Genomic DNA, 57,671 nt, shown 5'->3' with positions numbered 1-57,671 from the left:
GGAATTTTCAGGATACAGGACGGTGGCGACTCAAAGGCGGTGCTGATTGCTGCAGGAGAGGCTGTAGCATGTATTGACCTTTTAAAAGTGACGACTTCTGACATTATCGACGGCGACACACTGGTGATTCAACTACCAAAACCTGAGCTTTGCTACCACAAAATTGACCACAGCAAAAGCAGGTTTTACGACTTAAAAAGGGGCATTGGCCTGGAAGACAAAGAGTTCAACCAGTTTATTGACACTGCCTACGCTCAGGCCGAGGCTCAGATGATGAAATCCGCCCTCGATGGTGGCATCCTTGAGGAGGCAGAGGAAATGGCTTACAAAATCCTCTTGCCGCTACTCAATAAAGTTGCGTCCCGGCCTGTAATCATTTATTTCAAAGAGGAGGACGTTATCCGCTTAAACTAAGCCGTAAAAAACTCTCTACATCAAATGAATCTAGACTTTCAGGAAAAAGAATTCCGGCAATACACCGAGCAAGCAGTAGCCATCTACTTCGGCTGGTTAAAGCACCTCAGAGACTCCAAAATCTATCGCAACTACACACCAGCTCAAATTCAGGAGCGATTTAATGAAGCTCTTCCCGAGGACGAAACATCTATGGAATCGTTGCTGGCGAGTGTTGGTTCCGACGTTTTCGAGATGTCGAACTTCAACCCGAGCCCCAATTATTACGGGTATATCACCGGCGGAGGCAATCAGGTTGGCATGCTTGCTGAGTTTCTAAAAGCTGGGTTGAACCAAAACAACCTGAAGTGGCACAACGCCCCGGCCAACTCCGAAATGGAGAAAATAGTCATAAAATGGCTCTGCCAGTTCATGGGTTATCCTGATGACAGTGCAGGTGTGTTGGTAAGTGGTGGCTCGGAAGGTAACTTCCTGCACCTCGCCGTCATGCGAAAAGTGATGGGGCCTGCCTCTCTTTCTCAGAGGGGCCTTTATGGCCAAAAACCTATGACGGTCTATGTTTCTAGTCAGGGTCACTCAAGCTTCGACAAAGCCATGGATCTGCTGGGCATGGGCAAAGAATATCTTCGGAAAATTCCAGTGGATGAACAGTTTCAGGTGAGAGTAGATTTGATGGAAGAGGCCATTCAGAAAGACCTGAACGAAGGATTGCTTCCCATTGGCGTTATCGGTATTGCAGGTTCTACCAACAACGGCGCCATCGACAAGCTCGATGAACTGTCAGCCCTCTCCAAGAAATATCAGTTGTGGTACATGGTCGACGCCGCCTACGGTGGCCCTGCGGCAGGCACCACTTTGGCTGGTCATCTTTTTAGGGGAATGAATGAGGCCGATGCCGTTCTTGTTAACCCTCATAAATGGCTCTACGTGCCCTTTCAGGTGGCGGCTGTTATTGTGAGAAAAAAAGAGCACCTCAAAAACACTTTCAGCCTGGTGCCGGACTACCTGCGGGGAGGTTTGGAAAAGACGGACAGAGAAGACCTGATGGATCTGACGTTACAGCTCACCAAAGACTTTAAAGCACTGAAAGTATGGATGACGTTCAAGGCCTATGGAGCGAAAAAACTGCGACTGGCTATAGAGAACGACATTTCAGTGGTGAGGTATTTTCAGGATTTGGTAAATGCCTCCGAAGACTTCGAAATGCTGGGGCCAGCCAATTTGTCGATCGCCACCTTTCGATATGTTTCAGATGACATTGGAATAAAAAGTAACCAGACAAAAATTGACGCAGTAAACGAACGGATACTCGAACTGATAGAAGAAGACGGACGCATCTTTTTTGCCGGCACCCGTATTAGTAACAGGCCTGCTTTGCGTATCAACTGTAACAATTACCGCAGGACGAAAGCTGATATCGACTTTTTGCTGAAAGTGTTGAGGGAATTGGGTGAGAAGGCACTGTCTACTCTTATCTAGTTGATTTTATATTATATTTGTTTTACATGAAAACAATTACGCTCAATCTTCCGGAAGAGACTGACGAGAAAGAGGTCAAGATGATCGTTGCATCATCACTCTTTGAAAAAGGGATATTGTCGTCTGGCCAGGCTGCTACTTTTGTTGGCATCTCCAAAAGAGAGTTTATTGAAACTGTCGGCAACTATGGAGTGTCTATTTTCGGAGAAACCGCAGACGACCTGAAGAAGCCATTTCCTCATGGCTGAGGTGATTATCTCGGACACAAGCTGCCTAATTGCTTATCAACGAATTGACAGGCTCGACATCCTTCAAAAGTTATTTCATGAGTTGATCATTACTGAGCAGGTTCTCCCTGAGTTTGGCAAAGCTGTTCCTAAATGGATAAAGGTCAAGTCAGCACCGACCCTGTTTAGTCATAGCATTCTTGAAACGCTCGATTTAGGAGAAGCAAGTTCAATTTCGCTCGCTCTAAAAACGCCTGATTCAATTCTAATTCTTGGCGAGCGGAAAGGAAGGAAAGTTGCCGCCGACCTGGGCCTGGAAATTATAGGCTCACTAAAAATCCAGTTCTAGCAAAACATAAAAAGATCATTCCCAGTGTGCGTGAGGTAGTGGGTCAGCTTTCTGAACAAAAATTTCGATTTTCCACACACATAGTCCGACAGCTTTTAATAGAAGCAGGCGAAGAATAGTTACACCTCTACCATCACCCTCCTGTAAAACTTCTCTATGGAAGCGCCAATGGCCTCCCATTCTATCAGAAACCCGTCGTGTCCGTAAAGCGAATCGATAATATCCAGTGAGGCATCGTCAACGTGGGAGGCCAAAAACACCTGTTCATCAATAGGAAACAAAATATCGGACCTGATACCAACAAAGTGAGAGTTGGCTTTTATCTGCGAAAGTGCTTTCTCTATGCTGCCTCTTCCTCTGCCCACATTGTGCGAATCCATTGCTTTTGACAGCCTCCAGTAGCTATAAGCATTGAATCGCTTCTTCAGCTTTTCTCCCTGGTACTGCTGATAACTCGATGCCAAATAGTCATCGGTTTTTTCAGTCGTGTCCTCCTCCTGCGTTCTCTGGTAAGTAAGGTAGTGCCTGTAGGAAAGCAGGGCAATTGTTCTGGCAGTCTTCATTCCCTCAAGCCCAGCATCTGGTTTGCTTTCCTTAAATGTAGCGTCGTTCACAATCGCCATCCTTTGTGACTCGTTGAAAGCAATGCCCCAGGGTGAATGATGGGCGTTGGTGGAAACTCCAATGAGGTTCTCAAAAACTTCAGGCTCAATAATGGCCCACTCCAGTGCTTGCTGCCCTCCCATAGAGCCCCCAATCAGGGTATGGACTTTCTCGAAGCCAAGGGATTTTCTCAATTGAATAAAAGCGCCAACTATGTCCCGGTTGGTGGGCGTGGGAAAATCGTGAAAGTAGGGTTTGGCTGTGGAGGGATTTTTGTCGAGTGCGTTAGTGGAGCCATAACAGCTCCCCAGCATGTTAGCACAAATCACAAAGAACTTCTCGGGATCATACACTTTTCCGGGCCCAAACAACCCTGGCCACCACTCTGAAGGGTTGGAGTTGCCAGTCAGCGCATGACAAACCCAAACCACATTATTTTTTTCTGGGCTTAGCTTACCAAACGTCGTATAAAGCAAATGGTATTCGGACAATTGCTTACCAGATTCAAGCTTTAGTGGTTCGGTTGATTTGTATATATCCTCAGCTATTTTCACTCCTTCTTCAATTTTCTTGGGTTAAAATTCCTCCCGGGAGCATCTGTTACCACCGGGAGGTAAGTCATCAATTAACCTGTATATATAATTAACTAAAATCTACTTTTTTAGTTGGTCAAAAGCCTGTGTCAAGTCTGCTTTAATGTCGTCCACATGTTCAGTACCAGCCGACAGTCGCAATAAATTAGGGTCAACCCCAGCTTTTAACTGCTCCTGCTCGCTTAACTGTTGGTGAGTTGTCGACGCTGGGTGAATAATCAGCGTTTTCGAATCCCCCACGTTGGCCAGGTGGCTGACAAGTTTCAGCGAATCAACAAACTTCTCTGCATTGGCCTTACCGCCTTTGACTTTGAATGACAGCACACCACCAAAGCCCCTCTTCAGGTATTTCTTGGCCAATGCGTGGTATTTGCTGCTGGCCAAACCTGGGTAGTTTACACTTTCAACCAAAGGGTGTTTTTCCAACCATTGCGCCAACTCAAGGGCGTTCTGCACTGTTCTGTCCAGTCTGAGAGAAAGTGTCTCAATGCCCTGGAGCAAAAGGAAAGAATTGAAAGGGCTTATCGCTGGGCCAAGGTCACGCAAGCCCTCCACCCTTGTTCTGATAGCAAAAGCTATATTAGGCAGTCCAAGTGGGTTTCCTTCACCAAACACTTCCCAGAAGTTCAGTCCATGGTAGCCTTCAGATGGCTCCGAAAACTGCTTGAACTTTCCATTGCCCCAGTTGAAGTTTCCACCGTCAACAATAATCCCTCCAATACTTGTGCCATGACCACCAATCCACTTGGTGGCAGATTCAACTACCACGTTGGCTCCACGCTCCAGCGGGCGAAAAAGGTAGCCACCGGCACCAAAGGTATTGTCAACCACCAAAGGAATATTGTGCTTCTTCGCTACTGCTGCTATCGCTTCAAAATCGGGAATGTTGAATTCCGGATTGCCTATCGTTTCAAGGTAGAGTGCTCTGGTATTTTTGTCGATCAGCTTTTCAAACTCGGCCGGTGAGTCATTTTCTACAAACCTCACGTCAATACCCAACCTCTTGAAGGCAACTTTGAACTGGTTATAAGTGCCTCCATACAAGTGGTTGGTAGATACCAGGTTTTGGCCTGCTTCCAAAATGTTGTGCAAGGCCAAAAGCTGTGCGGCCTGGCCCGATGCTGTTGCCACTGCAGCAACCCCTCCTTCCAGAGCAGCAATTCTCTTCTCAAAAACATCCGTCGTCGGATTCATGATCCGTGTATAGATGTTCCCAAATTCTTTCAGGGCAAACAGGTTGGCACCATGCTCAGAGTTTTTGAATGTATAGGAGGTGGTTTGATAAATAGGTACCGCCCTCGACTGTGTGGCTGAGTCTACTTCCTGACCTGCATGTAATTGCAGTGTTTCAAATCTTAATTGTGACATATTATAAGGTGTTTTTAAATTGAAGTTGAATTAAAAAATTGCCTGTAACGGGTCGGCACACTGGCCAATAGTCCGTCGTTTGCTGCTAAGCGACAAAGGCAAAAGCGCCTAGCAGCAGATACAGCAGCAGCAACGAGCAACAGCTGCCTCGATTGAAAAATTTAATGCGTGAATTGATTGAGCCGATGAAAGGCCGTACGATGGGGTAGCGCTTAACGCTAAAAGAGATTCCTGATTTTTCATTTTGCTCTCAATTTATATTCTCCGCCAACCGGCGGATCAGGATTTAGCACCTTACCACCTTGAGTGGCCGGTTGCTAGCGCTTCATAGAGCCTGTCTCTCCACGCTTCTTTATAAATCAATTGCTAAGAATTGACTTGAAGGCACAAACGTAGATATGCCGAATTATGTTTCCAAACATTTTGCAAAAAATTTCCTGAGTGCTGATTTTGAAGGTATTGCCTCGAAAATGACGCATTTTATTTTGTGTTCCTCCGACAATTAACTCAAATGCGGTCTTCTAAATATTCATATTCAGCTATATTTGGGCCCGATTAAAATGAAAATCATGAGAAAGAAGATTGTAGCAGGAAACTGGAAAATGAATAAGAACCTTGAAGAAGGACATCAGCTGACTTCCGAGGTAGTTAACATGGTGAAGGACGAAGTGACCAGCGCCGTGCAGGTGGTTTTATGTACACCTTTTATTCATTTAAACTCTATCAGCAAACTTTTGGCAGGAAGTAAAAACGTTATGCTTGGTGCGCAAAACTGTAGTGAACATGCATCAGGTGCTTACACGGGCGAAACGTCAGTTTCGATGCTCAAGTCTGTCGGCACTCAGTTTGTCATCATTGGCCACAGCGAGCGAAGAGAATACTTTGGAGAAACCGATGCTCTTTTTGCAAAAAAGGTTGATGCGGTGCTGGCAGCTGGCATGACGCCTATTTATTGCTGCGGCGAAAAACTGGAAGTGCGTGAAGCCAACAATCATATAAAGCTGGTAACTGCGCAGGTCTCTGAAGCACTTTTTCACCTTTCGGCCGAAGCGCTTCAAAAAGTAGTGATTGCTTACGAGCCAGTTTGGGCCATTGGAACTGGTAAAACAGCCTCCTCCGCACAAGCCCAGGAAATGCATGCTGAAATCAGAGCTCACCTGGCCGGAAAACATGGCAAGAATGTTGCCGAAGAGATTACCATACAATACGGCGGCAGTGTGAAGCCGGACAACGCAGTCGAAATTTTTGCCCAGCCCGACGTGGATGGCGGACTGATCGGTGGCGCCTCCCTGAAGTCACGTGACTTCGTTGACATTGTAAAAGCAATGAAGTAAATGAATATTTTCGTTTTCCTCGGTTTAAGTAGTTTAAGCCTTTCTTCTGTCGAAAAGCCCGTAGTTGCTGTAGATCAGGATTTCTGTGGCGTTTATGGAGCCATTTTCGTGGAAACGGACAGAAGAAGGGCTGATTACATCGTTTTTGAAGATGAAAACGAAGCTTTTGCCGACATGCTGATTTTCAAGGAGAGCAGCAGGGTTTTTGCTGACAGGCAGGGCATCTGGTACTTCACAGAAAACCGTGGCTTGGCCGACTTCACCATATACTATGTCAAAGAAAAAGGCCAGCAACACTTTTCTGTTAATTTCACCGACACCGAATCATTTGCCGGCTGCAGATAGGCAGTTAACCACCCTAATCCAGGTCAACAATGGACTTTATCGAATTGCAAATTAAGACCTCCAGGGATCTTGCAGATATTCTCATAGCCGAGCTGGGAGAAATTGGCTTTGATACCTTTCAGGAAACTGACGAGGGGTTTAATGCCTATATTTTGGAAGGGAGCTTCAAAGAGACTGATGTCAAAGAAATTATCCAGAAGTATTCTTTCCTTGGCATTGCCAGCTACGAGACTGCAAAGATTCCGAAGGAAAATTGGAACCAAAGCTGGGAAACCAACTACCACCCTATCGAAATCCCCGGCCGCTGTAGGGTCAGAGCGTCTTTTCATAAACCCGACCCATCTTTTCCGTTGGAAATCGTTATTAACCCAAAAATGTCGTTCGGCACGGGGCATCATTCCACCACCTATCTCATGATGGAATTATTACTCGATAGTGACTTGCAGGGAAAGTCGGTGTTTGATTTTGGCACTGGCACTGGCATATTGGCCATTTTGGCCGCCAAACTCGGTGCAGTGCACATAGATGCCAGCGACATCGATGAATGGTGCATTGAAAACGGCATTGAAAACATTGCCATTAATGATTGCAGTAATATTAAAATCCAGCTAGGCGCAGTGAAGGAGGTAAAAAAGAACCCTTCTTACGACCTGGTCATCGCCAATATCAATCGAAATGTGTTGCTGGAAGAAATGCCAGACTATGCCGCTGTGCTTCCGGAAGGCAGCAAGCTTTACCTAAGCGGCTTCTACGAAACTGACCTACCAGTAATTGAGGAAAAAGCCATGTCACTTGGCTTTCGCAAGACCACCCATAAGGTACGAGAGGCGTGGGTGGCAGCTGCTTTCGAAAAAAAGGCGGTTGAATAGATAGTAACAGGCCCCCATTTTTCGTTACCTTTGAAGTTATGCAGGTGTTTTTAAGGGAACGGTTATCTCTCAAAATGAGATTCTTAGCAATATTCCTATTGCTGTCCTCACATCTATGGGCCCAACAGTTTACCTTTTCAACTGACCCAAATACATTCGGGCAAGATTTATCAAACGGCATCAGGCAAATTGACAACGAGGGAGCTGCCAAGATTGCAGCTGATTTCGTTACCGTTTGGAACTCAGGGCAAATCAGTGCCGACCAGAAGAAAATCATTATCGACATCGCCGTCAAAATGCGGGATCGCAGGATGCGAACCTACCCATACTTCGAGTTCTTCGGTGCCTACATAGCCTACGCCATTCAAAAGGAAAATATTAGCTCTACCGAGCTCACAAATCTTCTCAAGATCAACAATCAGGTGGTCGACACCTATCGCAACAAGGAGTACAGTGAGTTTTTGCTCATGCTCAATCAGTTTTTTGCCCGAAGGGCTTTGTACTACACCAAATACTTCAAACTATATGCCGAGGGAGGCACTTATGGTTTTGAACTGGACGAGGCGGAGCCAGCCTATGTGTTGCCAGCTGAAGAGCCTCCCATTGAAGATGAAATTGTTGAAGAAATTCCGGCCGATAGTGGCTGGGGAACTGCCGACACCGGCAACGACGGTTGGGGCACGCCCTCCAATAGTGGGTGGGGCAATGACTCAGGATGGGGCAACGACCCGGTAGCCGAGCCCGAGCCCGCTACTGACGCTTTTGTGGCAGAGGTGGTTAACCAGGCAATGCTCCCCCCTGTGAGCGGCCCTGTAATAAAGCTCAACAATGTGAATTTCAGGTTAGTAACACCCTATGACTCCGTCGGCATCCAAAACACGTCAGGCTCGGTTGTCATCCACGACAAAGTATTCGTGGGCAGCGGGGGTAAATTTAACTGGCCTGGCGAAGCAAATGGTGCCGAAGCGGCCTCAGTTACCTTTACTGATTACAGCTTTGAAATCACTAAACCAAGAATAAGTGCGGAGAAGGTCAGTCTCAGCTTCCCTGCCTGGTTTGACGGAGAAGCAGAGGGAATTTTCGACTTCAAGAGCTATCAGAGAACAGACAAAGAGGAGCTGTATTTTCCCCAGTTTACTTCCTACTATGCCGACATCACTTTAAAACTTAAAGCGCCAAATGCTACGTATACGGGGGGCTTTTCTATTATAGGAAACAAATTTTACGGCACGTCCGCCCTTAAGCGACCATCTGTACTAAATATTAGAGATGACTTCGGTCGTTCTTTTACAGCAAGGGGCGTCAAGTACGCCTTCGAGGACTCCTTGATAACGTCGGACAAGGCAATGGTCGCTATTTACCACAATGGCGATTCAATCTTCCATCCGCAGAATAAACTGGTTTTTGATGAGGGCAAAAACCTACTCACTCTATACAGAGACCAGAATAAATTCAAAGGCACGCCTTACTCTTCGTCGTTTTTCGTGATGGACTTTAGCGCCGACAAAATTAGCTGGGATTTGAAGACCGACAGCCTCGATATCTCTATTATGAATGCTCGAAATCGTGTCCCAGCGGTTTTCGAATCTCAAGACTACTTTAGCGAAAAGAGGTTTTCAATGTACCCGGGCTTGTTCGGATATCATCCTATCATGGCCGTGGTTCGGTATGCCAGGAATTCAGGAGCAAGTGAATTTTACCTTCGCGACATGACAACGGCCTATAAGCTTGACTACAATCAGGCGCTTGCGGCAATGAATTTCCTTTACCAAAATGGCTTCATCAATTTCCAGGCTGAAACGGGGTTCATAAAAGTGAAGGACAAATCTTTTCACTACATTCTATCTAATCAGAACAAGAAAGACTACGATAACCTTATCGTACCTTCTCTTACTGAGCGGTATCCTAACGGCACTCTCAATTTTGGCACCAAAGAACTCACTCTCAGGGGCGTTGACAGGGTATACATTACTACCGACCTGAAGGTTTACATGGAACCAGACAGCGGTGTAGTCAAAATTCTGGAGGGTAGGGACTTGCTATTTAATGGAATGGTGAATGCCGGAGATTTCGTCTATAAAGGAAAGGATTTTCAGTTTCAATATGCGGACAACCTTTTTGCCATGCCGACAATTGACTCCATCAGGATTCAGATTCCAGTGCCTGACTCACTTAAGGTTGAAGGCGGTGAAGAAAAGACTGCCTTGCATAACCACCTTGAGCTTACCTCCGGAACCCTATTTGTAGAAAGCCCCGACAACAAGTCAGGGAAAAAGCAAAACCTCCAGTACCCTTACTTTACTTCCGATTCCGAGGCTGTTGTTTTCTTCGACTCTAAAGAGATTCTTAAAGGAGCCTATAACAAAACAGTGAGGTTTGTCATACCTCCTTTCGAAATCGACAGTTCCAATAGGAGCGATGGGGCAAGTATAAGCTTTGAGGGCACATTCCACGCTGGAGACATACTGGAGCCATTTGAGGAGAAGCTTGTTATTCAACCTGATAAGTCACTGGGCTTTGAGCATAAAATACCTGAAAGCGGTTACAAGCTGTATGGGGGCACTGGAACACTCTACAACAACCTAAGCCTGAGTTACCAGGGCTTGAGGTCAAATGGAAAGATTGACTATTTAACGACTACCGTATACTCTAACGACTTTATTTTCTATTTGGATTCTACTTCAGCCATTGCTCAAAGTGGCGAAATCAGGCCGGGCAACTTAGGACCGGCGTCCTTCCCACAAGGAATAATGGGAGCCCTGAGAATGAAATGGCTGCCCAAAAAAGACAGCATGTTTCTTAAAAATATAGGTGACCCCATTGAGTTGTACAATGGCACAGCCAAGCTTCAGGGGGCTGCAAACATTACTGCCAAAGGCGCCTTTGGGCTTGGCACGCTGGAGACACGTGGGTCGAGGGTGAAATCGAAGCAGTTCAGTTTTTCAGAAACAAAATTCAGCGCCAGGCATGGAGCGTTTGAAATTTTCACTGACAACCCACAGAAGCCAGCCATGGCGGGAGAGGATATTGCGCTGAACTTTGACCTCGCCAGCAACATTGCAGACGTGCACCCTGAAAAGGCCGGTGTAGCGGCCATAGGCTTCCCTTATGCGCAAATGAAGACGTCAATCACCAACGCCATCTGGAACCTAAACGACCAAAAGATTACGATGAGCAAGCCGGCCAATGTTGCTATTGAAGACTCCTACTTCTACTCAACCCGGCCCGACCTCGATTCGCTGGCGTTTAACGCAACAGCGGGTATTTACGATATCAACCGTTACGAGTTGAACCTGCAGGGCATTCCGTACATCACGGTGGCGGATGCGGAAATAACGCCGGAAAACGAGGAGATTACTATCCTTGAGAATTCAACACTACAGGAGCTTAAAAATGCCATTGTCAGGATCGACACTGCCAATCGTTACCACACCCTGACCAACGGACTCATCACCATTGTTGACAGAAATAAATTCACCGGCAGCGCCCTGTATCAGCTCGTCAATGCGGCGCAGGACACTTTTACGATCAAGTTCAATCAGTTTGAGCTTCAGAATGTGCCCATTGCAAAGAACAGGTTCAAGACGATGACGGTGTCCGAAGGCGATGTGCTGGAAGATCAGGATTTTGTGATGTCGCCGGGATTTCTGTACAAAGGTCGGGCGAAAATGTATGCAGACCGGAGGGCGCTTGAGCTGATTGGCGGAGTGAAGCTCGACTGGAAGAAAGAAAGGGACTCTCAGTGGATCAGCTACACCAACAAAACTGAAAACCCTGAAGTGCTTGTCAACTTTGATGCCTCAACAGCGGAAACAGGTCAGAAACTAGTCGCAGGCCTACACTATGACTCATTTGACGACATTATATACCTGACCTACATTAACGACAAAAACGACCCGATTGACTTTGATCTTTTTACACCTCATGGCACCCTTTCTTATAATCTTGAGGGGGATTTCTACAAAATAGAAGACCAAGCCAAGTCAGACGGGAATTCCTATGCTGGTAGCACGTTCATTTACTCCGAAAACACCAATAGTGTGATCTTTGAAGGCCCGGTAACCTTTATAAAAAACAGCGCCGATTTCACTTTGAAGGCATCTGCAAAAGGGATTGGCCGACTCGACTCCTCCTACTTCAAAATGACGGCTTTTTTAACGGCCGACTTCAAAATTAGCCCAGCCGCAACCGAGGTTATGACGAAAGACCTCGTTGACATTATTGAGCGCCTGGGGGCTCCACAGGCAAATAACATACAGGGTGACTTGGTTTATCTCCTCGCCAACCTTACTAGCGATCAGATAGCCAAAAGCTATGAAAACAACACTTTGAAAAATTACGTGCCGTTGGTATCTGTGTCGCCAGAGCTTCAAAAAGCACTGTCTCTCTCGGAGGTCAACCTGCAATGGAATGCTACTCACAAGGCCTGGTACAACGATGGCAAGATTGGCATTTCAAACATTTTCAGAAACGACATAAATGCAGAAGCTGACGGCTTTGTTGAAATTAAAAGAGACCCCCTTGGAGACATCGTAAATATTTTCATCATGTTTTCAGAAGCCACCTGGTACCACTTCAGGTTCGACCAGAACAGGCTCCTTATTCTCTCTTCCAACCAGAAATTTAACGAGGAGATAAGAAACTCCTCTACACTTGAAAAAGCCGCACTAGGTGCTTTTGCTCTTGGGCTTGGCGAGGAGTCCGAAACGATGACTTTTATCAATAATTTCCGCAAAAATTACTATAATATCGACAAACCTTTCAAACTACAATTCACTACCGACCCTGCCTTTGGAAAGGACAGCTTTGATACGATTGAAAAAGACAAAGACGGTTTCTAATCCTGCGACTGCCAGGGTAAACAAGCCCTTCCCGAAAGTTCGACCTGGTTGTAACTTTTTTCAATACGACCACGGACAAATACCATTGATACATAGCAGATTTGCCTTTGCAGCGTCTTGGTAATATTCCTTACTTTTACCTGATGAACACACTGATGTTTCATTCCGAAGAAATGCAGCACAGCAACCTTTAACACATTAGCCCGATAAATTAAAATTTCATGAGTGTTAAAACCAAGATTCCCTACATCGAGGAAAACCAGCAAAGGTTTTTAGATGAGCTTTTTGAGTTGTTGAGAATTCCATCGGTGAGTGCCGACAAAAAGTTCAAGGACGATGTAAAAAGAGCAGCGGAGTTTATAAAGAAGAAGCTAATTGAAGCTGGCGTCGATAAGGCTGAAATTTGCCGTACTGATGGTCATCCCATTGTTTATGGAGAAAAAATAATTGACCCCACACTTCCAACTGTTCTTGTATATGGACACTACGACGTGCAACCTGCCGATCCGTACGAGCTTTGGGAAACCCCTCCGTTTGAACCCACCATTAGAAACGAGAAAATCTATGCCCGGGGTTCTGCCGACGACAAAGGCCAGATGTACATGCATATCAAGGCATTTGAAACGATGATGCGCACTAATTCGCTCACCTGCAATGTAAAGTTCATGATCGAAGGTGAGGAAGAAGTGGGCTCCAACAATCTGGGCATTTTCACTGAAGCCAACAAACAGAAGCTGAAGGCTGACATGATTATGATTTCTGACACGGGCATCATCAGCAATGAACATCCTTCTATCACAGTTGGGCTTCGTGGTCTCACTTATGTGGAAGTGGAAGTAACAGGGCCAAACAGAGATCTTCATTCGGGTATGTATGGCGGCGCTGTGGAAAATCCCATCAATGTTCTTTGTGAAATGATCCACAAAATGAAGGACGAAAATGGTCATATCACTATTCCCGGGTTCTACGATAAAGTCGTGGAGTTGTCAAAAGCAGATAGGGAAGCTATGGCGAAGCAGCCCTTTTCGCTCGAAAAATATAAGAAAGACCTCGACATAGCCGAAGTTTTCGGAGAAGACGGCTTTTCGACTATTGAGAGAACCGGCATCAGGCCGACTTTCGATGTCAACGGCATTTGGGGAGGTTATATTGGCGAGGGTGCCAAAACGGTGCTTCCCTCCAAAGCCTACGCCAAAATCAGCATGCGACTAGTGCCAAATCAGAACTCTGACGAAATCACAAAGTTGTTTACGGACTATTTTCTGAACGTAGCCCCTAATACAGTAAAGGTAAAAGTAACACCCCATCACGGAGGCGAACCCGCTATGGTGTCCACCAAGTCCACAGCCTACCAGGCAGCGGCATTGGCAGTGGAAGAAGCCTGGGGAAAAGCCCCGATCCCCACCAGGGAAGGGGGGAGCATACCCATCGTAGCACTGTTTCAGAAGGTATTGGGCCTCGACTCTTTGCTGATGGGCTTTGGATTGGATGAAGATGCCATCCATTCTCCCAATGAGAGCTATGGCATATTTAACTACATCAAAGGAATTGAAACCATCACGCTATTTTATAAGCACTTTGCCACTTTGAGCAAAGCAAAATAAAAACTGGCAAATAAACTCTCTGCGAAGGGAATGCGTTAAGGAGTCAAATTTGGCCCTTTCTCTTTCTGGAAAAAGAAGAAACTTATGAAAAGAATACTACTAGGTCTGTTTGGAGTTTTTACCATTTTTGCCTCCTACGGGCAGGTACAAAAGCCCATATCGTGGAGTTATGAGTTGAGCAATAAAGACCCCAAAGTGGGAGATACGCTTAGCCTCATTTTCAAAGCTAAAATAGATAATACCTGGTATTTATATTCTTCAGACTTCGACCCTGATCTCGGTCCAATTGTAGCAGAGTTTGATTTCATCGACGATCCCTCCTATGAAGCAATTGATAGCATAAGACCTATTGGCGCCAAAAGAAAGTACGACGACCTGTGGGAAGGGGAGTACACGTATTTTAGAGAGCATGCTGAATTTCGTCAAACCATTCTCGTCAATAGCCTGCCAATTAACCTTTCGGGCAGTTTTTTCTATCAGGTTTGCACTGATGTAGATGGCAAGTGCATCAACTTAGACGAAGACTTCACATACGCCACCTTCTCTGGAGATTCCAGAAAAAGCTCCGTAGAAGTAAAAAAAGGTTCTAATGACACCGAAACGGCAGTCCTGAACAAAAGAGACTCCACGGATGCCTATTCACTCTGGGGCTTTATGGTCGTTGCCTTTTTAGCAGGGCTTGCGGCGCTGCTCACACCCTGTGTGTTTCCTATGATTCCCATGACGGTTACTTTTTTTACCGGAAAGGGAGACAAGAAAAGTGGTAAGGGCATGGCCTTGTTTTATGGCTTCAGCATCGTGCTTATTTATACCCTTATTGGATCGCTGGTTGCTCCATTTATGGGGCCTGAAATTGCCAATGACCTGGCCACTGGCTGGGTACCTAATGTCATTTTCTTTTTGGTCTTCATTGTTTTTGCCCTGTCATTTCTTGGGCTTTTCGAAATCACGTTGCCCCACAAATGGGTCAATGCTATGGATCGAAACGCTGACAAGGGCGGAATGATTGGCGTTTTCTTTATGGCCTTTACGCTGGTGTTGGTTTCTTTCTCTTGCACAGGCCCGATCGTCGGAAGTATCCTTGTCGAGTCGGCCGGGGGAATGATCTTGAAACCGATTTTGGGTATGGCGGCATTCTCTATGGCTTTTGCAGTGCCATTTACATTGTTTGCCTTTTTCCCGAACTGGCTGAGCACATTGCCAAAGTCCGGCGGGTGGCTCAATTCCGTTAAAGTGGTGCTGGGTTTTCTGGAGCTCGCTTTGGCGTTCAAATTTTTGAGCATTGCCGACCAGGCCTATCACTGGAATATCCTCGACAGAGAAATCTATCTGGCTATCTGGATTGTGGTGTTTACCTTATTGGGGTTTTATCTGTTAGGCAAAATACAGCTCCCCGGCGACAGCAAAATGGAGAAGCTGCCAGTACCAAGATTAATTCTCGCAGTAATCACATTCACATTCGTGGTTTATATGATCCCGGGGATGTTCGGTGCCCCCTTGAAAGCCCTGGCCGGATATTTACCTCCACAGTCCACGATGGATTTTGACTTGCCCGGCATTGTTCGTCAGCAGGGAGCTTCTTCCAATTCAGGCACAGCATCCAACAGCATCTGCGAACCGCCAAAATACGCCGACATGCTTCACTTCCCTCATGGTCTCACTGGCTATTTCGACTACGACCAGGCCATTGCCTGCGCACGGGAACAACAGAAACCGCTTTTTATCGATTTTACCGGACATGGCTGCGTGAACTGCAGGGAAATGGAGGCAAGGGTGTGGTCTGACCCTCAGGTGCTCGAAAGACTAAAAAATGACTTTGTACTAGTGGCGCTTTACGTGGACGAAAAGACCGAGCTCCCCGAATCACAGTGGTATGAGTCGGAATATGATGGTAAAATCAAAAAATCCATTGGGAAACAAAATGCAGACTTGCAGATCACGAGGTTTAACAACAATGCCCAGCCTTTTTACGTGATTTTGGATCCAAACGAGAACCTTTTGGCTGCTCCCAAGGCCTATGACCTCAATATTGCTAACTTTGTAACGTTTCTGGATAAGGCGAGTTCTTCTATGACGAAGAACAAACCCGTTTTTTCGACCATAAACCCCTGATTCGACCTGATGAAGAAATACGTTCTGGCAGGAACCATCTTAGTAATAATCTCTTGTTTATTTTTCCTCGCATATAAACACCAGCAAGCTACCTACCAACCTGAATACACCGGCGAAACGGAATTGGTTACGGTAGACACAGTCACAACGGTCTACGAACCCGAAAGACTCTACGGTTTTAATTTGGATTCTTTTAACGTTTACGAAGACATCGTTAAAAGAAATCAGACACTGTCTGATATTCTGAAGACCTACAATATTGACCCCACCAAAATTTATGAGGTGGCCACTAGCTCAAGAAAAGTCTTCGATGTAAGGAAAATTGGCTACAGAAAAAGCTACACCGTTTTCACCACAAAAGACTCTGCGGCGAAGGTCGTAGCCATGGCTTACGAACCGGACAGAACCGAATATGTGGTCTTCCACATGTCCGACTCTGTTTATACAGAGCGAGTACAAAAGGAAAAAGCGCTTCAAGTTCGGGCTATTGCTGCCAAAATTGAGTCTTCGCTCTATGAAACGCTCATCAACGCCAATGTTTCCCCCATGCTTGTTTCGAAGCTGGTTGACATGTACGCCTGGCAAATCGACTTTTTTCATATTGATGCCAACGATTACTTCAAAGTCATATTTGAAGAAGAGCTAATTGAAGGCGAGGTGGTAAACATTCCAAGGGTGGTGGGGGCCTATTTTTATCATGCTGGCCGTGATTTTTATTCGGTGTACTACAACCAGGGAGACGGGCTGGATTACTTCGATGAGGAGGGAAACAGCCTCCGAAAAGCTTTTCTCAAGGCACCTGTTAATTTTAGCCGGATAAGCTCTCGGTATTCGGGTAGACGGTTTCACCCCGTGTTAAAGAGGTACAGGTCTCACCTGGGGACGGACTACGTAGCAGCTAAGGGAACGCCAATTTATACTGTGGGTGATGGTGTTGTCACGGAAGCCACCTACCATTCAGGAAACGGTAACTATGTGAAAATACGGCACAACGCCACCTACACTACTCAGTATCTGCACATGAGTAAAATAGCCAGCGGCATGCGGCCCGGCAAAGCGGTGAAGCAAGGTGAGGTTATTGGCTACGTGGGAAGCACAGGGTTGGCTACGGGGCCGCATGTTTGCTTCCGGTTTTGGCGCAATGGCGTTCAGGTCGATCCTTTCTCTGTCGAAATCCCACCGTCGCAGCCTATTGCTGAGGCGTATAAAGAAGCATATTTCAAAGAAAGGGATAAGATTCTTTCGGCTATTGATACCATCTCCTTTTTAACCGAAAAGCCAGTTCTCAATGCTTCTGTAGATTAACCTTCTCTTCCTGCACACTTTAATTTGTTGCCAGCAGTTTAGACAGTATATTCTCGCAAAATTTTCTAAAACAGTCAAGTATGGGGAAAAGGCTGACTTTGCTCCTTTCAATGTCACTCATTTACTGTTGCAGCTTTTCCCAAAAAGTGGCGCTTGTACTTAGCGGCGGCGGCGCCAAGGGGCTGGCACATGCTGGGGTAATCAAAGCCCTCGAGGAAAACAACATCCCTATCGACTACATAGTGGGCACTTCAATGGGCGGCATCGTAGGTGGGTTCTATGCCGCCGGATACAGTGCAGACCAAATCATGGAAATAGCTCTATCACAAGACATCCAAAACTGGGTCAAGGGAGTGATCAGAGATGACTATAACTACTACTATACCCAGAAGGATCCTGACGCCCGATGGATGTCGGTTGAATTGTCACTTGACTCTGCCTTTACGGCCTCTTTCAGTGCCAATATAGCTGAGGATCATGCGCTGAACTTCGCCCTGGCCGAACACCTGGCGCAGGCATCCCGAAAGGCTGCCTACAATTTCGACAGCCTTTTTGTGCCCTTCAGGGCAATGGCCGCAGAAGTTTTCACGCAGCAGGCAGTGCTGCTGAGTGATGGAAACTTGTCGGATGCACTCAGGGCTTCAATGACGGTTCCCTTCTTCTTCCGCCCTATAAAGTTTGATGGAAAGTATCTTTTCGATGGTGGCATTTACAACAACTTTCCCGTGGACATTGCCATCGAGGAATTTAAGCCCGACATCATCATTGGTGTTAATGTAGCCTCAAAGGTTTACAAGGAATACCCCTCCAAAGAAGCCGACCACCTTGTGAACGAGCAATTGCTCTTTCTTATGCTTGATAAGTCTGACCCGACAAGACTGGAGGGTAACATCTACATCGAGCCCAATCTGGAAGGGCTCAGTTCAACTGATTTTGCAAGAGCCAAAAGCATAACCGACAGTGGCTATTTGGAAACTATGAGGCAAATGGAGTTCATCAAGTCGAAAATAAGTCGTCGTGTTGAGAAGGAGGAAATCGCCTCTAGCAGAAACTCATTTAAATCAGATTTTGTACCGCTCGACTTCAGTGAAGTGGAGGTCGAGGGGTTTAATTCCAGACAAACAAAATACCTCGACAATCTGCTGGAGAAAAAGAACAAAATTGTTGAGCTCGAAAAGATAAAATCAGGCTACTACAAAATCGTTTCTGAAGACTACTTCAGAAGTATGTATCCTCAAATCACCAAGAGCGAAACAAGTGACAACTACAAGCTAAAGTTGACAGGCTCACCTCACAGGAAGGTGAAAATGATTTTAGGGGGAACAATGACCAGCCGAAGCACCTCTAACCTGCTGGTTGGCGCACAATACAAGCGGCTTGGCCAGGTATTCACCCACTTCGACGGTGCCATCAATGCCGGCAGGTTTTACCAATCTGCCAAAGCCAGCGCCAGGCTTTACTTTCCAACATATATCCCCTTCTATCTGGAGCCAAAATACGTTTACAACAAGTGGGATTTTATTAATTCTACTGAAATACTTTTGAAGGACAAGGCTCCCACAATAGTCAATCAGGTGGACAGAAATTTCACCTTCAACATCAGTACTCCCCTGGGCACTCACCACAAACTGACGTTCAGCCCGGGCCTTTTTTACACCCGAGATAATTTCGCCGCTATCCCGGAAGTTAATACCAGCGATGTACTTGACGAACTGCGACTCAAGGGTTTTATGGGCAAAATAAAAGTGAGGCAGAGTAACCTCAACTTCTATCAATACCCAACAAAGGGAGAGGCCTTTGAAGGTTCTGTTGGCGGATACCACGCTTCAGAAAAATACTTTCCGGGAAGCACCTCCGGACTTGCTTACAGAGAGGCCAGCCACTCCTGGCTAACGGCGAAAATCTCCTACGAAAAATACAACAGGTTGCTTAGCTGGTATGGAATCGGTTATCAGGTGGTCGGCCATTTTTCAACATTCCCTGCCCTAAGCAGCTACCGGGGAACTCAAGTTGCCGGTGGCGGCTACTACCCATTTCAAGACAGTCATACTCTCATTCTGGAAAACTTCAGATCCAATAAGTTTGCCGCTGGCGGTCTGAAGCAGATGTTTTTTGTTCGTGACAACCTTCATTTCAGGATGGAGGGACATTTTTTTGCGCCACTCCAGTTGCTTGAGAAGTTGCCAAATGAAATGCCTGTATATAGACAAAACACCAGGAAGATATTTTTCGCTGCATCAGCAGGTGTAGTCTTTCAAAGCCCAATAGGCCCCATTGCCTTTGCTGCTAACTACTATGATGATGAAGAGCAAAAATGGGGAGTACTGTTTCATTTGGGCTACTTGCTGTTCAATGAACGAGCCTTTGATTAATTCAATAATTTTTTTTATTAGCTTCGAAAAAGCTTACTTTTATTGGAAAAATTACTATCGACCTTACCATGAAAATAACACCGGCAGCATATCTTGCCCTGTTTTTTATAGCAAGTGCGTGGCAGCTTAAAGCTAATGCTAGTTTTTTATCAACAGCAGGGTTTTATCAGCAGAAGGATTCCTTAGTTAAAGTGTCTGGAAAAGTTGTGGATGATAAAACCGGAGAACCTATTGTCGCCTCTGTTTTCTATGAAAAGCTTCCCTATTATGATGATATGGGATCGAATAAGAGCAAGCAGCAAGATGGCTCTTTTGAGCTATTCCTATTCAACAACACTTCCTACACCATGAAAATTAAGGCAAATGGGTATGATGCTGTTGACAGAGAATTTAAGGTTGGGCTACAGGCAGGCGATTCTGCCTTTAATTTGGAGTTCCGCCTTACCCCTGACAGGGCTAATCAAATGATCACTCTCGAAAATCTTATTTTCGAAAGAGGTAGGTCAAAGATAAGCTCAAGCTCGTTCGAAGAGCTGGATCGTTTGGTGGACTGGCTTAACGAGAGGCCCAACATGGTTATTCAGCTTGAAGGCCACACCGACTTTGAAGGCAGCGATGCCGCTAATATGGAGTTGTCGTTGGAAAGGGTAAATGCCGTAAAAGATTATCTAATTTCTAAAAACATAAAAAAGAACAGAGTGCAAACAAAAGCTTTCGGGGGCACTCAACCACTTACGCTTGAAAGAACTGATGAAGATAAACGAAGGAATCGCCGTGTTGAGGTACGAGTCATTCGAGAATAATTTATCCCTAATCCTAAACCTTATTGAATCGGCTTGATATGAAAAGAATTCTACTAGTATTATGTTCTTTTGCAATTGGCATAAGCCTGAAAGCACAGGAATCTGTTAGCTGGGCCAGTAGAGTCATTGAAGTTTCGTCAGAGATGTCCCCACTGGAATACTCAGCAATGCAGGTGCTTCACAAGCCCAACGTGTTGCCCAATGGAGGCGACAATCCCAATGCCTGGACCCCCAACAAGGCCGACAGAACCGAATTTATCACTGTTGCTTTCGAAAAGCCTATTAGAGCACAGCAAATTGCAATCGCTGAGTCGCAAAACCCGGGTGCCATTTCGCAGGTATATGCCTACGATGCTTCCTTCAATGAGTTTTTGTTGTTTGAGCTGACTCCCAGAGCCATCCCTATAGAAAGCAGGCTGCTCAACCTTTTCTTCGAAAGAACCAGTTATGAGATTGCCGGCATCAGGCTCGTTATTGATGGGCGTTCTATCAAAGGGCTTAACAGTATCGATGCCATCGGTATAAGTGACTCAAACATTCCTATTACAGTATTGGTCAACATCGCCCAGAATGTAAACCAAAACCTGGAAACAGTTGAAAAATTGGGAGAAAACGTAAACAGTACCTACGTAGAGCACAGTCCAATTATATCTCCTGACGGAAAATACCTCTTTTTTAGCCGTCAGTACCATCCACAAAACGTTGGAGGCGTGGATGACGCCGAGGACATCTGGTATTCAGAATGGAATGAAGAAAAGCAAGAGTGGAACATTGCTAAGAATGCGGGCCCACCATTGAATACAAAAGGGCCAAACTTTGTTTCTTCCATAACTCAGGAAAATGGAGAGATGATACTTTTATTGGGTAACCAATATGGTAAAAAGGGCAAAATGTTTGCTGGTGCTTCAATGAGCAAGCTTGTCAATGGTGAATGGGCCGAACCTGAGAACATCGAGATTGAGAATGACTACAATTACAATTCCAGAGTAGACTATTCGCTTTCGGCAGACGGCAAAGCAATGATTATCTCATCGGAGAGGGACGACACCTACGGCGGGCGAGACCTCTATGTATCATTCAAAAAAGGTAACGGCACCTGGTCGGAGCCTAAAAACCTTGGTGGGGATCTCAACAATGCTTCTGATGAGCAGGCACCTTTCCTGACCAACGACAATAAAACCCTCTACTTCTCTACAAAAGGCATCAGTGGATACGGTGGTGCGGACATCTTTGTAACCACGAGGCTGGATGACACATGGCAAAACTGGTCGGAGCCCGAAAACCTCGGTGCAGGGATTAACACTGCAAGTGACGACATCTATTTCAATATGCCCACTTCAGGCAAGCATGCCTATTTCTCAAGAGGAGATGAAAATGAGGACACTGATATTTACAGGTTCGAAATTCAGGAGTTTTTCATCGAGTCCGACAAACTTTTGGCTACTACCGAGCTGGATGGTGCGAAGAATAAAAATCTGAAGCTAAACCCAAGAGACGTTGTGATTGCGCTAAATGGAAGAGTGCTTGATGAGAAAACTCAAAAGCCTGTTATAGCCACAATTATGATAGAAAGACTTCCTGATGGTGTTGATATTGGCGCAGTGAAGACCAATCCTGAAACGGGCGAGTTTCACTTTAGCCTCAGAGGAGGTGCACACTATGGCGTTATCACAGAAGCCGCCGGCTATATTTCTCTTGATAGAAATCTAGATCTTAATCAGCCTAACCCTGAAGAAAAAACGAGGCAACTTGATCTTTATATGGTTAAGCTGGAAAAGGGTGCGGAGATTTCGTTCAACAACATATTCTTCGATCTTGAAAAATATGAGCTGAAGACCGCTTCATACCCGGAACTTGAAAGAGTAAAAGAGATGCTTGAAGCACAGAGAATTGGAAAGATTGAGGTTTCTGGCCACACTGACACCTCGGGCCCGGAAGATTACAATCAACGACTATCTGAGCTTCGTGCCAGAGCGGTATACAATTACTTTGTCAACAATGGCATCGATAAAGCAAGACTGACTGTGGTGGGGTATGGTGAAACCAAGCCCAAGGTACCGAATGACACAAGAGAAAACCGTGAGAAGAACAGAAGGGTAGAGTTCAAAATCATGGAGTAAATCAGGTGCTTTTGCTCGACTTTAGATAAAATCAAAAATGCCCGGCTTCGTCCGGGCATTTTTATTTGGCACCTCTGGTGAAAGCTGCTATGAGAAAAAGCAACTGCGCTGAGATTCTTACCAAAATCTAACTCACCGCAGCCCCCTCAAAACACTTCCTGGGAACTTTTCAAATGCTAGGTGTATCATCGTTTTAAAAAATGTCAGTCATAGATACATATTGTCTCGATAGAGGGAGGCAAAATTTCCTGATGGGAGGGGCTTGAGAGGCAGTCCAGGGGTTGACTAAAGCAAGGAGCTTAACCTTACGGCAGCACTTTATTTACTAGCAAGCAATTCGCTTTGTCCCCGGAAGTAATCTCTTACATTCGAAATACGATCAGACGGGTAAAGAAAATATGACTTGTCTACCAAAGCAACAGCCTTTACGATCTCTTTGGCATTCCAGGCTGCAATGGCCCTGTTGTAGTAGTTAAGCCCAGCTAACTGCTTTTTGGTAAGCATGCTGTTCTGAATATAACTTTTCTGGCCGCTTCTGGTATTCGACGAAATGCCCGATATGCTCTGACGCTGTGCGCTGAGATACTCTCTTTCTTTCTCCTGTATTTCATTTTGAGAAGAAATAAACCCGGCAATAGGGTCTGTAGATTCAAACAAGAAGTCTTTCCCTGCTGTGTTGATCTTTAAATAGATGTGGTAATCCGTTTCCACCAAATTCACCTCGTACCCCAAATCAGTGAGGTACAAAAAGTAAAGCGATGTAGCAGTGAGGCAATCATACTGTCCGGTCTCGAATTGATCTGCAAGACTCACATACTGCTCATAGTTTTTCAGCTCCTTCCGGTGAACCCTGTAGAAAAAGAATTTCAAGAACTGTTCTTCGTTCTTGTATTTCCGTTGCTGACTTTGATAGAAAGCAAGATTGGTTTCGTAGGTGGTTAAGTCAGATTCGGCACGTTGTTGATCAACTGACTCATCGGCAACCAGTAACAAACTCAAAGCTGGTTCGCTGGAGGTATTGAACAGTACCTTTTCTTCAAACTCTGAATGAAAACGCAAATCAGACACACTAATCCCCTGACCGAAGCTTATTGAAGCCCATCCGGTTAGAAGAATAAGTATGTAAACTCTTTTGCTCATCAGTTATTTTCTATTAACTCTTATCTAAATACGAGACGACATAACATAAAGTTAACATTAAATTAATACAACGTATGCCTCTCTCAGCTTTTTTCGACGAATTCGTCGGAGTAGTGGATAAATGTCCTTTGATCTGACGCCACACATAGTTCAATGTTACGTTAATGTTACCAAAAATAGTTTTTGATTATCTTCCGGTAGACAATGAGGCTTATTTGTGGTAATTTGTTAGTAAGGATTAACACCACCTGAAATTGATAGACGAGAAACACCAAACAAAAACGCTTGACTTTGATCTGTCCGAGGTCTTTTTGCAACAGTCACAGAAAGCTCTTTTGCTCAGGAAAGAAAGCTACAAGCTGAGAATTGACCGGCTGAAAAAGATCAAGGCATGGATACTTGCCAACAAGGCGAAAATTCGTGATGCCGTATACAGCGACTTCAAAAAGCCTGGCTTTGAAGCTGACCTCTCTGAAACCTTTGTTGTGCTGGCAGACATCAATCTGGCACTGAAAAGTCTTAAAAAATGGACAAGACCTACATCATTGCCTGCCGGGCTAACCTATTTCGGCTCTTCTGCATCTGTCGTCTACGAGCCGAAAGGCGTTTGCTTAATTATTTCTCCATGGAATTATCCGTTCAATTTATGCATAGGGCCGTTGGTTTCGGCTATTGCTGCGGGCAACACCGCTATTATAAAACCATCTGAATTGACTCCCAACACCTCGAAGCTTATTGCGAAAATGGCAGGCGAGTTGTTTCCCCGGGAGGAAGTGGCGGTGTATCAGGGTGGGCCTGAAGTAACCCAACAACTTCTTCGGCTTCCCTTCAATCACATTTTTTTTACCGGAAGCTCGGCTGTAGGCAAAATAGTGATGGAGGCAGCAGCCAAAAATCTAAGCTCGGTAACACTTGAATTGGGAGGTAAATCTCCCGTTGTGATTGATGAAACAGCAGATTTGAAAGACGCTGCGAAAAAAATCGTCTGGGGAAAACTTCTTAACTGTGGCCAAACTTGTGTGTCACCCGACTACCTCTTCATTCACGAAGGCGTAAAGGAACCGTTTTTACACCACATGAAGCATTTTCTGGATGTCCTTTTCAAGCAACCTGAGGAAAGTTTTAAAGAATCGCCTAACTACGCCCGAATCATCAATAAAAAACACTATCACCGGCTATGTGAGGCCTTGAGCACGGCCATAGAGGACGGGGCGAGCCTTGTTTGCGGTGGCGACGTTGATGAAACTGACAACTTCATTTCTCCTACCGTCCTCGACAATGTGCCTCTTCACACCACGCTAATGAGAGAAGAGATTTTCGGGCCTATCCTTCCGGTTAATACGTTCAAAAATCATGACGAAGTCATCCAATACATCAACAAACAACCCAAAGCCTTGTCGCTTTATCTGTTTTCGAAGGATAAGCGCATTCAAAAAAGGTATAGACTGGAAACCTCGTCAGGAACAGCTTGTGTGAATGACGTGGTAGTCCAGTTCCAGCACCCGCACCTTCCCTTTGGCGGAGTGAACGAAAGTGGTATCGGCAAGTCTCATGGACATTTTGGGTTTCTGGCCTTTTCAAATGAAAAAGCCTGGTTGAAACAAAGGATCGGTTTTACGTCAGCCAAATTGCTCTATCCACCTTATTCAGCTTCAAAAAAGAGTATTCTCGATATCCTTATGAAGTATTTCTGAAATGACGCTTACAGAAAGACAGTGCAGCATTTTGGAGGAAGTGGCCAACACCTTCATCGCTCCCCACAACACAAGTGGCGAGCATAAAGGTTTTTGGTCCTCGAAAGGAGCCGACAGGGTTGCCCCAGGCCAAATTGCGGAGGTGATTGCATCCCAGCCCCGGCCTGCACGTGAGGAATTTACCCAGCTACTGAAAATATTGGACAGCAACTTGCTCGGCATGACCTGGGCGGGGCCTATGAAGAGGTTTCTGGATCTGACTTTTCAACAAAGAGAAAAACTTTTCGTCACCTGGTCCAATAGCCCTGTAAAAAAGCTCCGGAAGGCATTCTCATCTCTCAAAAAACTTTCAACTTTCATCTATTTCAGCTCCACCGAAGATGGTTACCACCCCGACTTCAAGGCCATTCAGTATCCCGGCCCGCTGCTGGGCGATGCAGACAAACTCCCCCGACTTGCGGTATTGCAGATTGACAAGGATAGTATCCTAACCTGCGAGGTACTCGTGATTGGTAGCGGTGCTGGAGGCGGCGTTATTGCGGGCGAGCTGGCCGGCTCAGGCAAAGACGTTATCATCGCCGACAAAGGCCCCTACCTGCACGGCGTTGACTTCTCTCAGGAGGAGGGTAAGATGATTGAGACGTTGTACGACGGGAAGGGTGCCATCACGTCCTCCGACGGTCAGGTGAGTATTTTTGCTGGTAGCTGCGTAGGCGGTGGCACTACCGTCAACTGGGCTGGTAGCTTTAGAACGCCTGACTATATTCTTAAGGAATGGGCCAGTGAACATGGCTTGCCTTTCTTCCAGTCAGCATCGTTTCGGGATAGCCTAAATGCAGTAGCAACTGATATAAGCGTTAACACCAACTATCAGCTTCACAACCTGCAAAACCAACTTCTGTTGGAAGGCTCCCAAAAGTTAGGCCAGCAAGTTGAACTGATTCCAAGAAATGAGTGGCAACCATCCGAAGAAGATTTTCGAAAGCTTGGCTTTAGCAGCCTGGGGGACAGGTACGGGATTAAGCAAGGCACCGCTCAGACTTATATTCGAAAAGCTGTAAATGCGGGAGCACGCCTTCTTTCGAAATGCCAAATTGAAAAAATATCGATAAAAAATGGGAGAGCAATTGGTGCCGAAGCGGTTTACTATTCACCTGAAGGCCAAAAGAAAAAGGTCTTTATACATGCCGAAAAAATTGTAGCGGCCGCCGGGGCAATTCAGACCCCAGCGTTGCTGAAAAGAAGTGGGCTCAAAGATGAGCACATAGGAAGACACCTTTACCTTCACCCCACCGTAGGTATTAGTGCCACCTACGCTCAAAAATCAGAAGCCTGGTTTGGGCCAATGATGTCTGTAGTCAATGATCAGTTCGCCCGGTCGGATGGCAACTACGGCTTCAAGCTTGAGACACCGCCCACTCATCCCGGCCTCATTGCCATGTCTCTTCCCTGGTCAGGTGCCCACCAATTCAAAGAAGACATATTGAAGGCATCGCACATTGCTTCTTTCATAGCCATTGTACGAGACAAGTTTCCTGGATACATCACTATCGACAAGGAAGGCCAACCCATTGTGCATTACAAACTTCACGGGTTCGATTTGAAGCACCTCATCAAAGGGATGGAAGAAGCGAGCAGGCTTCATTTTGCCAACGATTGTAAGCAAATTATTTATCCGCATTTCGGTAATCATCGCTTTAATAATACAGGCAAACGAGCCGATCTAGAAAAGTTTGTCCACAACCTGCCCGTCTGGGGCTGGAGGCCAAATCAATTTTCGCTGTACAGTGCACATCAAATGGGCACCTGCCGAATGGGGGAAGATAAAAAGACTCACCCAACAGCACCTGATGGCGGCCTGTATGAGGTTCCAAACATCTACATTGGCGATGGGTCAGCTTTCCCGTCGGCTAGTGGCGTGAACCCCATGCTGAGCATTATGGCTCTTGCCCATCACACTGCTCAGGGGCTAAAATAGATGCGTGCAAAAGCAATTCCATTTTTATAATTTCGTTCGTCCAATTGTGATCAAAACCATATGCGCAGTCTTTTAAAATACTCCACCATACTTGTTGCCCTTACCTTTACCTTCTGCTCTGAAGGTGACAAAACCCAAAGGGCCCTTCAGGGAAAATGGAAAGCCAACTGGACAACGAGCAAAGAGGCCTTCCCCGATGTGAGCGATGACATTGCCATGACCATGGAAGGGTGGATTGAATTCAACAACGACGAAGTAACTATCACGGCCTATGGTTACCCTGGCTGCATATTTTCGGCAGACACACTTGAGCACTCGCAAAAATGGGCTATGAGGAACGATACGCTGGAGCTACTCAATGAAGACGACTTACATGGAATAGTCTACTTAATGAAAGAGAAGTCTGATGACCATATCCAATTGGTATTGATGGGTGACATCTTTCTGGATCTCACCAGATAATCAATTGTGCAGAATGATCTTTAGGCTCTTATCCAGCTTCTGATCAAAAATTCTATACCCCTCTACCCCTTGCGCCAAGGGCAGTCTGTGAGATATGATTGCAGAAAGGTCAATTTGCTGATCACTAAGCAACGGAAGCAGTTTTGACATGTAGTGCCTGGCCGGGCACCTGCCCGTCTTGTAAGTAATGTTCTTGTTGTAGGCATCAACTGGCGAAAAGGTGAAGTTGGTGGCAGTATGCACACCCACAGATGAAATAATTCCACCAGGGCGCACCACATCGAAAGCCAATTGTTGCGCAGAAGGGTTCCCTACAACTTCCATCACAGCATCGGCTCCAATTCCTTTGGTTTGCTCAAGAATGAATTCCTTAACATCGGTTTTTGACAAGTCCACCGCCGTGGCACCATACCTCTCAGCGATAGCCAGGCGTGCCGGTACACTGTCCACGGCCCAAATTTCATCCGCTCCCTGTATTTTTGCTGCCAGAATAGCCATCAACCCAACAGGGCCACATCCCAGCACAACATACTTCCCACCTGGTCTGACGCCAGCGTTCTCAGCACAAAAGTAACCGGTGCTGAAGATGTCGCCGGTGAGCAATACCTGTTCTTCGCTAAGACCTTCAGGAGATTTAACCAGCGTACTATCGGCAAGTGGCACTCTTACATACTCCGCCTGTGCTCCGTGCAACCCATGGCCGTGCTCTACCCAACCATAAAGCTGCCCTTGTTGGCATCTGCATGTAAGACCAATTTTGCAGAAATAACATACACCACAACTCGTCGTGAAAGGGCTTACCACCCTGTCGCCATTTTTAAGGCCAGTGACAGCACTTCCAATCTCCACCACCTCCCCGACAAACTCATGGCCCATGACAGTTCCGTAATCCAGCCCCTTTTCGTGTTCCCGATAGACATGCAAATCGGAACCACAAATAGCAGTGAGCGCTACTTTTACAATCACATCTGTTGGATGAATGATCGATGGATCCGTAACCGTTTCAAAGCTCAGCTTCTCCTTTCCCTGAAATGTGATTGCTTTCATCGGGCTCTTAGTTAAGCTTTTCCTTCAAATATTGAGCCGTGTGGTTATCCTTCAGCTTCACCATGTCTTCCGGCAAGCCAGCAAACCCAATGGTGCCGCCATCAATTCCGCCCTCCGGGCCAATATCTATGATCCAATCGGCATTTTTCACAATCTCCATGTTGTGCTCGATAATAAGCACTGAATTCCCCTGGTTCACTAAAGCATTGAGTGCGTCGAGTAGCTTTTTAATGTCATGAAAGTGAAGGCCAGTGGTGGGTTCGTCAAAAATGAAGAGAATGTGCTCGCTGCTGCCAGCATTTCGCTTTCCGATGAAAGAAGCCAGCTTCACTCTCTGCGCTTCACCGCCCGAAAGTGAGTTAGACGATTGCCCCAGCTTCACATAGCCAAGCCCCACCTCAAACAGCGGCTTCATTTTGTTGACTATTCCCGGCTTGTCCGAGAAAAAGCTGATGCTTTCCTCTACCGTCAGATCAAGCACCTCGGCAATGTCCTTGTCTTTGTATTTTACTTCCAGCACCTCGTCTTTGAAGCGCTTACCATGACAGGTATCGCACAACAGGCGAATATCTGCCATAAACTGCATTTCAATTTTTACCTCCCCCTCTCCCTGGCAGGTTTCGCAACGGCCACCTTCCACATTGAAAGAGAAGCTAGCAGGTTTCAGGCCTCTTTGCTTAGCAAGTGGTTGTTCCGAAAACAGCTGGCGGATCACGTCGTACGCTTTCACGTAGGTCACAGGATTGGATCGTGACGACTTGCCGATGGGGTTCTGGTCTACGAACTCTATCTGTGTAATCCGTTTGTAATCTCCTTCAAGCTTGTCAAACTTACCGGTTGCCTCGTTCACAGTGCCGAGTATTTTCCCTATTGCCGGGTAAAGAATTCTTTTTACCAAAGTCGACTTGCCTGATCCGCTCACCCCAGTCACCACCGTCATCACGCCAAGCGGCAGCTCCATCTTCACGTTCTTGAGGTTGTTTTCTCTGGCTCCGGAAATCAATACCGACTCATTCCACTTTCGCCTCTTCTTGGGTACCTCAATCACATCTCTGCCGTTCAGAAAACGGGCTGTATGAGATACGTCCTCTGTTAGTATCTCCGCCCAGCCGCCCTGAAACACAAGCTCGCCTCCATGGCTGCCAGCTCCAGGCCCAATATCAATAATTTGGTCGGCTGCTTTCATCACCTCCTCCTCGTGCTCCACCACTATTACAGAGTTCCCCAGATTGCGAAGGGTTAGCAGCACTTCAATAAGCCTTGAGGTATCTCTGGGATGCAGGCCGATGCTCGGTTCATCCAAAATATACATGGAACCCACTAGTGCACTGCCGAGTGACGTGGCCAGCTTTATTCGTTGAAATTCTCCTCCCGAAAGTGTGCTGGTCAAGCGATTGAGAGTTAAATAACCAAGGCCTACCTGATCCAAGTAAGTCAGCCTGTTGATTATCTCTGTTAATATGCGTTTGCTCACCTTTCTGTCGTGCTCCGACAGTTCAAGGCCTTGCAAAACTTGCAACACCTGTGAGACTGGCATCAGTACCAGGTCGGTAATAGAGTGGCCGTCGATTCTCACATAGGCCGCATCTTTCCGCAGCCTGGTACCTCTGCAGTCAGGACACACAGTTCTGCCTCTGTACCTACTGAGCATCACCCTGTACTGAATCTTATGAGTTTGCCCCTCCAGGTACTTAAAAAAGGCGTCAAGCCCGTCAAAGTATTTGTTGCCCGTCCACAGCAACTGGTACTGCTCGGGTGTCAGCTCGTTAACTGCCCTATGGATGGGGTAGTCAAACCTGATCCCATTTTTCAAAAGGGGTTGTGCCCAGGCCTGCATGGTTTCGCCACGCCACGGGGCCACCGCTCCCTCATACACGGACATACTCTTGTCTGGAATTACCAGGTCTTCGTCGATACCAAGAATTTTTCCAAAACCCTCGCAGGTTCTACAGGCTCCGTATGGGTTATTGAAGCTAAACAGGTTGACACTTGGTTCTTCAAACCGGATGCCATCAAGCTCAAACTTATCTGAAAACTCACGCCTCCCCACTCCCAGCACATCCACATAGCAGGTTCCTTCTCCTTCGAAAAAAGCCGTTTGTATGGAATCTGAAAGCCTGTACTGGTTGTCTTCATCTTCTGGCTGTGCCGACGCCCGGTCGATAAGTATTTCAAGTTTCTCAGGCTTTTCCAGACCCTCTTTTTTCTCCACCAAATCTTCAATTTGAAGTATCTCTCCATCGAGAACCAATCGGGTGTATCCTTTACTAAGCAAAATCCGAAATTCATCATCCAGGCTCCTCTCCGTTTTCAAACGCAACGGGCAAGTGATTACCAGCTTCGCCCCAGCCTTGTGACTATATATCCAGTCCACTACGTCGGTAACCGAATCTCTTCGAACCACCTCACCACTTACTGGCGAATAGGTCACTCCTATCCTGGCGAACAACAGCTTCATGTAGTCGTAAATCTCCGTTGTTGTCCCAACAGTCGACCGTGGGTTGCGGGTATTCACCTTTTGTTCGATAGCAATCGCCGGGGAAACTCCTTTTATGTACTCCACCTCAGGCTTCTCCATCCGACCTAAAAACTGTCTGGCATAGGAGCTAAGGCTTTCTACATATTTTCTTTGCCCCTCCGCAAAAAGAGTGTCGAATGCCAGAGAAGACTTGCCTGACCCGGACAGCCCCGTGATGACCACGAGCTTGTTTCTCGGAATGGCGACGCTAACATTCTTCAGGTTATTTACTTTGGCACCCTTTATGATGATATACTTACGTGGGTCAAGGTCATCAAAGGCTACTGCCTTGTCATTCAATATGCTTACTTCCATTTATTCCGGGGGGTATTACAACGCAAACTTAAGTCTATAATGGTGAATTGCAGTTCAATTGTTTCATTTAAGGTAAACCAAGATAAACGAAGCTTATCCACACATTATTATCTATACAAAACTTTTGTGCAAAAAATTTTTATGTGCGGAAATGAATGACTAAAATTCACATCTTAACATAGAAATAATAGTGCACGAAGCACATAGGATTAACCACTTTAAACCTCTAACTGTTACAATATGGCATAAACCTCTACGTTACTAAAAGTGAAGTTTGATGAGCAAGAATGAAATTAGTGACAGCCAATTAGTAACGCTGTACAGAAACGGGGACGAAGAAGCCTTTAGTACACTGTTAAACAGGCACAAGAACAGAGTTTATACAACGATTTATTTAATTGTAAAAGACCGTTATGTGGCTGAAGATTTATTGCAGGATTCATTTATAAAGGCCGTTAAGACGATTAAGTCTGGCCGGTATAATGAAGAAGGAAAGTTCCTGCCATGGATACTTCGAATAGCCCATAATTTGGCCATAGATTATTTTCGAAAGGAGAAGCGCTACCCTGTGGTAGTGATGGAGGATGGCTCCAAGGTATTCAACACCCTTGAGTTTGCTGAAGATCCGATCGAGAATAAACAGATTAAGATGGAAACCCATCAAATGCTCCGGCAGTTGATACAGGAGTTGCCCGAGGCTCAGAAGGAAGTATTGATTATGCGTCATTACATGCAGATGAGCTTTCAGGACATTGCTGATTCAACGGGTGTTAGTATCAACACCGCTCTGGGCAGAATGCGGTATGCTCTCATTAATCTGAGGAAGAGAATGCAGCAAACAAGTATAGCCTATGACAAAAACATTTACAGAAAATGACCTGATACGGTATGTATATGGAGAGACTTCAGAAATAGAAAATAACGAAATCGAAAGTGCTTTGCTATGCGATAGTGAAGTGCAGGAACAGTTTGCTCAACTGCTGGAGATTACTCAGCAGCTGAGCGGCGTCAATTATTTTCCTTCTGAAAACTCGGTGAAAAACATCCTTGATAAAGCCAAAGAACTAAATTTGCAGTCTATCGCTAAATAGTGAGAGACTAATGACACGCAAAGAGCGCTACGAGGCTTTTATAAATTTCTTTACTGAGCACTTTCCTGAACCAGAAACGGAGTTGCACTATGGCACCCCGTTCGAGTTACTGGTGGCAGTGGTTCTGAGTGCCCAGTGCACAGACAAAAGGATCAACCTGGTAACGCCTGCTCTTTTCAAGGATTTCCCGACGCCTGCCCACCTGGCCGCCACTACTTTCGACGAGCTTTTTCCCTATATAAGAAGTGTGTCGTATCCCAATAACAAGACCAAGCACCTGATTGGATTAGGGAAAAAGCTCGTGGAGTCTTTCAATTCGGAAGTTCCGGGTACAATCGAGGATCTTCAAACCCTCCCGGGTGTGGGGAGAAAAACTGCTAACGTTATAGCATCGGTGATATACAATCAGCCTACCATGGCTGTGGACACCCACGTCTTTCGGGTATCGAAGCGGCTGGGGCTAGTGACAAAATCTGCCAACACACCACTCGAAGTAGAGAAACAGCTTGTAAAATACATTCCTGAAGAACACATTCCAAAAGCCCACCACTGGTTGATTCTGCACGGCAGATATACGTGTCTGGCCCGGACTCCAAAATGTGAGGAATGCGCCATCGCCTCCTTTTGCAGCTACTACGAAACCTCGCTGAAGCAGCGCTGAGCCATGCGGGTCATCGTTCTTCATCAGTACTATAAAATGCCTGAAGAAGGCAGAGGCATCCGTTCCTGGTATCTGTGCAGGGCTTTGAAGGACGCTGGTCATGAGGTGGAGGTAGTGACTGCCTGGAACAAAAAGGAGAAAAAGACGACATCAACGAATGGGTATCCGGTTCATTATCTACCCATTCATTACTCTAACGAGCTAGCTGTCAGCAGCAGGGTTTGGTCGTTCCTGCGGTTTTCGCTTTCTGCCTTCAAAAAAGTTAACTCACTACAAAAACCAGACTTCCTTTACGCCATAAGCACGCCACTGAGTGTGGGCATGCTGGCGAAACTGATGCATTGGACAAAGGGTATTCCGTATTTTTTTGAAGTCGGCGACCTTTGGCCCGATGTGCCAGCACAAATGGGGTATTTGCGCAATCCGCTATTGATTCGAATCCTAAAGAGCCTGGAGCTCTCCATCTACCAATCGGCGAAAGGCATTGTGGCCATGAGCCCGGCAATGTTGGACTATTTTAACGACATGGGCTACGGAAAAAAAACTATTTGCGTCACTAATTTTTCTGACCTTTCTCTTACCAACGCCCTCTCGCATGAGAGAGAACAGACAGACCGTTTTACTGTCGCCTACGTGGGCACTTTGGGCAAAGCAAACCACCTTAGCTACCTGATTGATTTGGCTGAAGAAGCTCAAAAAAGAAACTTGAAAAATTTCCAGTGCATTATCATGGGAGAAGGCGCGGAGGAGCCCCTGCTAAAGAAAATGATCGTTGATAGAGGGCTTTTTAATGTTTCGCTTTTTCCACACTCCAGTAAGAAGGCCGCTATAGGTGTGCTCAAAAGTGCTTCGATGGCCTATTTGTCTTTTGGGCCATATGACAAGTTATGGACGGGCAGTCCGAACAAGTACTTCGATGCCCTGGCAATTGGAAAACCCATCCTCTGCAATTTCGGCGGATGGATCGGTGATGAAATCACAGATAAAAAATGCGGAGTTGTTTACAGCCCTTTTGATCCCCAATCATTTTTTGATGTCAACTGGGCATCGCTTCAGGCGGATGATACACTTAAAAAAATGGGCGAAAATGCCCAGGAACTAGCTCAAAAGAGCTATGCTCTTGACAAACAGATTCCAAAGTGGCTAACGTTCCTCAGCCGCTAGTGTGGATTCGGCCTGTATTTAGATAGCGTAAAAATCTTCTTCGGATCATCTTCCTCCATGAGTTCCTGCAAGGTAACCTTCGGATTGTTCTTCATATAGGACCTTACTATTTCCCAGCCCACCCAGGCACCGATACGTCCCGGGCATTTTTCCCCTATCTCATACACATTTGGCCGCTCTCCCATGAACTTGTTGATGAGCTTAGGCTCAGTTTCATATAGCAGTTGGTTTTGAACAAAATTTGCCCAGACCACGTCTTCATTCTTGTGCACCTCTCTCAGCTCCTCCTCCGAAAACCCGATGATAATAGAATCGGGTGCGCACGGCACCATTCGCTCCGTAAAATAATAGGTTTTCCCTGCGGTTATCATTTCATTGAGTAACGTGTTATCCCCGTAGTCGACCTTGTTGTAGTAGTGGGATAAAAAGAAAAACGAAGCTGGAACTATATAATCCGGCTTAAAACGGCGGGCAATGTAGGCTGGTACATTGTCGGGTTTGTACTTTGAGTCGTTTCCGATGAAAAAATCCAGCCCGATGACCAGCAGGCTGTCCGAAAAATAGATGTCCCGGTAAAAACCCGTGACCATGGTTTGCACTTTCGGCGTTTTAGAGGTTGGGTAATAATATTTGAGGTGCTGAAACGCAGAAACATACTGTAACTCCAGCCAACCTATATCTCCAAATTTCCTGTCGACTTCCATCTGCAATGAATCGAGGTGAGGGATTAGCCTGATCATTTGATTGGCCAGCACACTGTCGGACGGATACTGATTGGCATCCAAAAAATAGTCCGCTAACGTCGGATTGCCCTCAAGGAACGCTCTCACCTCACCAGAAGTAGTGGACTCAAATAGCGGAACTTCCTTCCTTTCAATGGAAACCTCCATGGGTATTGCAGCTATTTCGGGATCGATCTCACATTCCTTGTTTTCGCAAGCAGCGAAGGCAAAGAAAATGAGTAGAAATGCATAATTTCGATTCATCGTATCAACTTTGGACTAAAACTATTGATTATCCCTCTTTGAAAAAACTGGGAGACCTTGAATTAAAGTATTTTTCAGCAAGGCTAGCAACTTTGCCCCTTTGCGTAAAGAAACGATCATTTATGAAAAGAATTTTTATCCTTTCTATTTTTTGTCTCATTTCTGGTGTTGCCTTTTCTCAGGTAAAAATCGGGCTTAGGTTTTCCCCCTCTTACAATATCAACCGGGTATCAAGCTTGTCGGACACGTTGATTCTATCACCACAGCAGGCAACCTTCAAAATGGTGCTGGGTATAGTAACAGAGTTTGCCTTCACAGATACCTACAGTTTCACAACCGGGCTTGCTTTTGCGCCAAAAAGTGTTGGGATCAATTTTGCCGGAGAAAACGGCGGATCACATACCAACGCCACCGAAGAATATAAAATACAGTATCTCCAGATTCCCGCATTGTTGAAACTGTATACCGACGACTACCTGCCGGGCAGCAGGATATACTTTCATGTGGGTGCCATGATCGACGTCAAGATATTTGACTCGCCTGAAAACAATGACTATGTATTCATAGAGAAGTTTTTGCCAGTGGATGCGTCGGCAGTGCTGGGTGTTGGTACGGAGGTGGAGCTTGGGATTTCCACGATTGTGTTTGGGGGATTGAGCTACAACCGGGGGCTGACCAACATGGCCTCAAAAACAATCGCTCTTGACGCAAAACCTATTGTCAAGAGCGATTACTTCCAATTGGAGCTCGGTTTAAAGTTTTAAACCAGCTCTATTTCTTCTCCTGTAGAATTAACGAAGTGGAAATCCGTCAGGCCTAGTGATGAGTCCTCGATCAGGTGAACCCACTTGTAGTACTTCATGAACCACTGTACTCTCTTGGAGTAAATCCCTTTGGTAAAATAGGCATAAAGATACGGATGAAGGCTAATGGTTAGCTTCTTCTCGTTTTGCTTGCCAAAGATGTGTTCTATGTTTTTCTCAATCTGATCGGCCACTATTACTGACGCCGTGATTTTGCCGGTACCGTTGCAGGTGGGACACACTTCCCTGGTGCTGATGTTCATCTCAGGTCTCACCCGCTGCCGGGTGATCTGCATCAGACCGAATTTTGAAAGAGGAAGCACAGTATACTTGGAGCGGTCGGTGCTCATCTCCTGCTTCATCCTCTCATAAACCTTCTTCCGGTTATCCTGCTTTTTGAGGTCAATGAAATCTATCACAATGATGCCGCCCATGTCCCTCAGCCGAAGCTGTCTGGCTATTTCCGATGCAGCGTCCATGTTTACCCGCAAGGCCGTCGACTCCTGATCCTCTTCGGCGTTCGACTTGTTGCCGCTGTTAACGTCAATTACATGAAGCGCTTCTGTATGCTCAATGATTAAATAGCCTCCTCCGGCTACACTTACCGAACGGCCAAACGACATCTTGAGCTGTTTTTCTACGTGGAAATGCTCAAATATTTTAACCTTACCGGTGTATTGTCTGAGGATTTTTTCTTTGTCGGGTGCTATCTTGTTAACGTAGGCACGAACATCCCCGAACGTCTTTTTGTCATCGATATGAATGGCATCGAACGATTCGTTCAGGACGTCTCTGAGAATAGAGTTTGTCCTGCTCATTTCACCGATGATCTTGTCCTTCGATTGGGCTGTCTTCAGGTTTTTCATCCCTTCTTCCCAAATGGAAACAAGGTTTCTTAAGTCCTTGTCGAGCTCGGCAACATCTTTGCCCTGAGCGACAGTCCTGATGATAACACCAAAGTTTTCGGATTTTATGGACGACACCAAACGAACAAGCCGTTTGCGCTCATCGCTACTGTCAATTTTCTTGGAAACATTGACAGTATTTGAGAATGGTACAAGAACTAAGTACCGTCCCGCAAGGGACAATTCACAAGAAAGCCGGGGGCCCTTTGTGGAGATTGGTTCTTTTACAACCTGTACAAGTATCTTTTGACCCTTGGTAAGCACCTGGCTGATCTTGCCAAGCTTATCAATATCTTTTTCGGGTTTAAAACCTGCAAGTTTGTGGCTTATATTTTTGTTTGTAAGTACAAGCCGTGTGAACTTATTCAACGACTGAACTTGCGGGCCCAAATCGAGGTAATGCAAAAATGCATCTTTCTCGTAGCCGACATCAATAAAAGCAGCATTTAGGCCCTGTACGATCTTCTTTACAGTGCCTAAATATATATCTCCAACATTGAATTGATGATCATCACTTTCCTGATGATACTCTACCAATCGCTTGTCTCTTAGTAAGGCAATCCGGGATCCCTGTGGAGTCGAATTTATTATTAATTCATTGCTCACACTGATTCCGTTTTAAAAAGTAAATTACTTCTTCTTGTGCCTATTCTTTCTGAGTCTTTTCTTTCTCTTGTGAGTAGCGATCTTATGTCTCTTTCTTTTCTTTCCGCAAGGCATATGCGAATGTCTTTATTTGTTAAACAATTTTTTTAATTCAATTCCTGAAGGTAAGAGTCAACTGCGGCGCTTACCGCCGGATCATTTTCCGTTTCCTTCGCTTTGATAAGCCAGGCTTTTGCTTTCTGCTTGTCACCTAACTCCTTATAACTTACACCAAGATAAAACATGGCCTGGATGTTCTCAGGGTCAATTGTTAAGAGCTTTTCAAGTCTCTCAACTGCCTTATCATACTGAGCCGACTGCATCGAAAGAATGCCCATATTGTAAAGGGCCTCTTTGTTGTCAGGGTCCTTCTCCAGAATTTCTCTCAACATCAAAATTCCCTGCATGGGGTTCGGTGAAGAGATGTAGGTCATGGCTATTTTTGACTTAGCACTCAAATTGTCCGGATTGGCTTTTAACACCTCTCCAAGCAACTCCTGAACCTTACTTCCGAGCTTTTTAGCCCTGGCATCGTCCGCCGCAAAACCGAATGCTTCGTAATAATAATTACCCGCTTTCTCCTTTGCCTCTATCGACGGATCGACCTCCGCAAGGAGGTCAGCGTACTTAGCAACACTGTCCAATTGTTGTACCAAAAGGAAGGTGTTCGCCAAAGAGTCTGCAAAGATAGCTGAATTGTTTGGATTTTTTAACTGCTCCTTGAAATATTGTATCTTTTGCTGGTCAGAATCAGACAGTTCTACTTCGTGGGCTCCTGGTATTTCTTCAGCTCCTGCATTTTCTTCCTGCGTGGCTGACGGCACTTCAGCTATATCACTGTCATTGTCTACGACTACCTTGGGAAGACTGAAAAGAACGATGATCAGCCCAACCCCTAATATGGTTAAGACAATTTGTTGTTTTGACATGAAGTTTGTGTGCTGGAAATAGGACTTCCTATTTCAGTTTGTTGCTGCTTTTTACCTTCTCAATAAAAACCTTTGACGGTTTAAAGCTTGGTACATAGTGCTCATCGATGACGATAGCCGTATTCTTAGAAATATTTCTGGCAATCTTCTTGGCTCTTTTCTTGTTTACAAAACTTCCGAAACCACGAACGTAAATATTACTACCATCTGCCATCGAACTTTTTACCACAGTGAAAAAAGCTTCTACGCTAGTTTGCACGTCTGCTTTATCAATCCCCGTTTTCTCTGCAATTTCGTTTATTACGTCTGCTTTAGTCACCTCTTCTATATTTTAATTATGCTTTGCTACTCGATTTTTTAATGGGCACAAATTTAAATGAGCGGGGTAGAAATAAAAAAGAAAGAGTTAAATAAAAGCGCTTATTTTGTGCCCTCAACGAAAGTATTTCTCTCATCGTGGCCGAAAGTAATCAGGCGTTTTCAAAGATTTTAATAAGATGGTACGAAAGGCACAAAAGGGATCTTCCGTGGCGTGAAACGAAAGACCCGTACGCCATCTGGCTCTCCGAGATCATACTTCAGCAAACACGTGTTGCTCAGGGCCTTCCGTATTTTCAGAAATTTATCGACCGGTTTCCCACTGTAGGCACGCTGGCGGAGGCAAGCCAGGAGGAGGTGCTGGCGCTGTGGCAGGGTCTTGGTTATTACTCCAGAGCGAGAAATCTACATACATGTGCTCAAACGGTGGCTTCGCAATACGAAGGCAAATTCCCGACCAGCTATAGGGAGCTTCTGCAACTAAAAGGCATAGGTGGCTACACAGCCGCCGCCATCGCCTCCTTCGCCTTTAACGAAGCTGTGCCTGTAGTCGATGGAAATGTTTATCGGGTAGTCTCCAGGGTATTTGGGTTACACGACGATATTTCGAATGCTTCCACCAGAAAGGTATTTGAAGAGCGACTCGCATCGCTTATTCCATCCGATACGCCGGGCGAATTCAACCAGGCCATTATGGAGTTTGGTGCGCTTCATTGCACACCGTCAGCACCAGACTGCAAAAGTTGCGCTTTCAGTCACTCGTGTTTCGCATTCAAAAACAACGAAGTGGCCAACTTGCCGGTAAAGACAAAAAAAGTGAAGGTACTCAATCGGTATTTTAACTATTTTGTTTTTCAATTCGGCGAACAGGTACTTATGGGGTCAAGAAAAGATAAAGATATCTGGCTTGGCCTTCACGATTTCTTTAACATTGAACGAGAAGAACTGTTTGATGAGGAAACGGCTCTTATAGAGGTCAGCAATTTGATTTCCACTACAAATTGGGAACTAATCGATATTTCAGCAACTTATAAACATGTATTGACTCACAGGATTATTTATGCCCGTTTTTTTAGGGTGCGTATTTTTCAGTCTGATGACTTCATTTCGTTAATTCAAAGCACAAAGTTGAAGCCAATTAGTGTTGGTGACACCGACGGAATTTCGAAGCCAGTATTGATCACCAATTATTTGAATGATACCTTATTTTAAGTTATTTTTATTATGCCTATCTATCAAAACATTACAAAAAACAAATCTTTATGTCAGGAGTAAATAAAGTGATTCTGCTTGGAAACCTTGGAAAAGACCCAGAGATAAGACACCTGGAGAGTGGTCGGGCTGTGACCAACTTCACATTGGCCACCAGCGAAGTTTACAAAAACAAGGAAGGCAACAAGGTAACTAACACCGAGTGGCACAATGTAGTTTTATGGACGCCTCTTGCAGAAGTAGCTGAAAAGTATCTAAAAAAAGGGAATCAGGTATATATCGAAGGAAAAATCACTACCCGTTCCTACGACGATAAAGACGGAAACAAGAGATACATTACTGAAGTAGTAGGAAGGGAAATGACCCTCGTCGGCGGAAGGCCAGACGGCGGCGGCGGCTCGTCCGAACAACAAAATAGTGGATCCTCTCAGCCAGCTCCAGTAGCAGCAGAGCCAACCGATCTGGATGATTTGCCGTTTTAGCACTATATTACAGCTTTTATCCATCAATGGAAGACCCGTACCCCAGTATATATTTGACATTAATTGGAGACTTAGGTATCACTTATGTCTCCTTTTACATTTTTAGCGGCGTTCTATTTGCGTTGCTGCTCTACCTTTCGGCCCTTATTTCAGGGTCGGAAGTAGCTTTCTTTTCCCTGAGTCATGGCGACCTTGCCACGTGCCGAACCTCAGCCAGCTCTCAGGATAAGCGAATTATGAGCCTGCTTCAGGGGCCGCAGCGGCTTTTGGCTACCATTTTGATCATGAACAACCTGGTCAACATCACGATTGTGACATTGGCGACCTATGTCACCTGGGAGATAGTTGGTTCGAAATCGGCCGACGGATACATTGTGGCTGTGCTGACTGTGATCACAACGCTGGCTATTGTCTTTTTTGGAGAGGTGGTACCAAAAGTATATGCCAATCAAAACAACCTTAGCTTCGCCAGAAGCACCTCTGGCTTGCTGAATGTAGCCGATACTGTTTTCTGGCCTGTGTCATGGTTGCTGCTGTCGATCAGTTCAATAGTTGAGAAGAGGGTAGAAAGAAAGGGCTATAACGTGTCGATTGATGAGCTCAATCATGCGCTGGAGCTAACCGCCGAAACTGAAGCCACGGAGGAAGAAAAAGGCATATTAAAGGGGATCGTAAATTTTGGCACACTCACCGTGACCCAGGTAATGCGATCCAGGGTAGACATCACGGCAATTGATTTTGAGACCGACTTCCATGAGCTGATGGATCAGATCAATAAGACGGGTTACTCCAGAATCCCTATATATAAAGAAACGGTCGACAAGATAGAAGGGGTTCTTTACATCAAAGACCTGCTTCCTTTTGTGGACAAAGACGAGAACTTTCTGTGGCAGAACCTGATGCGTCCGGCGTTTTTTGTGCCCGAAAGCAAAAGAGTTGATGCGCTATTTAAAGACTTTCAGGAGAAGCGGGTGCATATGGCCATCGTTGTCGACGAATATGGTGGCACCTCCGGGCTTGTGACCCTGGAAGATTTGATCGAAGAAATCGTTGGGGAGATCAACGATGAATTTGACAACGAAGACGAGATAGCTTACAACAAACTCGACAGCAATACTTACGTGTTTGAAGGCAAGATTTCGCTGAACGACTTTTGCAAAGTAGTGAGTGTGGAAGGCAACATCTTTGACACAGTGAGAGGCGACAGCGAATCCCTTGGAGGGCTGATTCTAGAGATCAATTCTAAGCTTCCCAATGTTGGAGAGAAAATTCGCTTTGAGAGATTTGTTTTCACGGTAGTGTCGGCAGACAACAAGCGGATCAAAAGAGTGCGTGTTTTCATAAACCCCTCGTTCCAGGCGGAAAGTCTCCAAAAGGATAAGTAATTTAAGGGCATGAAGCTTAGATTCTTTCTTTTTTTCTTCCCGGTCATTCTTGCTTTGAGTGTTGCCTGCGAAGGCACCTATCTTCCCAAGCCGAAAGGATACAATCGTATAGACCTTCCGCCAAGTGAGTATGTTGCTCTGCCAGACTCCTTTCCTTATCAGTTTCAGTATTCTGCTTACGCCAAGCTTCTGAAGGACTCTTCGTGGATGGCCGAAAGGTATTGGATTGATTTGTACTACCCCACGATGGAAGCATTGGTGCAGGTGACCTATAAGCCTGTGAAACATGATACCACCTTGCTCAGAGAGTATTTTGAAGACTCCTACAAACTCACTTCCAAGCACAATATTAAAGCGTATTCCATTGAGCAGATGGATTTGGTTATACCAAATGGTGGGTGGGCTGTAGTATCGGAGCTGACCGGCGAAGTGCCCAGCCAATTTCAGTTTCACGCCACTGATTCTGCCAATCACTTCATTCGTGGAGCGCTCTATTTTGAGACTTCCACAAAAAACGATTCTTTAAAGCCCGTTATTGAGTACATTAAGTTCGATATCATCCACATGCTCAACACCCTTGAGTGGAAATAGGCATACAGTAGAGAACCATTACCCATCGCATGTCCGGCTTTTTTGAAACCAGAATAGAGTTCCTGAAAGGCGTTGGCCCTCAAAGAGCGGAGCTGCTAAACAAAGAGCTGTCTATTTTTACCTACGGTGACTTACTCCAGCACTATCCGTTCAGGTACGAAGACCGGACAACCTTTCACAAAATCAGAGACATAAGAGACGAGGAATCCTTTGTGCAGGTGATGGGGAAAATCCGATCAATGGAAACTGTTGGTATTGGCGGGAAGAAGAGGCTTGTGGCTCATTTCTATGACGAAACCGGAGAAATGGAGTTGGTTTGGTTCCAGGGAGCTGCCTGGATTTCTAAGAAGCTCCGGGTAAATACCCCCTACCTTGTGTATGGCAAGCCTTCCGCTTTTGGCAGCAAGTTCAACATCGCCCATCCGGAAATTGAACCACTGACGGTTGATAACAGAAAAGGCGGGTATCTGCAACCCATTTACCACACCAGCGAAAAACTTAAGGCCCGCTTTATCGACAGCAAAGTGATCTCGAAGTTTCAGGAGCAGCTATTGCTGGTTGCTTTGCCGTATATCCACGAAACGCTTCCCGACTTTTTGCTGCAGAAATTTGGCCTGGTGAGCAAAAAAGAGGCGCTGGTAAATGCCCACTTTCCGAAGAGTAGTGAATGGTTGGAAAGGGCGAGAAAGCGGTTGAAGTTTGAAGAGCTTTTCTACATTCAACTCAGGTTAGTAAGCCTTAAGGGCTCCCGAAAAGACTTGTACAAGGGCCTGGTGCTGGCCGACACCTCTCTGCTCACCACTTTTTACAATGACCATTTGCCGTTTGAGCTGACTGGCGCCCAAAAAAGGGTGATCAGGGAAATTTACCTCGACATGAGATCGGGTAAGCAAATGAACCGCCTTTTGCAGGGCGATGTGGGAAGTGGAAAAACCATGGTGGCCTTTATTTGCATGCTGCTGGCTATAGGCAGCGGCAGCCAGGCTACCCTCATGGCACCGACTGAAATTCTGGCCGGTCAGCACTACACCGGGCTCAAAGAGTACGCCGACAAAATGGGTCTGAGCATTGCCAAGCTCACCGGTTCCACCAAAAAGAAGGAAAGGACAAGGATTCTGGCGGAACTGCTTTCTGGTGATATTCACATACTGGTGGGCACTCATGCGTTACTTGAAGAGCCTGTGCAATTCAAAAGCCTCGGGCTAGCCATCACCGATGAGCAACACCGCTTTGGCGTAGCACAACGGGCCCAGCTTTGGCAGAAAAACGAAGAGTTTTATCCTCACGTGCTGGTGATGACAGCCACGCCCATTCCCCGCACGCTGGCCATGACGGCATACGGTGACTTGGATACCAGCACGATTGATGAAATGCCCGCAGGCCGGAAACCTATCAAAACGATTCATAGAACAGACGCCGCCAGGCTGCAAGTGTTTGGTTTTATCCGGGAACAAATTCAGTTGGGGCGGCAAGCTTACATTGTTTATCCGCTCATTGAAGAATCGGCATCGCTTGACCTCAAGGATCTGATGGATGGTTACGAAAGCATTGCCAGGGCTTTTCCGGACTTCCAGCTCAGCATTGTGCATGGCAAAATGAAGCCAGAGGCAAAAGACTTTGAAATGCAGCGTTTTGTGGAGGGTGTAACTCAGATTATGGTAGCCACCACGGTGATTGAGGTGGGTATTAATGTGCCCAATGCCAGTATGATGGTAATAGAAAATGCTGAGAGATTTGGGCTGGCCCAGCTGCATCAGCTCAGGGGCAGGGTGGGCCGGGGTGCCGACCAGTCGTATTGCATTCTGATGACAAAAGACAAGCTAAGCCAGGAGGCCAGAACCCGTATTCAAACCATGGTGGGCACCAACGATGGGTTTGAAATTGCCCGGGTCGATTTAAAACTAAGAGGGCCGGGCGACTTGATGGGCACCCAGCAAAGTGGTGTAATGGATCTTTTGGTTGCCGATTTGGTGCAAGACGGGAAAATACTTCAGGCAGCCCGGGAAGAAGCCCAGCAGATTATCGATAACGACCCCAAGCTAACACTGGACAAGCACCGGGTGATCAAGTCACACATTTCTTCCCTCAAAAAGTCAGTGACGAACTGGAGCCGGATCAGCTAGCAATCAGCCAGCATCATTGAACCAGTCTTTGAACGCACTTACCTTCTCCCGGCTCACCACAATTTCTTCTGGCCAATCCACCGTCGGCACTATCCTAAGCCTGGTAACGGAGTAGATCAGCACATCTTTGATCGCATCGATATTGATGATATAAGTGCGGTTAACCCTGAAGAAGGATTTCGGGTTAAGTATCTCCTCCAAGGTCTCCATTTTATAATCTATCACATACCTCGCTTTGGTATTGGTAACTATAAAGCCATTTCTCCCCTCGGCGTAAAAGAAGGCCACATCTTCGGTTTTCACAGAACGGATATGTTCGCCCACCTTCACCATAAACCTGTTTTTGAAGTCCTTTTGAAGGTAGCTTTTGAGTACGTTTTCAATGGCATTCGCAGGTTGTACCGTGGCTCCTTTCTTCAGGAGCCTTAGCTTCTCTATGCTTTGCTCCACTGCATCTCTGTCGATGGGCTTGAGAAGGTAGTCTACTCCGTTCGACCGAAATGCTTCCAAAGCATAATTATCGTATGCAGTGATGAAAATCACCGGCACGTTGACGGGGTGCTTTTTGAATGCCTCCAGGCTTAGCCCGTCTTTCAACTTAATATCCGTCAGTATCAGCTCTATCTCGTCTCCCTTGCTTTCCAGCAGTTCCAACATAGCCACCACTGTTGTCGCTTCACCTATCAGCTCAATTTCAGGTGCGATTTCGGCCAATATTTTCTTGAGTTTGTCTGATGCTGGCTTTTCGTCTTCTATAATGATGGCTTTCATGCTGCTTTCTCGAGTTTTAGAAGAGGTAGTTTTACAAATCCCTTATCGTCAGCTTTTACTATCAGTAGAGGTCGCTCGGTGAAGTGCTCAAACGACTGAAGCAATTCCATCATTTTCTCCTTGCCCTCCACCGTTGGCATCAGCCTTTCCCACAGGGTATATTCAATGGTCAAATAGTCCTCCTCTCGCCTGACAAATATTTTCAACGGTCGGCTTTGGTTGATCATGTTCGAAGCGATGATCCACTCCATCACAATCATCATACTTCCTGGCAAAAGGTAAGCCTCTTCTTCGATAGCTTCGCTGTCCGGCAGCCAATGAATATTGCCATCGTACTGCTGGTTGTAAAGATACACTATGCTTTCTGCGATCGTCAATTCAGAACTCATTTCCGAAAGATCTTCGTGCCGGCTGTCCAGCACACTTCTGTACACATGCGAAAGCTTCTGGATGAACTTGTCGGCGGCCCTGTCCTTTTTGTAAAGAATAGAAATCAGGGTTTCGAGCGATTTGTAAAGAAATTCAGGGTTAATTACCCTGCTAAAAATCCTCAGCTTCAGGTCTATGTTCTTTTTCAATACCCCTTCTTTGTCCAGCGCCCTGTTTGTTTCAAGTGTAAACAAGATGACCGAGGCGAGCACTATAAAGTAGAGAACGTAAATAAATCCGTAGATGGATAGAAAGGTAGATAATTCGGTGGTGAAGGTGCCGAAGCTATAGCCGATCACCCACACAAAGTAAGCGCTGATGCTGGCGAACACCACAAGCAGGGTTACCAGCAACCCTGCAAGAAATAATACGCCAAACGAGAGCTTAATAAAGTCACTGCTTTCAATTCTTGGCACAAAGCCATTGGCAATAGCCCGCAGCAATTCAGCAACCAAATAGGTAATTCCTATGCACAACAAAGCTTCCTTTTCGAAAAACACCTCACCAAGGGAGCCCAGGTTATCAAACACCAGCAGCACAAGCATGTAAATGAGCATACCCAATGGGAGAGGGGCAAACAACCGTGATATCAAGTGATTATAAAAAAGTTTACGCTTCATAAATGAGGAAGTAAGGGAACGGAGACGCTAAACAGCTTGTCGTTTACAATCCGAACTGGTAAGTCGGTAAAAAAAACATATCGTTTTTGGATATTGGCCAAACCCACCTGTAGCGACTCTGCCTCATCCACTATGCCCCGGTTTTCATTGGTCACACAGATATAGTTACCCTCCTCTTCCTGAATCACTATCTCCATCGGATCCAGCTCCGAAAAGTCGTTGTGCTTAATGGCGTTTTCGACCAGTAGCTGTATCGTAAGCGGCGGTATGTTAGCAGAAAATTTATTAGCCCCTATTGAAATAGTGTGGGTGAGGGCATTGCCGAATCTTACTTTTTGGAGAAACAGATAGGCCCTTACAAAAGCCAGTTCCTCCTCAACCGTTACCAGCTTTTTGTCCTGAGAAGCAATAAGATACTGGTAAGACTGCACCAGCCGACGAATGAACTGCTCGGCTTGTTCTGACGAGTCATCGAGCAGAGAGGAAATGGTGTTGAGACTGTTAAACAGATAGTGGGGACTAAGCTGTGTTTTCAGGAGTTCATACTGAAGCTCAAGCTGCTCTCTTTCGTGCTTGAGCTGGTTGAGTCGGCCTTTAGAGTATTCGCTGAAACTAAAGTACGACAGGTCAAATACTCCATTGACGATGATCAGAACAAAAAGAAGCAGCGCTAATTTGATCATTTCAGGCTTCAGCGTTTCGAATGAAACCGGTTCTGGAAAAAGTCCTTTGGACAGCTCAAGGCCCAGGAGAACAATGCCAGCCAATATTGCAGCCTGCACAAGCGATCCAGCAAGAAACCGGACGCCCAGCGACTTCCTCCAGGAAATGACTGCATTTAACCTGATGTTGGAGTAGACTATTGAAATGCCAGCTACAGCACCCATGGCCACTACCAACAAATAGGCACCAAGGTGGCCAGCAAGGTCGGGAAGCTCTCCGGTTTTACCGTAGTAGAGATAGTTGAATATCCCTACTGCGATAAATGCCATTCCTGATGATTTCAACAACCATTTTCTCATGGGTGGCTCTGGGGCTTAATAAAGTTTCTCCATCACCCTGCGGTACTCGCTGCTCGAAGGTATTTTAGAGGCAGCTTCCGACACAGCTTTTCTGAATGTGTCATTTCTTGGCATAACCTCAGCTACTTTCACCAGCACGTCTCCCCTTGACGAGGAAGAAGCGATATGCTCAGAAGCGTCAATTACTCTCATAAGAAAATCAGGATGTACGTTACCGTCTTTCATGAAAGTTAGCAAAACATTTCCTTGTTCCGAAGAGCTTGGTATCCTTGTGACTGTTTCAAAAACAAGATCGCTGAGCTGGGGGTCGTTGCGCATTTTGGCTGACGCCGCTCTCAGAACCTCACCCTGAGTAGAACTGCTGGCAATACTCTGCACTGCTTTGATCAATGGCACCAGCTGCGACGGTGTTGGTTCTTTTTCGATGATGGCAAACTTCAAAACTTCGCCCTGTGTGGAGCTGCTGGCAATTCGGCTGATGGTAGAAGCGAGTTCACCAAACAGCTCATTTGAAAGTTGGCTGGAGTTGTCGATAGCGTACTTAAGCACTTCTCCCTGCTCCGAGCTGGAAGGGATCTGGCCGACAGATGACAGCACTTTGCTGAAAGTATAGGCTTCCAGATTTTCGTCTCTCATCAAATCTCTCAAAACACTTCCTCTTTCTGAGCTGGAAGGAATATTATCGACCACGTCAAAGTATTTATCCTGTATGCGCTGATCTTTATCAAACTGCCTGTTGTATAACCTCAACACAGAGCCCCGCTCGGAACTCGAAGGGATATGATCCACCGCATCCAGCAGTGCGATTTTAGTTGAGGTCTCCAATTGATGCTTCTGTAGCGCATGGCGCAAAGTGTAGGCCGATTCTGAGCTCGACGGAATATTGTTCACTGCCTCGAAATAGGCCGCGGCACTTTTGCTGCTCGAAAAAAACTTGTAGTCATACTCCCTAAGTAACTCGCCACGGGTTGAACTGGAGGGAATATCTCTGCCAATGGCAAGCGCAATTTTAGACAGCCCGGCTTCAGAGAGCCCATTGGTTTCTAACAGGAACGAAAAGTATTCTCCCTTACCGCTTGAGCTATTGATTTCCTCTATTTCGTCAATCACTGCATCAACGCCGCCCTTCCTGTAGAACCTCTTTACCCGATCCTCGGCAGCCACGCCGGTGGAGTGAATCACATCGAGGAGAACATCGGCCAGCCATTTTCTTCCTTCCGGCTCAAAGTTGATTTGGGTTCTGTTATCATAAAACTCGTAAGATAGCTGGCCTGCATCGTTACTACTGATAGTGAGTTCCTTCTTGTTGCCAAAAGTTGTTTTTCTTATTGTCAGATAGCCGCCGGGGGTAATGGCTGTCACCTCGGTATCGGCATCATTTACTTTGACTGAGCCCCTTACTTTTATTTCCAGGCTGGAGGCGTTCCCAACCATTTTGAAGTCATTTCTGTAGGTCTTTGTTTTGAGGGAATCCTCTCCGGCAGCCTGGGCCGTCACAATAGCAAAGCAGAATACTGCCGCCGTTGTCAAAGTTTTCATCATTAGTTTTTTCATGTCGATGTCCTTTTTAAGCTTCACATCCAATAAATCTGACTGGAAGCATTTCTTAGAAATTCATTTTGAGTTGATGATACAATGAACGGTAAATGGATGACGAAAGTAAACGGCTATGTAGCCAACCGGAGAATGTTTGTAGCCAACCGTTCAATTCGATTATTCATTTTTATATCAAAGTTTTCAGTGCCATTGGATTTTGGCCTATCTTAAATGAAAATTCCAAATTCGAACCACCGACTAAGCACGTCACGAAATGAAAAACACAATTAAGCTTGCCATATTTTCAGCTGTCGTAATTGGGTACATTACCAGCTGCACTCCTTCAACAAAAGAGACCAATGACGGCCAAAGTGAGTTTGTCGAGAACCCACCGGCTGACGGCTTCGATGAAAAAAACTCTGACGCCATTGCCATTAAACTTGCCGATGATGTGATGACCAGCATGGGAGGGCGAAACAGCTGGGACGACACCCGGTTCCTCGCCTGGAATTTCTTTGGTGCCCGCAAGCACCTGTGGGACAAGCAAACTGGCGATGTGAGAATTGAGGCGCCGAGAGACTCCACCATTATTTTGATGAACATCAATACCATGACAGGCCGGGTAATGAAGAAAGGCCAGGAGTTTACCAGCCCCGACTCCCTTTCAAAATATCTTGAGAAAGGCAAGTCCTGGTGGATCAATGACTCCTACTGGCTTTTCATGCCATTTAAACTAAAAGACAGCGGGGTAACCCTGCAATACGTTGGCGAAGACACAACAATGGATGGCCGCAACGCCCATGTGCTAAGCCTTCTGTTTAAAGGTGTGGGTGTGACGCCCGACAACGGCTACAAAGTATATGTTGATATGGAACAAAGTCTGATAACTCAATGGGCTTACTACAAAGATGCCTATCAGGACGAGCCCAACTTTGTGCTGCCATGGGTCAACTACAAGCCCTACGGTAAAATTCTTCTGTCGGGTGACAGAGGTCAGCGGCAAATCACCGAGATAAGCGTTTTGGAAACTGTTCCGGAAGGGTCATTCACTGAGTTTAGCCCTATAATCCTGTAGTTTATTGAATCATTGTGTCATTCAAAGCCCGGTTGGTCAACTAAAGCTTTCTTCTTCTGGGGGTTACCTATTACGGATTGATTTTATTAATGAACAGGAAGTTTGTTCTCTTCCAACCGATTCTCTGTTAAAAGAGTCTGTTAAGCAGCTTCAAGCCTATTTTAATGGTAAGCTTGAGTTTTTTGATCTGCCACTGAAGCCTATCGGAACTGATTTTCAGTTGCGGGTTTGGGAGGCATTGGGCAAGATACCCTACGGTACCAGTTGGTCTTACCTTCAGCAAGCTACTTTTTTGGGAGATGCGAAGTGTATCAGAGCAGCAGCAAGTGCAAACGGAAAAAACCCTTTGCCAATCGTTATTCCTTGCCATAGGGTGATTGGAACAGATCAAAAGTTGGTTGGATTTGGCGGCGGGCTGTGGCGAAAAGAGTGGCTTTTAGGTCATGAAAAACACCCTAATTACCTGTACAAACAGGGTATGATTAAGTTTTAACCGTTAGCAGCATTATATTTTTGATTACATTTGAACCAATATTTGACCAGCTATACTTGTTTTCAAGTATTTTTGATGAAAATCTACCTGCTTCCTGCGATTCGTTTTCGAATGAATTAATTTGGCATTATTAGTGCAGAAAGGGTTAAGTAAAGGATCACGGTATGTTTAAAAAGACCTTAGTTTCGCTGGTACTATTCACGATAGGCGTTTTCATGGCGCTTTTCCGTGCCGACTTGTCGCTTGAAGACCTATCGATAAAGTATGCAGGAAGAACGTCTCGATTCGTGAAAATTGATGGCCAGCCTATTCACTATAAATCGGAAGGAAAAGGATTTCCAATCATTCTTCTTCATGGCACTGCCTCATCGCTTCAAACCTGGGACAAGTGGTCGCAGGAGCTTTCGCAGTATTATCAGGTGGTGCGAATAGATCTCCCTGGTTTTGGACTAACAGGCCCATTTCCTGACAATGACTATTCCATGAAGCACTACAGTGAGTTTCTGGAGAAATTCATTAGTACCGTTGGCTTAGGCCGCTGCTATATTGCCGGTAACTCCCTGGGTGGTGAAATTGCGTGGAATTTTACCATAGATTACCCGGAAAGGGTTGAAAAGCTTATTCTGATCGACGCAGCGGGCTACCCGAATGATGCTCCCCCGCCATTTATTTTCAGACTCGCCAAAGCACCAGGCTTCAACACATTTCTGAGGTTTTCGACACCAAGATTCATGGTAAGAAACAATCTTGAAGAGGTGTACTACGACGACTCGAAAATTGACGAAGACCTTGTGGAAAGGTACCAATCCCTTTGCCGCAGAGAAGGCAATCGCAGGGCATTCATATATAGAATGAATACTGTGCATATAGATAGAAGTGATGAGCTTTCGAAAATAAAGCAGAAAACCTTGATCCAGTGGGGAAAGCATGACAAATGGATTCCGTACAACGTTGCAGATTCCTTTGCCACGAGCATTTCTCATTCAGTTGTTAAGGTCTACGAAAATGCCGGTCATGTTCCTATGGAAGAAATTCCTGAAGAAACCGTAGCCGACGCCATTCAGTTTCTTCAGGAAGATTCTCCATTCCATTTCCCTTTCATCTTTGCTAATTCTCAGGAAGTGAGAAGAGGTAATAATTGATAGGAAAAACTACCATTTCAAAAAAGTTATTTTCTGTAGTCTAGTGCCGGCGGCCTGTTACCCAACAAAGGTTCGTAAACAAAGTCGTTGCCTCTTTTCGTGTTAAACTCAGCCTTTGCCTGCTCAAGTACTTTAGGGGATTTGAACAAATCGTAGCCTGTAATGGCCATCGCCTTTGCGGCCACCATCATTCCCTTAACGCCAATTGACGTGCCGCCACTGGCAACCGCCTGCCAGCTATGGGCTGCTGTGCCTGGTACCCAGGTAGCCGTAACCAGGCCTACGGTGGGCACGTTCCAGCTAACATCGCCTACATCGGTAGAAGCACTTCCGGCCCTCATCTCGTACGGCATAATTTTTTGCGTGTAATCCAGCGACATGGCACTTTTGCCAAGCGTAGTAGATAGTTTTTCAGCAAAAGCCTTTTCCTCAGCAGAGTAAGTGTAGCCTCCTACTTTTTCCAGGTTAGTCTGCATTATTTTGGCCAGGGTTTCGTTGGGCAGCAAACTGTATACACCTCCGGTTACTTCTATTTCGACCCTCGTATCTGTGCCAAGAGCAGCCCCTTTAGCGGCGTTTTCCAGGCGGTTCCACATGTCCTTCACCTCGTCGTTGTCTTTATGGCGCACATAGTAGTAGGCCTCCGCAAAGTCAGGAACAACGTTCGGTGCTGTGCCACCATTGGTAATCACGTAATGTATCCTTGCGTCCTCCTTAATGTGCTCTCTCATCATGTTCACCATCATGTCCATAGCTTCCACGGCGTCCAATGCCGACCGTCCTCTTTCGGGAGCCGCCGCTGCATGAGAGGCAATTCCATAGAACCTGAACTTGCCGGTTTTGTTGGCCAATGATGTGCCAGGGCTGGCGCTGTTCGCACTTGCTGGGTGCCAGTTAATGACTGCGTCTACATCGTTGAATAAGCCTTCTCTCACCATGTACACCTTTCCGGAGCCGCCTTCCTCGGCTGGCGTGCCATAAAATCTGATGGTTCCCGAAGTTTTGGAGGAAGCCAGCCAATCCTTAAGAGAAATAGCGGCAGCGGCAGATGCCACCCCAAACAAATGATGCCCGCAAGCATGACCAGCTATTCCCCCCTCTATTGGAGACTTCTCCGGTACAGCCGCCTGGCTAAGCCCTGGCAGGGCGTCAAATTCGCCAAGTATGGCTATCACGGGTTTGCCATTTCCGAAACTAGCCGTGAAAGCAGTTGGAATGCCGGCAACGCCGCTTTCGATCTTGAAGCCTGCGTCGGCCAACACTTTTTGCAATGCCTCTGAGCTCTTGTACTCCTGATAGCCAACTTCAGCGTACGACCAGATGTCCAGAGCAGTTTTGCTATATAAATCCTCTTTCTGATCAATGCTGCGCATGATATTATCCTTGTCTTTTTGAGCAAAGCCGGTTACGGCTAAGGACAAAAGAAAAAAGACTGGTAGAATCCTCTTCATAGTGATGGGTTTAATTGATTGGATAAAATAAGCAGGAAAAGCCGCACCAAAAAGTAGCCCTTTGGTCTATGGTCAAAAAAATAAATACAAGGCGCCAATGCAACCCCGGGCATATTTTGGCGTCATTAATTTATTTCCATCAAAGACTCATCATGTTTAAGAATTACCTCAAACTTACCGTTCGAAACCTGCGTCGCAACAAGCTTTACGTTTTCATTAACGTGTTAGGGCTCGGAATCTCCATGGCCTGCTGCATTATCGCCTATCTGAATACCCGGTTTGCTTATGATTTTGATAAGCAGCATGTTAACAGGGAAAACATCTACAAGGTGCAAATCAACAAAGATGTACAAGGGCAGCCAGTTCCCTATGGAATCACACCTGTTGCATTGGGCCCACGAATAGCGCAGGACATCCCCCAGGTGGATGAAGTGGTGAGGGTTACTGGTGACTCTTACATTTTGAAGGTAGATCGGAAGGTTTTCAACAGGCATATCACTTTTGCAGACCCTAACTTCTTTGACGTTTTCTCTTTCAAAATGAAGGAGGGCTCTTTTGATAATTTTTATAATAAATCGCAGCTTCTTCTTTCTGAAGAAATGGCGACAGCTTATTTCGGCGACGAAAGCGCCACTGGTCAAATCATTACCCTGGTAACTGCCGATGAAAAAACCAGAGAGTTCATCGTCGGCGGAGTGCTCGAAAGCATGCCTGAGAACTCAACCTTTCAGTTTGACGCCATCACCGTTTTTGAAAACTTCCTGGATCTCAACAAAATAGCCAATAATAGCTGGAGCAGCTTTGTCGGGGGCACATTTCTCTTCTCAAAAAATGGTTTTGCTCCTGATCAGGTTTCGACGCTTCTTTCCAAATATGTGCCGGAACAAAACCAAGCCCGGCCTGATTGGCTGATAGGATCGTTTTACTTGGAGCACATGCCGGACATGCCTTTCTCTGGGCGAGATATCTATTCCTACTGGTTTCCGCAGGCGATGCATCCGGCAGCCATCATTGCTCCGATCGTAATGTCGGCACTCATACTTCTCATCGCATGCTTCAATTTTACCAACACCTCCATAGCTACTTCCAGCAAGCGGCTTAAGGAGATCGGCATCAGAAAAGTAATTGGCGGCAACAGGCAACAACTAATCATCCAGTTTATGGCTGAAAACCTTGCTCTCTGCTTATTGGCTATTGTAGTTGCTCTGGGCCTCGCTTCTTTTCTCGTTCCCGCCTACAGCGCTATGTGGGAGGGCATGACGCTGATACTCGACCTCTCGCAAAATACCGAGATTTACCTGTTTCTAGTTGGCCTCATGGTAATCACAGCAATAATCGCTGGCGCCTATCCATCCATTTATGTAAGCCGCTACGAGCCAGTGAAAATTTTGAGAGGGAATCTCAAAGTGGGTACGACGAGTTCTCTTTCGAGGGGGCTTTTGATGATGCAATTCGGTTTCACTATTATGGCCCTGGTGGCAAGCATGGCGTTTTACCAAAATGCCATTTTTCAGGAGAATGCCGATATGGGGTTTGAAAAAGAAAGCGTAATAGGTGCCAGGGTGAGTTCGCTGCAGGAATACACCACGCTAAGATCGGCGATGGAAAAGAACCCCGACATCGTTAGTCTGGCAGCCTCTGCCAGTCATATTGGTTTTTGGAACTACGGCAGAACTATCAAATCGGGTGATGTGGAAAGGGAAGTAATGATGATGGACTTTGGGCCCGAGTACTTCGAAACCATGGATTTGAAAATGGCAGAAGGGAGGCCCTTTGGAAAAGACCTTGCCGAAAGCGACAGGCTTGGTTCCATCATTGTTAACGAAAAGTTTGTGGAGGCGTTTGGTTGGAAGGAGGCTGTCGGCCAAAGAGTATCCATCAGCGATACGCTCCACTTAACTGTGGTTGGCGTGATCAAAAATTTCTATTCCGACAACTTCTTTTCCCCTATTGAGCCCTATGCCTTCAGGCTTTCCAGAGAAGATAATGTCAACTTTCTCATCGCCCGGGTAGCAGGAGACAAAATTGTTGAGAGTTACAAGGCCATGGAACAAAACTGGCTGGACCTGTTTCCGGACAAGCCTTTCAACGGCTTTTACCAGGAGGATACTCTCAAAGAAGCCCATGAAGTCAATGCAAATATTGTCATCATCTTCGTTTTTCTTGGCGTCGTCAGCGTGTTGCTGTCAGTGATTGGTCTATTTACCCTCATATCACTTAATGTGATCAAGCGGGTGAAAGAAATAGGTATAAGAAAGGTAATGGGAGCCGAAATTCCGCAGATTCTTTGGCTCATTAGCAAAAGCTTTCTTTTGATGGTGGTGGTCGCCAGCTCCTTGGGTGCAGTAGGCGGCTACTATCTTACTGACATGCTGATCGAGTCCATTTTTAAGTTCTACAAACCAATTGGGTTGGTCAGCTTTCTTGTGCCATTTCTTATCATTCTCAGTATTGCGGGTTCTACTTCTTTTCTAAGGGTTTTTGCTGCGGCAAGGAAAAACCCCGTTGATAGTTTGAGGTACGAATAGACCGGCTCTCTACGGAGGTGGTTGTCCTTAAACCGACCCTTGTAGGCCAAACCTTACATTCCAACAAGAGCTGGGTGCTTTGGTTGGATCATTTATGGTGTAAATCGTTAAATCGGAGGATTATCATGCTTTAACCAGTCTTATGCAACCTTCTGAAAAAGAGGTGGATAAATTATTTTGTCTCAGCTATGCTTCACATAAGTTGAAGCAAACGATTGCAATGAATTGTTTTGAGTATTTCTTACATTATTTATAATTATTCTGTTTGTATTAGTAATTTTGCGCTGAAACAAAACGATGTGCTGTTTCGTTATGGTAATTGTAATATTAAGAGTGAGGTGTTTATGAATTTCGGCGCAACGCTAAACAACAATGGTTGGCAACAGTCAACAGGAAATAAGAAGACGAAGGGAGTTATTAAAATGTTTGGTTCCAGAAAAAATGTTTCGGCCCTTGTGGCTATTCTTTTAGGAGTACTAATCGTGTCTTTAGCGATCAATGTTAAAGAGACTCCACAATCTCAGGCAAAGGTTTACTCTCAAATGAAGTAAACCGAACGGTTACCGGCAGCTATTCTTTGTCGGGAAGTAGCATAAGGAGCTTGCCACTAGTGGTGAGCTCTTTTTTGTTAATGGCCATCTTCCTGAATTTCCCTTCTACATACATTTGGGCCTGGTCGTCGTAGTGCCTGCTGTGAAAAACGCCGCTTTGTCCGGTAGGTAAAATGCTCTCCGAATTTTCTATGTCTGAAAAATCGACAACCCGCCGTGTACTGGGCCCAAACGAGACCCTGTACTTGTTTTCGGTTGTGACAGGATAACCCCAGTTGTTGATCACCTCCTCACCCGAAGAAACATGGAAATCGCCTACGTTTAAAACCTTTCCCAGCAGTGGCACCACACCCAGGGCATGGTTATGTGTTAGCGTGTGGATATTCCACCATCTCCATTTGTCGACGTTCTTCCCCAGATCGTCTTCCAGTGAGACCACTGCACTTGTAAGCGCTCCGTAAATCACTTCCTGCCGGGGTTCAACAGCTTTCTTGTCGGCATTGTACCACCAGGAAGAGCTATCGTTGGCAATGAGAAGAGGAAAGGTTCGCTTCCTGAGGTCAGTTGACATGAAGAGGTCAAACTTGTCCTGACCCAGCTCGTCCTTCATTGCTTTTTCTAAAATGGTGTACAGCCATCTGGTATAAATAATTGGCGCAGCACTTTGCCCATCAAACTTGCCATCCCAGGCTTGAAGCAGCTCGAGTGCTTTTTGATCATTTCCTAATAAAGATGCGTTCTCCATTGCCGATAGCAGCACACCAATATTTTGAGCCACAGCTGGTGAAGTCTCATCCATCAGCATCTTTTTTACGTCCTCCTTATCCCAATCATTTTTGCTATCGATCAGTTGCTTTATCCTTCTG

Annotated in this window: 46 protein-coding genes and 1 riboswitch (2 of these 47 only partly in view); of the genes, 31 read left to right on the top strand and 15 right to left on the bottom strand. The window is 45.8% G+C overall.

The genetic code is table 11. The annotated features are described in order from the left end of the window. The 4 genes in view from RIF36_RS27285 to RIF36_RS27270 are tightly spaced (at most 26 nt apart) and all read left to right on the top strand, a layout consistent with a single transcriptional unit that may run on beyond the window. A protein-coding gene (locus RIF36_RS27285; protein ID WP_339784531.1) for a DUF4230 domain-containing protein crosses the window boundary here: on the top strand, positions 1-414 show its 3' portion. It extends 231 nt beyond the left edge of the window; 414 of the gene's 645 nt are visible here — the last part of the coding sequence; its start codon lies beyond the left edge, outside the window; its stop codon occupies positions 412-414. Between the two features lie 24 nt (positions 415-438). After that, positions 439-1,893, top strand: a complete 1,455-nt coding sequence (locus tag RIF36_RS27280) for a pyridoxal phosphate-dependent decarboxylase family protein (protein ID WP_350122046.1) — start codon at positions 439-441, stop codon at positions 1,891-1,893. A 26-nt stretch (positions 1,894-1,919) separates the two neighbouring features. Then, positions 1,920-2,141 carry a UPF0175 family protein gene (locus RIF36_RS27275; protein WP_350072731.1) on the top strand — a complete coding sequence of 74 codons (222 nt, stop codon included), beginning with the start codon at positions 1,920-1,922 and terminating at the stop codon, positions 2,139-2,141. Then, positions 2,134-2,469, top strand: coding sequence for a PIN domain-containing protein (locus RIF36_RS27270; protein ID WP_350122048.1), 336 nt, complete (start codon positions 2,134-2,136; stop codon positions 2,467-2,469). Before RIF36_RS27275 ends, RIF36_RS27270 begins: the two co-directional genes overlap by 8 nt. 119 nt (positions 2,470-2,588) lie before the next feature. Here the strand turns inward: RIF36_RS27270 and RIF36_RS27265 are convergent, their stop codons facing one another. Next, on the bottom strand, positions 2,589-3,626 hold the full coding sequence (locus RIF36_RS27265; RefSeq protein ID WP_350122050.1) for a homoserine O-acetyltransferase family protein: 1,038 nt from the start codon (positions 3,624-3,626) through the stop codon (positions 2,589-2,591). 99 nt (positions 3,627-3,725) lie between these two features. After that, complete coding sequence (locus RIF36_RS27260; protein ID WP_350122052.1) at positions 3,726-5,033, bottom strand: O-acetylhomoserine aminocarboxypropyltransferase/cysteine synthase family protein; 1,308 nt, start codon at positions 5,031-5,033, stop codon at positions 3,726-3,728. Between the two features lie 252 nt (positions 5,034-5,285). Next, positions 5,286-5,394: riboswitch (SAM riboswitch) on the bottom strand. A gap of 208 nt (positions 5,395-5,602) precedes the next feature. On the opposite strand from RIF36_RS27260, the gene tpiA reads away from it, so the two are divergent. The 10 genes from tpiA (at position 5,603) to RIF36_RS27210 (ending at position 22,738) form a co-directional block, all read left to right on the top strand. After that, positions 5,603-6,367, top strand: coding sequence for a triose-phosphate isomerase (gene tpiA, locus RIF36_RS27255; protein WP_350122054.1), 765 nt, complete (start codon positions 5,603-5,605; stop codon positions 6,365-6,367). Continuing rightward, a complete protein-coding gene (locus RIF36_RS27250) occupies positions 6,368-6,712 on the top strand; it encodes a 7(1) septoil knot domain-containing protein (RefSeq protein ID WP_350122056.1) in 345 nt (114 codons plus the stop codon). Positions 6,713-6,741: 29 nt separating this feature from the next. Further along, positions 6,742-7,581 carry a 50S ribosomal protein L11 methyltransferase gene (gene prmA / locus RIF36_RS27245; protein WP_350122058.1) on the top strand — a complete coding sequence of 280 codons (840 nt, stop codon included), beginning with the start codon at positions 6,742-6,744 and terminating at the stop codon, positions 7,579-7,581. Between the two features lie 74 nt (positions 7,582-7,655). Then, positions 7,656-12,422: a hypothetical protein gene (locus tag RIF36_RS27240; protein ID WP_350122060.1), complete on the top strand. Its 4,767-nt coding sequence runs from the start codon at positions 7,656-7,658 to the stop codon at positions 12,420-12,422. Between the two features lie 221 nt (positions 12,423-12,643). Further along, positions 12,644-14,026 (top strand): dipeptidase, encoded by a 1,383-nt coding sequence (locus tag RIF36_RS27235; protein ID WP_350122062.1) that lies wholly within the window; start codon positions 12,644-12,646, stop codon positions 14,024-14,026. Positions 14,027-14,110: 84 nt separating this feature from the next. Continuing rightward, complete coding sequence (locus RIF36_RS27230; RefSeq protein WP_350122064.1) at positions 14,111-16,138, top strand: protein-disulfide reductase DsbD family protein; 2,028 nt, start codon at positions 14,111-14,113, stop codon at positions 16,136-16,138. A gap of 9 nt (positions 16,139-16,147) precedes the next feature. Further along, on the top strand, positions 16,148-17,443 hold the full coding sequence (locus RIF36_RS27225; protein WP_350122066.1) for a peptidoglycan DD-metalloendopeptidase family protein: 1,296 nt from the start codon (positions 16,148-16,150) through the stop codon (positions 17,441-17,443). A gap of 80 nt (positions 17,444-17,523) precedes the next feature. Beyond that, positions 17,524-19,815, top strand: a complete 2,292-nt coding sequence (locus tag RIF36_RS27220) for a patatin-like phospholipase family protein (RefSeq protein WP_350122068.1) — start codon at positions 17,524-17,526, stop codon at positions 19,813-19,815. Between the two features lie 68 nt (positions 19,816-19,883). Continuing rightward, a complete protein-coding gene (locus RIF36_RS27215) occupies positions 19,884-20,618 on the top strand; it encodes an OmpA family protein (RefSeq protein ID WP_152001286.1) in 735 nt (244 codons plus the stop codon). 38 nt (positions 20,619-20,656) lie between these two features. Then, a complete protein-coding gene (locus tag RIF36_RS27210; protein ID WP_350122070.1) occupies positions 20,657-22,738 on the top strand; it encodes an OmpA family protein in 2,082 nt (693 codons plus the stop codon). A gap of 318 nt (positions 22,739-23,056) precedes the next feature. On the opposite strand, the gene RIF36_RS27205 is transcribed toward RIF36_RS27210, so the two are convergent. Further along, entirely contained in the window at positions 23,057-23,878 is an 822-nt protein-coding gene (locus tag RIF36_RS27205; protein WP_350122072.1) for a hypothetical protein, read from the bottom strand. 254 nt (positions 23,879-24,132) lie between these two features. Here RIF36_RS27205 and RIF36_RS27200 point away from each other — a divergent pair, with 254 nt between their 5' ends. The 3 genes from RIF36_RS27200 to RIF36_RS27190 are packed head-to-tail and all read left to right on the top strand — an operon-like array spanning position 24,133 to position 28,012. After that, positions 24,133-25,572: an aldehyde dehydrogenase family protein gene (locus tag RIF36_RS27200; protein WP_350122074.1), complete on the top strand. Its 1,440-nt coding sequence runs from the start codon at positions 24,133-24,135 to the stop codon at positions 25,570-25,572. Position 25,573: 1 nt separating this feature from the next. After that, positions 25,574-27,550 carry an FAD-dependent oxidoreductase gene (locus RIF36_RS27195; protein WP_350122076.1) on the top strand — a complete coding sequence of 659 codons (1,977 nt, stop codon included), beginning with the start codon at positions 25,574-25,576 and terminating at the stop codon, positions 27,548-27,550. A gap of 60 nt (positions 27,551-27,610) precedes the next feature. Next, positions 27,611-28,012: a hypothetical protein gene (locus tag RIF36_RS27190; RefSeq protein ID WP_350072761.1), complete on the top strand. Its 402-nt coding sequence runs from the start codon at positions 27,611-27,613 to the stop codon at positions 28,010-28,012. Here RIF36_RS27190 and RIF36_RS27185 read toward each other — a convergent pair whose 3' ends face one another. Further along, positions 28,013-29,059 (bottom strand): alcohol dehydrogenase family protein, encoded by a 1,047-nt coding sequence (locus RIF36_RS27185; RefSeq protein WP_350072763.1) that lies wholly within the window; start codon positions 29,057-29,059, stop codon positions 28,013-28,015. A 7-nt stretch (positions 29,060-29,066) separates the two neighbouring features. Next, the gene (gene uvrA, locus RIF36_RS27180; RefSeq protein ID WP_350122078.1) at positions 29,067-31,892 is read right to left on the bottom strand and encodes an excinuclease ABC subunit UvrA; all 2,826 of its coding nucleotides are present in this window, start codon (positions 31,890-31,892) and stop codon (positions 29,067-29,069) included. Between the two features lie 277 nt (positions 31,893-32,169). On the opposite strand from uvrA, the gene RIF36_RS27175 reads away from it, so the two are divergent. From RIF36_RS27175 to RIF36_RS27160, 4 genes are read left to right on the top strand one after another with little or no spacing between them, the layout of a single operon-like run. Then, positions 32,170-32,769, top strand: a complete 600-nt coding sequence (locus RIF36_RS27175; protein WP_317489080.1) for an RNA polymerase sigma factor — start codon at positions 32,170-32,172, stop codon at positions 32,767-32,769. Next, on the top strand, positions 32,744-32,983 hold the full coding sequence (locus RIF36_RS27170) for an anti-sigma factor (RefSeq protein ID WP_350072766.1): 240 nt from the start codon (positions 32,744-32,746) through the stop codon (positions 32,981-32,983). The genes RIF36_RS27175 and RIF36_RS27170 overlap by 26 nt, the downstream gene beginning before the upstream one ends. A 10-nt stretch (positions 32,984-32,993) precedes the next feature. Next, entirely contained in the window at positions 32,994-33,644 is a 651-nt protein-coding gene (gene nth / locus RIF36_RS27165; protein ID WP_350122080.1) for an endonuclease III, read from the top strand. A gap of 3 nt (positions 33,645-33,647) precedes the next feature. Then, on the top strand, positions 33,648-34,808 hold the full coding sequence (locus RIF36_RS27160) for a glycosyltransferase family 4 protein (RefSeq protein ID WP_350122082.1): 1,161 nt from the start codon (positions 33,648-33,650) through the stop codon (positions 34,806-34,808). Here RIF36_RS27160 and gldB read toward each other — a convergent pair. Further along, the gene (gene gldB / locus RIF36_RS27155) at positions 34,805-35,794 is read right to left on the bottom strand and encodes a gliding motility lipoprotein GldB (RefSeq protein ID WP_350122084.1); all 990 of its coding nucleotides are present in this window, start codon (positions 35,792-35,794) and stop codon (positions 34,805-34,807) included. The genes RIF36_RS27160 and gldB overlap by 4 nt on opposite strands. Positions 35,795-35,916: 122 nt before the next feature. Between gldB and RIF36_RS27150 the strand changes: the two genes are divergently transcribed. Next, positions 35,917-36,558, top strand: coding sequence for an outer membrane beta-barrel protein (locus RIF36_RS27150; protein WP_350122086.1), 642 nt, complete (start codon positions 35,917-35,919; stop codon positions 36,556-36,558). Here RIF36_RS27150 and RIF36_RS27145 read toward each other — a convergent pair. The 3 genes from RIF36_RS27145 to RIF36_RS27135 all read right to left on the bottom strand — a co-directional run bounded on the left by RIF36_RS27145 (position 36,555) and on the right by RIF36_RS27135 (position 39,395). Then, complete coding sequence (locus tag RIF36_RS27145; RefSeq protein WP_350072774.1) at positions 36,555-38,108, bottom strand: Rne/Rng family ribonuclease; 1,554 nt, start codon at positions 38,106-38,108, stop codon at positions 36,555-36,557. The genes RIF36_RS27150 and RIF36_RS27145 overlap by 4 nt on opposite strands. 146 nt (positions 38,109-38,254) lie before the next feature. Continuing rightward, the gene (locus tag RIF36_RS27140) at positions 38,255-39,076 is read right to left on the bottom strand and encodes a tetratricopeptide repeat protein (RefSeq protein ID WP_350122088.1); all 822 of its coding nucleotides are present in this window, start codon (positions 39,074-39,076) and stop codon (positions 38,255-38,257) included. A gap of 28 nt (positions 39,077-39,104) precedes the next feature. After that, positions 39,105-39,395 (bottom strand): HU family DNA-binding protein, encoded by a 291-nt coding sequence (locus RIF36_RS27135; protein ID WP_317489087.1) that lies wholly within the window; start codon positions 39,393-39,395, stop codon positions 39,105-39,107. Positions 39,396-39,532: 137 nt separating this feature from the next. Here RIF36_RS27135 and mutY point away from each other — a divergent pair, with 137 nt between their 5' ends. From mutY to recG, 5 genes are read left to right on the top strand one after another with little or no spacing between them, the layout of a single operon-like run. Further along, positions 39,533-40,606 carry an A/G-specific adenine glycosylase gene (mutY, locus tag RIF36_RS27130; protein ID WP_350122090.1) on the top strand — a complete coding sequence of 358 codons (1,074 nt, stop codon included), beginning with the start codon at positions 39,533-39,535 and terminating at the stop codon, positions 40,604-40,606. 50 nt (positions 40,607-40,656) lie between these two features. Beyond that, positions 40,657-41,088, top strand: a complete 432-nt coding sequence (locus tag RIF36_RS27125; protein WP_350122092.1) for a single-stranded DNA-binding protein — start codon at positions 40,657-40,659, stop codon at positions 41,086-41,088. A gap of 26 nt (positions 41,089-41,114) precedes the next feature. Further along, positions 41,115-42,473: a gliding motility-associated protein GldE gene (gene gldE, locus RIF36_RS27120; protein ID WP_350122094.1), complete on the top strand. Its 1,359-nt coding sequence runs from the start codon at positions 41,115-41,117 to the stop codon at positions 42,471-42,473. Between the two features lie 9 nt (positions 42,474-42,482). After that, positions 42,483-43,064, top strand: coding sequence for a gliding motility lipoprotein GldD (gene gldD, locus RIF36_RS27115; RefSeq protein WP_350122096.1), 582 nt, complete (start codon positions 42,483-42,485; stop codon positions 43,062-43,064). Positions 43,065-43,093: 29 nt separating this feature from the next. Then, positions 43,094-45,187, top strand: a complete 2,094-nt coding sequence (gene recG / locus RIF36_RS27110; RefSeq protein ID WP_350122098.1) for an ATP-dependent DNA helicase RecG — start codon at positions 43,094-43,096, stop codon at positions 45,185-45,187. Positions 45,188-45,190: 3 nt separating this feature from the next. Here recG and RIF36_RS27105 read toward each other — a convergent pair whose 3' ends face one another. The 4 genes from RIF36_RS27105 to RIF36_RS27090 are packed head-to-tail and all read right to left on the bottom strand — an operon-like array spanning position 45,191 to position 49,583. Continuing rightward, positions 45,191-45,958 carry a LytR/AlgR family response regulator transcription factor gene (locus RIF36_RS27105; protein ID WP_350122100.1) on the bottom strand — a complete coding sequence of 256 codons (768 nt, stop codon included), beginning with the start codon at positions 45,956-45,958 and terminating at the stop codon, positions 45,191-45,193. After that, a complete protein-coding gene (locus RIF36_RS27100) occupies positions 45,955-47,007 on the bottom strand; it encodes a histidine kinase (RefSeq protein ID WP_350122102.1) in 1,053 nt (350 codons plus the stop codon). The genes RIF36_RS27105 and RIF36_RS27100 overlap by 4 nt, the downstream gene beginning before the upstream one ends. Then, positions 47,004-47,999, bottom strand: a complete 996-nt coding sequence (locus tag RIF36_RS27095) for a sensor histidine kinase (protein WP_350122104.1) — start codon at positions 47,997-47,999, stop codon at positions 47,004-47,006. The genes RIF36_RS27100 and RIF36_RS27095 overlap by 4 nt, the downstream gene beginning before the upstream one ends. A 45-nt stretch (positions 48,000-48,044) precedes the next feature. Then, positions 48,045-49,583, bottom strand: coding sequence for a hypothetical protein (locus tag RIF36_RS27090; protein WP_350072793.1), 1,539 nt, complete (start codon positions 49,581-49,583; stop codon positions 48,045-48,047). A 256-nt stretch (positions 49,584-49,839) separates the two neighbouring features. Between RIF36_RS27090 and RIF36_RS27085 the strand changes: the two genes are divergently transcribed. From RIF36_RS27085 to RIF36_RS27075, 3 genes are all read left to right on the top strand, one after another. Then, a complete protein-coding gene (locus RIF36_RS27085; RefSeq protein WP_350122106.1) occupies positions 49,840-50,640 on the top strand; it encodes a hypothetical protein in 801 nt (266 codons plus the stop codon). A 4-nt stretch (positions 50,641-50,644) separates the two neighbouring features. Continuing rightward, positions 50,645-51,133, top strand: a complete 489-nt coding sequence (locus RIF36_RS27080; RefSeq protein WP_350072796.1) for a methylated-DNA--[protein]-cysteine S-methyltransferase — start codon at positions 50,645-50,647, stop codon at positions 51,131-51,133. Between the two features lie 164 nt (positions 51,134-51,297). Continuing rightward, the gene (locus RIF36_RS27075; RefSeq protein ID WP_350122108.1) at positions 51,298-52,275 is read left to right on the top strand and encodes an alpha/beta fold hydrolase; all 978 of its coding nucleotides are present in this window, start codon (positions 51,298-51,300) and stop codon (positions 52,273-52,275) included. Positions 52,276-52,301: 26 nt separating this feature from the next. Here RIF36_RS27075 and RIF36_RS27070 read toward each other — a convergent pair whose 3' ends face one another. Further along, a complete protein-coding gene (locus tag RIF36_RS27070; protein WP_350122110.1) occupies positions 52,302-53,726 on the bottom strand; it encodes an amidohydrolase in 1,425 nt (474 codons plus the stop codon). A 152-nt stretch (positions 53,727-53,878) separates the two neighbouring features. Here RIF36_RS27070 and RIF36_RS27065 point away from each other — a divergent pair, with 152 nt between their 5' ends. Further along, positions 53,879-56,254, top strand: coding sequence for an ABC transporter permease (locus RIF36_RS27065; protein WP_350122112.1), 2,376 nt, complete (start codon positions 53,879-53,881; stop codon positions 56,252-56,254). A gap of 570 nt (positions 56,255-56,824) precedes the next feature. Here the strand turns inward: RIF36_RS27065 and RIF36_RS27060 are convergent. Then, a protein-coding gene (locus tag RIF36_RS27060; RefSeq protein WP_350122114.1) for a penicillin acylase family protein crosses the window boundary here: on the bottom strand, positions 56,825-57,671 show its end. It continues 1,550 nt past the right edge of the window; the window shows 847 of its 2,397 coding nt (coding positions 1,551-2,397); its start codon lies off the right edge, out of view; the stop codon is at positions 56,825-56,827.

Source organism: Imperialibacter sp. (genome assembly GCF_040222815.1).
Classification (GTDB): Bacteria; Bacteroidota; Bacteroidia; order Cytophagales; family Cyclobacteriaceae; genus Imperialibacter.
Note: the sequence above shows the minus strand (reverse complement) of the source record. Positions and strands in the feature narration are given on the sequence as shown.

Bases quoted from the DNA above. Each gene is read 5' to 3' on its own strand.
- RIF36_RS27280 (WP_350122046.1), top strand. From the start codon at position 439: ATGAATCTAGACTTTCAGGAAAAAGAATTCCGGCAATACACCGAGCAA.
- RIF36_RS27275 (WP_350072731.1), top strand. From the start codon at position 1,920: ATGAAAACAATTACGCTCAATCTTCCGGAAGAGACTGACGAGAAAGAG.
- RIF36_RS27270 (WP_350122048.1), top strand. From the start codon at position 2,134: ATGGCTGAGGTGATTATCTCGGACACAAGCTGCCTAATTGCTTATCAA.
- RIF36_RS27260 (WP_350122052.1), bottom strand. From the start codon at position 5,033: ATGTCACAATTAAGATTTGAAACACTGCAATTACATGCAGGTCAGGAA.
- tpiA (WP_350122054.1), top strand. From the start codon at position 5,603: ATGAGAAAGAAGATTGTAGCAGGAAACTGGAAAATGAATAAGAACCTT.
- RIF36_RS27250 (WP_350122056.1), top strand. From the start codon at position 6,368: ATGAATATTTTCGTTTTCCTCGGTTTAAGTAGTTTAAGCCTTTCTTCT.
- prmA (WP_350122058.1), top strand. From the start codon at position 6,742: ATGGACTTTATCGAATTGCAAATTAAGACCTCCAGGGATCTTGCAGAT.
- RIF36_RS27240 (WP_350122060.1), top strand. From the start codon at position 7,656: ATGAGATTCTTAGCAATATTCCTATTGCTGTCCTCACATCTATGGGCC.
- RIF36_RS27235 (WP_350122062.1), top strand. From the start codon at position 12,644: ATGAGTGTTAAAACCAAGATTCCCTACATCGAGGAAAACCAGCAAAGG.
- RIF36_RS27230 (WP_350122064.1), top strand. From the start codon at position 14,111: ATGAAAAGAATACTACTAGGTCTGTTTGGAGTTTTTACCATTTTTGCC.
- RIF36_RS27225 (WP_350122066.1), top strand. From the start codon at position 16,148: ATGAAGAAATACGTTCTGGCAGGAACCATCTTAGTAATAATCTCTTGT.
- RIF36_RS27220 (WP_350122068.1), top strand. From the start codon at position 17,524: ATGGGGAAAAGGCTGACTTTGCTCCTTTCAATGTCACTCATTTACTGT.
- RIF36_RS27215 (WP_152001286.1), top strand. From the start codon at position 19,884: ATGAAAATAACACCGGCAGCATATCTTGCCCTGTTTTTTATAGCAAGT.
- RIF36_RS27210 (WP_350122070.1), top strand. From the start codon at position 20,657: ATGAAAAGAATTCTACTAGTATTATGTTCTTTTGCAATTGGCATAAGC.
- RIF36_RS27205 (WP_350122072.1), bottom strand. From the start codon at position 23,878: ATGAGCAAAAGAGTTTACATACTTATTCTTCTAACCGGATGGGCTTCA.
- RIF36_RS27195 (WP_350122076.1), top strand. From the start codon at position 25,574: ATGACGCTTACAGAAAGACAGTGCAGCATTTTGGAGGAAGTGGCCAAC.
- RIF36_RS27190 (WP_350072761.1), top strand. From the start codon at position 27,611: ATGCGCAGTCTTTTAAAATACTCCACCATACTTGTTGCCCTTACCTTT.
- RIF36_RS27185 (WP_350072763.1), bottom strand. From the start codon at position 29,059: ATGAAAGCAATCACATTTCAGGGAAAGGAGAAGCTGAGCTTTGAAACG.
- uvrA (WP_350122078.1), bottom strand. From the start codon at position 31,892: ATGGAAGTAAGCATATTGAATGACAAGGCAGTAGCCTTTGATGACCTT.
- RIF36_RS27175 (WP_317489080.1), top strand. From the start codon at position 32,170: ATGAGCAAGAATGAAATTAGTGACAGCCAATTAGTAACGCTGTACAGA.
- RIF36_RS27170 (WP_350072766.1), top strand. From the start codon at position 32,744: ATGACAAAAACATTTACAGAAAATGACCTGATACGGTATGTATATGGA.
- nth (WP_350122080.1), top strand. From the start codon at position 32,994: ATGACACGCAAAGAGCGCTACGAGGCTTTTATAAATTTCTTTACTGAG.
- RIF36_RS27160 (WP_350122082.1), top strand. From the start codon at position 33,648: ATGCGGGTCATCGTTCTTCATCAGTACTATAAAATGCCTGAAGAAGGC.
- gldB (WP_350122084.1), bottom strand. From the start codon at position 35,794: ATGAATCGAAATTATGCATTTCTACTCATTTTCTTTGCCTTCGCTGCT.
- RIF36_RS27150 (WP_350122086.1), top strand. From the start codon at position 35,917: ATGAAAAGAATTTTTATCCTTTCTATTTTTTGTCTCATTTCTGGTGTT.
- RIF36_RS27140 (WP_350122088.1), bottom strand. From the start codon at position 39,076: ATGTCAAAACAACAAATTGTCTTAACCATATTAGGGGTTGGGCTGATC.
- RIF36_RS27125 (WP_350122092.1), top strand. From the start codon at position 40,657: ATGTCAGGAGTAAATAAAGTGATTCTGCTTGGAAACCTTGGAAAAGAC.
- gldE (WP_350122094.1), top strand. From the start codon at position 41,115: ATGGAAGACCCGTACCCCAGTATATATTTGACATTAATTGGAGACTTA.
- gldD (WP_350122096.1), top strand. From the start codon at position 42,483: ATGAAGCTTAGATTCTTTCTTTTTTTCTTCCCGGTCATTCTTGCTTTG.
- recG (WP_350122098.1), top strand. From the start codon at position 43,094: ATGTCCGGCTTTTTTGAAACCAGAATAGAGTTCCTGAAAGGCGTTGGC.
- RIF36_RS27105 (WP_350122100.1), bottom strand. From the start codon at position 45,958: ATGAAAGCCATCATTATAGAAGACGAAAAGCCAGCATCAGACAAACTC.
- RIF36_RS27100 (WP_350122102.1), bottom strand. From the start codon at position 47,007: ATGAAGCGTAAACTTTTTTATAATCACTTGATATCACGGTTGTTTGCC.
- RIF36_RS27095 (WP_350122104.1), bottom strand. From the start codon at position 47,999: ATGGCATTTATCGCAGTAGGGATATTCAACTATCTCTACTACGGTAAA.
- RIF36_RS27090 (WP_350072793.1), bottom strand. From the start codon at position 49,583: ATGAAAAAACTAATGATGAAAACTTTGACAACGGCGGCAGTATTCTGC.
- RIF36_RS27085 (WP_350122106.1), top strand. From the start codon at position 49,840: ATGAAAAACACAATTAAGCTTGCCATATTTTCAGCTGTCGTAATTGGG.
- RIF36_RS27075 (WP_350122108.1), top strand. From the start codon at position 51,298: ATGTTTAAAAAGACCTTAGTTTCGCTGGTACTATTCACGATAGGCGTT.
- RIF36_RS27070 (WP_350122110.1), bottom strand. From the start codon at position 53,726: ATGAAGAGGATTCTACCAGTCTTTTTTCTTTTGTCCTTAGCCGTAACC.
- RIF36_RS27065 (WP_350122112.1), top strand. From the start codon at position 53,879: ATGTTTAAGAATTACCTCAAACTTACCGTTCGAAACCTGCGTCGCAAC.